This is a genomic window from Tessaracoccus sp. (assembly GCF_016714275.1).
Classification (GTDB): domain Bacteria; phylum Actinomycetota; class Actinomycetes; order Propionibacteriales; family Propionibacteriaceae; genus Arachnia.
The window spans coordinates 849,392-906,127 of the sequence record NZ_JADJNP010000001.1 but is presented as its reverse complement, the minus strand read 5'-3'; the positions used below and the strand labels follow the sequence as shown (position 1 = coordinate 906,127).

Below are 56,736 nucleotides of genomic sequence, written 5' to 3'. Positions count from 1 at the left end.
GACAGGGCCTTCGTCGATCGACCCGCGCACCGGGAAGCACTACGAGCTCGGCTTTCCGCTCCTCGACATGGCCGACTTCGTCACGGTGCACCGCGGGCTGGCGCGCCACCTCGGCATCGAACGGTTCGCCGCCGTGGTGGGCGGATCGCTCGGCGGCATGCAGGTACTGCAGTGGGCGCTGAGCCACCCGGAGGACATGGGCCGCGCGCTCATCTTCGCTGCCTCCAGCCGCCTGACGGCACAGAACATCGCGTTCTCTGCCGTCGGCAGGCAGGCCATCATGCGCGACTCGGCCTTCAACGACGGCCGTTTCCTCAGCCGCGGCACGTTCCCCCGCAAGGGGCTCTCCGTGGCGCGGATGATGGCGCACATCACGTACCTCTCCGAGGAGGCGTTCCAGGAGAAGTTCGGGCGCTCCCCGCAAGCGGCAGAACTCACTCCGAACTTCGGCATCGACTTCGCCGTCGAAAGCTACCTCGAGTACCAGGGGGAGCGGTTCCTCAGCCGGTTCGACCCGCTGAGCTACCTCTACCTCACCCGCGTCATGGACTACTTCGATCCGTTCGCGGACGAGGGCTGGGCCGACGCCGTGCTCGCGGATCCGGTGCGGTTCCTGATCGTGAGCTTCACCTCGGATTGGCGGTTCTCGACGGAGCACTCCCGCCGCATCGTGCGGCACCTCGAGGGGGTGCGGTTGCCGACGTCGTTCCGCGATGTCGCCTCGACCTGGGGCCATGACTCCTTCCTGCTCGACCTTCCCGATTACCATGCCGCGGTGCGGGCCTACCTCGACAACGCGGCGGAGGAGTTGTGATGACGCAGTCCTTCGCCCTCCTCGCGGCCGCGACGCGGCTCTGCGACGACGTGCGGGAGGTGTTGGCATGACGCGCGCCGATCTCGCGGTGATCGCGGACCTGATCCCGGCGGGCTCCCGGGTCCTCGACCTGGGGTGCGGCAACGGGGACCTGCTGGCGCTGCTCGCCGAGAAGGGCTGCACGGGCACCGGCGTCGACATGGCGGCGGCGAACCTGCTTGCCTGCCTGCGCCGCGGCGTCGACGTGATCGAGCTGGACCTCGACACGCAGTTGAGCGAGTTCAGTGACGATAGCTACGACTTCGTGGTGCTCTCCCGCACGCTGCAGACGGTGCACCGGCCGCGCGGCGTCCTCGCGGAGATGGGCAGGATCGCCGTGCACTCGGTGGTGTCGATGCCGAACTTCGCGTACTGGCGCAACCGCCTCCGCCTGCTCAGCGGCCGGATGCCCATGTCACGGGACCTGCCCTTCAAGTGGTACGACACACCGAACCTGCACCACTCGTCGCTGCCCGACCTGGAGCCGCTGTTCACGAGCCTCGGCATGACCATCGACAAGCGCATCCCGCTGAATGCGGAGGGCCTCCCGCATGCCTGGGGCAACGTCGCCGCGAACCTTGCGGCCAGCTCGTCGCTGTACCTCCTCCACGCGAAGCGCTGACCGTTCCTTGAGCAGGCCCCCGCGCGGGGCCATCGTTCCTTGAACCGGGCCCCCGCGCGGAGCGCGGGGCGGGGCCATCGTTCCTTGAGCCGCGCCCCCGCGCGAAGCGCCGGGCGCGTGTCGAAAGGTCCGAGACCTTTGGGCAGGTACGTGCGGAAGGCGTGGGACCTCTCGACGCGCTGCTCTTGTCGCTGCGCTCCTAGAGCGCGGCTCAAGGAACGGTCGTGGCCAGCCTCGTCAGGGCGCCGCCGAGGGCTGGTTGCCGCTGGTTGAGCCGGGCGGGAAGCGAAGCGCGCGCCCGCGTCGAAACCAATGAGCTGGCATCCGGTTCATGGACTCAGCGAAACCTGGCCCGCCGACTCGGATGAGGTCCATTGCCGGTAGGATTTCGCGCAACTGAAGTCTTGGGTGGGGAAATATGCGCAAAAGTGTTCTGATTCTGTTGTCGACTCTTCTCGCGGTCACGGGGATGCTCGGGCTTCCGCAGAGTTCGGTCTCGGCGCGGGCCGACACCGCTGTGAGCGTGACCGTGTCGCCGTCGAAGCCGGTCCGTGGCGTGACGTTCACCGTCTCGGGGAAGCTGCCAACGAAGGTGACGCGGCCGGTCGAGTTGCAGGCTAAGGTCAGCGGCAAGTGGAAGAAGGTCGCGAGCGGCAAGACCGACACGAAGGGAACCTTCTCGATCAAAGCAACGACGACGAAGTCTTCCCTGAGCGTGCGTGTGGTCGCCGCGAAGACCAAGGTGGGCAAGAAGACCTACGCGAACGTGACGACCAAGACCAAGAAGATCACGACCGTCGCGCCGGCCATGTCCGCAACAAAGGCGACCCCGTCCAAGCCGATTAGGGGCGAGTCCTTCGCCGTGTCCGGATCCGTCAACACGAAGGTCGTGCGCCCTGTCGAGCTGCAGGCCAAGGTCGGCACGTCCTGGAAGAAGGTGGCTTCCGGGAAGACGGACAAGAAGGGAAAGTTCTCACTCAAGAGCTCAACCACGAAGTCCTCCCTGACGCTGCGAGTCGTGGCACCAAAGACAAGGATCGGCAAGGTCACCTACGAGAAGCTAGTCGGAAAGTCAATGACCGTGAAGACTGGCGCAGTCGGTGGCAAGGTCGTTCAAGTGGTTGCCGGAGATAGCCATATGTGTGCGCTGTTGACAAACGGGACGGTGAAGTGCTGGGGCAATAACGAGAACGGGCAGCTCGGTGACGGCACCACCAAGCGTCGGTCGACACCGGTGAAGGTTTCCGGAGTATCCGGCGCCACCGCCCTCACCAGCTATGGCCATACGTGTGCGCTGTTGGCTGGCGGTACGGTCAAATGCTGGGGCCCCAACTGGGCGGGGGAACTCGGTGACGGCAGCACCCAGCACCGGTCGACACCAGTGAAGGTTTCCGGAGTATCCGGCGCCACCGCCCTCACGACCGGTCAGAGCAACACGTGTGCGCTGTTGGCTGGCGGTACGGTCAAATGCTGGGGCGACAACGGGCACGGGCAGCTCGGTGACGGCAGCACCCAGCTCTGGTCGACAACGCCAGTGACCGTCTCCGGAGTATCCGGCGCCACCGCCCTCACCACCAGCTATACCCATTCGTGTGCGCTGTTGGCTGGCGGTACAGCCAAATGCTGGGGTTACAACGAGAGCGGGCAGCTCGGTGACGGCAGCACCCAGCACCGGTCGACACCAGTGAAGGTTTCCGGAGTGTCCGGCGCCACCGCCCTCACCACCAGCACTGATCATACGTGTGCGCTGTTGGCTGGTGGAACGCTCAAATGCTGGGGCAACAACTGGTATGGGCAGCTCGGTGACGGCAGCACCCAGCACCGGTCGACACCAGTGAAGGTTTCCGGAGTGTCCAACGCCACCGCCCTCACCACCAGCCAAAACCATTCGTGTGCGCTGTTGGCTGGCGGAACGGCAAAATGCTGGGGCTACAACGAGTATGGGCAGCTCGGGGACGGTACCAACCAGCACCGGTCGACACCAGTGAAGGTTTCCAGGGTATCCGGCGCCACCGCCCTCACCACCAGCCAAAACCATTCGTGTGCGCTGTTGGCTGGCGGAACGCTCAAATGCTGGGGCAACAACGGGGATGGTCAGCTCGGTGACGGTACCACTGGCGAGCGGTCGACACCAGCGGCGGTTGCCGGAGTGTCCGGCGCCACCGCCGTCACCACCGGCCTGAATCATTCGTGTGCGCTATTGTCAGGTGGTGCGCTCAAATGCTGGGGCTGGAACTATTACGGGCAGCTCGGAGACGGTACCACCCAGGACCGGTCGACGCCGGTGACGGTCGTCGGGCTCGGTTAGCCGTTCCTTGAGCCGGGCCCCCGCGCGGAGCGCCGGGCCCGCGTCGAAAGGTCCAAAACCTTGGGGCAGGTGCCTGCGGAAGGCGCGGGACCTTTCGACGCGCGCTGCGTCGCTGCGCTCCTGGAGCGCGGCTCAAGGAACGATGTTGGCGCGGCTCAAGGACGACGCTCAGCGTGCGGCGGCGACGGCCTGGCGCAGGAGCGCGGGCACGTCGGCGAGGTGGTAGATGTATTCGTCGGGCTCGATGGCATCCACGAAATCCGCGTACTGCATGGCGCCGATCAGCGCCGAGACCGGTTGGAGCAGCTCCGCTGCTCGTGACGGATCGCAGCCGGGCAACAGCGCCTGCCACGCCCGCGCGAAGTAGGCCCCCGCAGCCGCGCGGTCGGATGCGCCCAGCGGTCTGGTGAACGCGAGCTCGTCGGTCAGCGGGTGGCCCACCGCGCTGTCGCCCCAGTCCAGGATCACGAGCGAGCCGGGTCGGCCGCGTACGTTGCCCGTGTGGAAGTCGCCGTGTACCAGGGTGTTCGGGATCCCGCACGCCTCGAGCGCCGTTGTGCGTTCGAGGAGCCGGTCCACGAGCCGACGCAGGTCGTGACACTCGGAGCGCGTGAGGTCGTCGGCGTAGGACTCCGTGACCTCCGCGATGCGCGGGGCGATCGTCGGCAGCCGCCGGTCCGGCAGGCCGAGCGCCAACAGCTCGTCGTCGCGCCCAATCCAGCGCGCCTGTTCGGCGACGAGAAGGTCAATCATCGGAAGCAGAACGTCGCCGGTGACGTCATGGTGGTCTTCACCCGCGATGTCGGCCAGCAGGATGCGTCCGGGCTCAGCTGCCAGGAGGACGGGGGCGAGCGGCGCACCGACGGCGTCAATGATCGCACCCTCGTGGGCGAAGAAATCCGGCGCGCACTTCAGCCACACCGCGCCTGCGCGCGCGCACCGTCCACGGATCGGCACCGGTTCATTGGCTTCGACACGGACCCGGCGCTCCGCGCGGGGGTCCGGCTCAACCAGCGGTACTCGGCTACCCGATGGTCGTGGCCAGCCTCGTCAGGGCGCCGCCGAGGGCGTAGCGCTCTGTCAGCTCGGCGACGCGGTCGTGGTCGACCTGGCGGCGGGCGAGGTCCGGTAGCGCGAGGGTATCGACGGCAGTGACGACCTCGCGGGCGCGGGCCAGGTAGCCCACATCTACCGTGAGCTTCGAGCGCATCGCCGGTGACATGCCTGAGGCCGGGTCGGTTGCGGCCTCGACCATCGCCTCCAGCGTCGGATAGGCGCCGACGAGGCCTGCGGCGCTCTTCTCGCCGATGCCCTTCACCCCCGGGAGGCCGTCGGAGGGGTCGCCGCGGAGGACGGCGAAGTCGACGTAGCGGTTCGCGTCCAGCGCGTACTTAGCCGCCAGCACCTCGGGCGTCACCAGTTCGTGCTTGGCGACGCCGCGGGCGACGTAGACGATGCTCGTGTCGTCATCGACGAGCTGGAACAGGTCACGGTCTCCGGTCACCACCAGCGAGGTGCCGTCGTGCTGGCGCGCGAGCGAGGCGAGCACGTCGTCGGCCTCGTGCTCCGCGACGCCGACGACAGGCAGCCCGACGGCGTCGAGGCACTCCCGAATGATCGGCACCTGCTGGTTCAGGTCGTCATCGACCATCTCCTGCTCCTCGCCCGCGACCTCGACCACGCGATGGGCCTTGTACGAGGGGATCAGGTCGACGCGCCACTGCGGGCGCCAGTCGTCGTCCCACGCGCAGGCAAGGACGTCGGGCGAGTATTGGGCGGCGAGCCGGCTGATGAAGTCCAGCGTGCCGCGCACGGCGTTGACCGGGCGGCCATCCGGCGCCCGGAACGTCGCGGGGACGCCGAAGTACGCCCGGAAGTACAGGTACGAGGTGTCGAATGCCATCAGCGTGCTCACCGGCCCATCGTGACACAACTGTGAGCCGCACAGGGGCCCCTGCCTCCCGCGGTCTGCGCAGATCGAAGGGCAACGTCGCGGCAAACATTCGATCCGCACAGGCATCGACATCAACGTGTACGTGAAAGTCAGATAGTTGACTCTGACGTACACGTTGGCCGGCTCCGCCTGGGGATCGGATCACCGGGCTGCTCCCCAGGGAACGTTGGGTAGGCTCTGCCCGTGCTCACCCGACTCGCGTTGCCCGCCCTCCTGACGCTGCCGCTGGCGATCGTCGTCGGGCTGCTCGTCGGCGCGGGGCAGGCCCCCATGGGGCTGTGGTCGCTGACCATGGTCGGCGTCGCCGGATTCACCTGGCTGATGGCGGGCCGACGACCCGGCAGCGCCTTCGGCCTCGGGTATCTCGCGGGGCTCGCCGCCAACACGCTCACCGTCTCCTGGATCTCCGTGCTCGGCGTCTGGGTGGGAGTCGCCCTGATCGGTTTCCTCTCCCTGTGGTGGGGCCTGCTCGGCCTCGCGCTGTCGCGGATCGCGCGGCTGCGCGCCTGGCCCGTGCTCGCGCCGGCGGCCTGGGTGGCGATGGAGTTCGCCGCGGGCAAGGTGCCGTTCGGCGGCTTCTCCTGGGCCCGCCTCGGCTACACCGCCGTCGACCAGCCGCTGAGCGGATGGTACGCGTGGGTCGGCATCGCCGGGGTGAGCTATCTGGTCGCCCTGCTGGCCCACCTGCTGCTCCTAGCCGCCGTCGACAGTGCCGTGCGACTGCGCGCATTCGGGTTCGCCGCCGCCCCCGTGCTCGTCGGAGGGCTGCTCAACCTCGTGCCCCTCACGACGCCCACGGAGCACGTCACCGTCGCCATGGTGCAGCCGAACGTCAACCGCGCGGAGAAGGGAACCGGCAGTTACGCCCGCTCGGTGACCAACAACGCGCTCAGCGAGACGATCCACGCCGTCGCCGAGGCGCGCGCCGCTGGCACGCAGCTCTCGTTCGTCCTCTGGCCCGAGAACGCCACGGACGTCGACCCCATCCTCGACGCGGAGACCAGGCGCCTCGTCGAGACCGCCGCCGCGGTCGCGGACGTGCCCATCTTCGTCGGTGCCGTCACCGTCGGCCCGGTGCCGGATTCGCGCCAGACGACGAGCCTCTGGTGGGATCCCCAGGATGGCCCGGGGGAGGTGTACCACAAGCGCGACCTCGTTCCCTTCGGCGAGTGGATCCCCTTCCGCGACGTCCTGCTGCCGCGTCTGCCGATCCTCGAACAGATCGGCCGCCAGTCCATCCCCGGCGAGAAGCCCGGCGTCATCACCGGACCCGTCGAGGGCTTCCCGGACCTGCAGGTGGGCACCATCATCTGCTTTGAGCTCGCCTACGACGACACCAGCTACGACGTCGTCCGCCACGGAGCCCAGGTCGTCGTCTCCCAGTCGAACACCAACACCTACGGCGGCACATTCCAGGTGCACCAGCAGCTCACGATCAACCGGGTGCGCGCCATGGAGCTAGGCCGCGAGATCGCCGCGTCCACCCTCAACTCCGTGAGTTCTTTGATCGATGCCAAGGGCCGCGTCGTCGACCCGACGGCGGAGTTCACCGCCGATACCCGCATCTTCGAGCTAGGCCTCCGCGACAACGTGAACCTCTCGGTCCACATCGCCCCTGTGCTCTCCTGGGCGGCCCTGTTGGCCACCGCCGGAGCCGTGGTCGTCGGCGCCCTTCGGAAGCCCGACGACGCCGGGTAGTATTTGCCCGAACCGCCGACCATGAGGAAACACATGACCAGCCAGGACGCTCTCGACCGGGTGCTCGTGATCATCCCCACGTACAACGAGGCACAGAACATCGAGAGCATCGCCAACCGGCTCCGGCGTGCGGTGCCCGACGCGCACATCCTCGTCGCCGACGACAACTCCCCAGACGGCACCGGTGCCATCGCCGACCGGCTCGCGGCGGGCGACGCCCACATCCACGTGATGCACCGCAAGGGCAAGGAGGGCCTCGGCGCCGCCTACCTCGCGGGCTTCCACTGGGGTCTCGACGAGGGCTACGACATCCTCGTCCAGCACGACGCCGACGGCTCGCATCAGCCGGAACAGCTGCCGCTGCTGCTCGACGCCGTGCGCAATGGCGCCGACATGGTCAAGGGTTCGCGCTGGGTCAAGGGCGGCTCGGTCGTCAACTGGCCGAAGTCCCGCGAGTTCATCTCCAAGGGCGGTTCGCTGTGGACGCGTGCATGGCTCGGCCTGCCGGTGAAGGACGCCACCGGTGGCTTCAATGCGTTTCGCGCGTCCACGCTGCGCGGGATCAGCCTGAACGAGGTCGCATCGGCCGGATACTGCTTCCAGATCGACCTCGTCTGGCGCACGCTCCGCAAGGGGTTCCGCGTCGTCGAGGTCCCCATAGAGTTCGTGGAGCGCGAGTTCGGCGACTCGAAGATGAGCCGCAACATCGTCGTCGAGGCGCTCATCCGGACCACGCTGTGGGGAATCGACTACCGGGCCGGGCAGCTGCTCGGGCTGTTCCGCGGCGCCGCCCGGTCCCTCCGGCAGAGGAGCGCCTGAGCCATGCGCGGCAGGTTCGGCTTCGGCCTTCTCGGTCTCGGACTCGCGGTCTTCGCCATCGCGGAGATCGTCATCCTGATGTGGGTGGCGAACGCGATCGGGTGGTGGACGCTCGTCGTCCTCTTCGGGTCAGCCGCGCTCGGGCTCTACCTGATGCGGCGCGAATGGGGCAAGGCGCGGGTCGCCCTGATGGACTCGGCCCGCGTCGGCCAACTCCCGACGGGGCGCCTCGCCGACGCATCTCTCGTCGTCGGTGGCGGGCTCTTTCTCATCGTTCCAGGGCTCCTCACCGACATCATCGGCCTGCTGTGCCTGCTGCCGTTCACACGGCCGTTCGTCCGTGAGGCCATCACGTGGATTGCGTCGCGCTCGCTGGAGCGCCAGGGGATCCGCCCCGTGATCATCGACGGCGAGGTCGTCGTCGACGCACCCGCGCCCGAAGCCGAAATCCTGATCCCCGGGATCACCGCCACCGGAGGCGTGGTCGACGGCGAGGTCGTCGAGGGCACGCTCATCGATCCCGAAGACAAGTAGCAACAACGCCGACGGCGCCCACCCCGCGGGGATGGGCGCCGTCGCTATGTAGATGCTGTCAGTACAGGCGGTCGGACTCGCGCAGCTTGGTCAACTGCTCGGCAAGGATGTCCTCGAGCTCGGGGATGGAGCGGCGCTCCCGCAACATGTCCCAGTGGGTACGGGCCGGCTTGACGACCTTCTCCTCGCCCACGACGCCATCAGAACGAACGGCCATCAGGCCGCACTTCTTGCACTCCCACTCCGTCGGAAGCTCCGCCTCGACGGAGAACGTGACCTCGAAGTGGTGCCCCTTGGGGCAATCGAACGCCAGGTGCTGGCGCTCCGCGAACTCGACGCCCTGCTCGTCCTCGAAGGTCTTCGAGCCGAGGCCGACGCCGCGCAATGCACGATCTGCCATCTGTTCCTCCTCGTGCGTATTGTTCCTAGTAGTCAACGAAGACCGACGCGGAAATGTTCCCTACCGAGTAGACCACATCCCGCGGGCCGACAAAACGTCTTTCAATGAATCGGGGCGGTCCGTGATGATGCCGTCGACGCCCCAGTCGATCAGCTGGTGCATGGCCGTCTGGTCATCGACGGTCCAGACGTGGACCTTGCGGCCGGTGGCGTGGATGCGTTCGATGGTCCGGGGCGTGACCAGGTCGACACTGACCGGCCCCACCGGGTACGACATCGGCATCTGGAAGACCTGCCCGTTGGGCGGCATCTGCCCGAAGGCGAGGGCGGCGACGCCGACGGTGGACACCGATGTCGGCACCTCCGGCATCCGGGCGCGGAACCGGCGGAGGCACTGCCGCGAGAACGACCCCACGCACACCCGCCGCTCCGCGCCATGGCGGCGGATCGCCTCGGCAAGGGGTTCCATGGCAGGGGCATGCTTGATGTCGATGTTGAAGTTGGCGTGCGGGAACGTCTCGAACAACTCGTCGAGCGTCGGGATCGGCTCCCTGTCTCCCACGAGCAGTTCCTCGACCTCCGACAGCGTCAGGTCGTGAAGGTTGCTGTCATATCCCGTCACCCGCTCGAGGTTGGGGTCGTGGAAGGCCACGAGCTGACCGTCGGAGGTGGCGTGCACGTCCGTCTCAAGGTATGTGTACCCCAGATCGACGGCGTTCTCGAAGGCGCGCACGGTGTTCTCGATACCGAGGTTGGCGGTGAGCAGGGACCCCCCGCGATGTGCCATCGCGATGAACGCGGGGGAGAGGTAGTCCCCGTAAACCACTGACATGGTGGCGGAGTCTATTGAAACGTGCCACCGTCCGCCAGGGGATTTCGCCCCGTAGCCAAAATCGTTATCGAGGCGTTAAGCCGCAGCGAACCGAGGAAGGCTCAGTCGTCCTCAACCGCGCCCCAGAACACGCTGATCTGTGCGCCGAGCTTGTTGAGCCGCTGAGGGAGATCCTCGTAGCCACGGTTGATGACGTAGACGTCCATCAGGTTCGTCGTCCCCCGCGCGGCGAGAGCGCCGAGCAGCACACAGACCGCGGGCCGCAGCGCCGGGGGAGTGTCGATGTTGCGGCCGCGCCAGTTGGTCGGCCCGTTGATGAGCAGGCTGTGGGCGTCCATCAGGCGGAGGTTCGCGCCCAGCTCCGACAGCTTCGCGAGATGAATGGCGCGGTTGTCGTAGACCCAGTCGTAGATCACGCTCTGACCGGCCGCCGTCGCGCAGATCACCGCAAAGAACGGGAGGTTGTCGATGTTCAGGCCGGGGAACGGCATGGGATGGATCTTGTCCTGCGGCGCGACGAGGTCCGACGGCTTGACCGTGACGTCGACGAGCCTCGTCTTGCCGTTGCGGCTGGCGTACTCAGGCGAGGCGTCGAACTTCAGGCCCATCTCATCGAGGACGGCGAACTCCACCTCGAGGAACTCGATGGGGCAGCGGCGCACCGTGATCTCCGACTTGGTGACGATGCCGGCCGTCAAGAGACTCATCGCCTCAATCGGATCCTCGGAGACGAAGTACTCGACGTCGCGGTTGATGTGTTCGACGCCGCGGATGGTGAGCGTGGTTGTGCCGACACCGTCGATCTCGACGCCGAGGAGCTGCAGGTAGAAGCAGAGGTCTTGGACCATGTAGTTGCCGGACGCGTTGCGCAGCACGGTCACGCCCGGCGTGCGCGCGGCGGCCATGATCGCGTTCTCGGTGACGGTGTCGCCACGCTCGATGAGCGTGATGCGGCGCAGGTCGTCGGCGACGTCGACGACGCTGGCATGGTAGTTGCCGTCGGTCGCGGTGACGGTGAGGCCCATGCGCTGGAGCGCCGAGAGGTGCGGATGAACGGTGCGGGCACCGAGGTCGCAGCCGCCGGCGTACGGGAGCCGGAACTGGTCGAACTCATGCAGCAGCGGGCCGAGGAACATGAGGATCGAGCGCGTGCGGCGCGCGGCACGCTCGTCGATCGTCTCCGGGGTGAGCGTCTCGGGTCGCCGGATCTCGAGGTCGTGTCCTTCGCCAATCCAGGTCAGCTGCACGCCGATCGAGCTCAGCACCTCGCAGATGCGGTCGACCTCCTCAATGTGGGCGATCCCGCGCAGCACGGTCCGGCCATGGTTGAGGAGACTCGCGCACAGCAGCGCCATGGCGGCGTTCTTGGACGTACGCACGTCGATCTCGCCGGAGAGCGTCGTCGGGCCTTGGATCTCGAAGTTCACGCTGCCCTGTGTATGGGTTTGAATCAGCGGCATCTCGAGGGCGTCAGCCAGGCGGTCGATCATGCTGAGGGAGAGGTTCTGCTGTCCGGTCTCAATCCTGTGGACCGCGCTTTGAACCGACCCGAGTTCCTCTGCGAGCCGCTGCTGCGACCAGCCCCGCGCGGTGCGGGCGTCGCGGATCATGCGGCCGATGGACTCACTCGTAGCACTCATGGCGCCAGGGTATCTCATGGATGAGATAATTCGGCGGTTCACTGCGACGAGCCGACCCGCAAACAGACGCCCCCGAGACGGGGGAGAGGGCTATGGTTTCCTTCATGAGCTTTGAATTCGACGTCGTTGTCCTCGGTGCCGGCCCCGGCGGCTATGTCGCCGCCATCCGAGCAGCCCAGCTGGGCAAGAAGGTGGCCATCATCGAGAAGCGCTACTGGGGTGGCGTGTGCTTGAACGTGGGCTGCATCCCGACGAAGTCCCTGCTGCGGAACGCCGAGCTGGCGCACATCGTCCTCAAGGAGGCCGACGTCTACGGCATTGAGGGCCAGGTGACCTTCAACTACGGCAAGGCGTTCGCGCGCAGCCGGCAGGTCTCGGAGCGGATGACCAAGGGCATCCATTTCCTGATGAAGAAGAACAAGATCACCGAGGTCGACGGCTGGGGCACCTTCGTCGACGCGCACAGCATCTCCGTCGCGGGCGAGGACGGCAGCAGCCGGACCATCACGTTCGAGAACGCTATCGTCGCCGCCGGCGCCACCACGCGCATGCTGCCCGGCACAAGCCGCTCCGCCAACGTCGTGACCTACGAGGAGCAGATCCTCTCGGATCAGGTACCCGGTTCCATCATCATCGGCGGCTCGGGGGCCATCGGCACCGAGTTCGCCTACGTCCTGAGCCAGTTCGGCGCCGACGTCACGATCGTCGAGTTCCTCGACCGCATGGTCCCCACCGAGGACGCCGAGGTGTCCGCTGAGCTGGCCAAGGCGTACAAGAAGCTGGGGGTCAAGGTCCTGACCTCCACCAAGGTCGAGTCGATCGAGGACACCGGTTCCGGCGTGCGGGTCACCGTCAGCCCGGCGAAGGGCGGTGCCCAGCAGGTGCTGGAGGCTGACCGCTTCCTATCGGCGATCGGCTTCGCGCCCCGCACCGAGGGCTACGGCCTGGAGAACACCGGCGTGGCGCTCACCGAGCGCGGCGCCATCGCCATCGACGACCAGATGCGCACCAACGTCCCCAACATCTACGCCATCGGCGACTGCACCGGCAAGATGATGCTGGCGCATACCGCAGAGGCGCAGGGCATCGTCGCTTCCGAGGCGATCGCGGGGGAGCACACCCATCCCATCAACTATGACATGATTCCGCGCGCCACCTACTCGCAGCCGCAGATCGCGTCCTTCGGCTACTCCGAGCAGCAGGCGAAGGACAAGGGCTACGACGTCAAGGTCGCCAAGTTCCCGTTCGCCGCCAACGGCAAGGCTTGGGGCCTCGGCGAGGGCGTCGGCTTCGTAAAGATCGTCGCCGACGCGCGCTACAACGAGATCCTTGGCGCCCACATGATCGGCCCCGACGTCACCGAGCTGCTGCCCGAACTGACGCTGGCCCAGGCCTACGACCTGACGGCGGACGAGATCGCGCACAACATCCACGCGCACCCGACGCTGTCCGAGGCCATCAAGGAGGCCGCGCACGGCATCGCGGGCCAGATGATCAACTTCTGATCCACACGATGCTGCCTATGTCGCGAGCACTGCGCAATACACACAGTGCTCGCCGCATAGGCAGCATCTGTGTTCCCGCTGGCTAGCCGTGCCCGTCTGCCGGTCGCTCCCACACCCGAGCGATGATCTGGCGCAGCACGTCCTGGTCGACCTTGTCGAGGTTCGTCACATACAGGCAGCTGGCGCCGCGCTTGTGCGGGCCGAGCTGGTCCAGCAGCGGCTCGGGTTCCGAGCCAAGGACGTAGAGGACCAGGTTCGCGGCCCTGGGGCTGAACCCCAACCGCATTGCGTCGCCCTCGCGGCCCGACTCGTAGACGTAGTGATGCTGCCCGTACCCGATCATCGAGGGCCCCCACATCACGGGCGGCTCGCCGGTGACCTCGCCGAACAGCTTCAACATCGCCCGGCCCTGTTCGACCTGGCGCGGCTTCGGCAGCGACTCGACCCACTCAACGGGGTCGACGTCGGTCGGCGCGGTCTTGTTACCGGCTTGTTTGTCTGCCATGAAGCGACACTAGCGCCGCGAGACGCACGTGTCACCGGTACCTCTTCGCCACATGAGCACCACACATCGCGTCCCGGCTAGTGTGTGCAAATGACATCAGGCGAACCCAACCAGCCGCATGTCCAGTTCACGCTGGAGGAGATCTTCCCTCCGTTCGCGCTGCGGATCGCATGCGGTTCCGTGGTGCTCAGCGTCCTGCGCGACGACGACATCCCGGAGCTGGTCGAGCTCGTCCGCGGCGGCATCCAAGTACCCGACCTGCCCATGCCTTTCCTGCAGGACTGGCACGAGCAGCCGTTTGCCCCGGGTTCCCCCGACGGCTTTCCCGCGACCTCCCTGGCGTGGTGGTGGACGCAGAGGGCAAGCTTCGCGCCCGACGACTGGCGCCTCGCCCTCGTCGTTCGCCGCGACGGCGTGCTCGTCGGCATGCAGGACCTTCACGCGAGGGACTTCGCGCAGACGAGTCACATCGAGACCGGCTCGTGGCTGGGCCGCGCACACCAGGGGAGGGGCACCGGAACGTTGATGCGGCAGCTCGTCGTCGGACTCGCCTTCGACGAGCTGGGCGCAGCCACGTGCGGGTCCGGATACATCGTGGGCAATCACGCCTCGGCGGCCGTCAGCCGCAAGGTCGGGTACGTCGACAACGGCAGGGAGCGAATCGTCCAGCACACGCAGCGGGGCAAGGTCGGCGTCGAGGAGCAGCGCGTCGTCGTGACGCCCGCCACCTACGTTCGCCCGGATGCCGAGGTCACGGTCGAAGGAGCCGACCGGTTGCGTCGCTTCCTCGGAACCGACGCACGCACGGGAGAGTGAATGGCCGGCCCGGGTGAGGTCGTGAGGATTCGGGTGGCCATCGAACTCGACCGGCCGAGACCGAAGCCACGGGCCGGCGTTCGCGAGTGTCTCGTAGCGGCCGACGCTAGGGTGAACAGATGATCTCGGACGAACTGGGCCGTTTGTACCCGCCGCTAAGGCTTCGCGTGGTCGCGGAAGATCTCACGCTGCGGATGCTTCGGGATTCAGACGTGCCCGCATATGCGGAACTCGTCTCGGCGCGTCTTTTCGCCGACGAGACCGCACCGCACGTCTTCGCCTGGTGGGCACGAGATCCGGAGGTTCGCCGGCTCGACTCGCTCCAGTTCCTCTGGCACAGCCGTGCCGACATCAAGCCGGAGGACTGGGCACTGCGGTTCGGCGTCTTCGAGGGTGACCGGCTCGTCGGCTCGCAGGACATCAGCGCGAAGGACTTCGCTCGGCGGCGCGTCGTCTCGTCAGGCTCGTACCTCCGCCTCGACGCCCAGGGCCGCGGCTTGGGCACGCTCATGCGGCAGATGGCACTGGTCCTAGCGTTCGACCGGTGCTGCAACCGCTCGGCCTGGGGGTGTGGACGTGACGATCGTGTCACGCAGTGCGGCCGGTGCAGTTGATCGCGCGGCAGCGCGGGCTGTTGGACCTGGATGGTCTGCCGCGCCGGCACCACCGTGTTCATGACCCGCGTCACTCAAGGCGACGAGCCTACCTCGCCGGCAGCCAAGCTTGTCGCCGAGTCGCTGTGGCTGGCTCCTCGACCAGCCCTCCCTGGGGAAGCAACGACCGTATTATAACGATTCGGCAACAACCGGCCGGTGGGTCTTGCCCTCAAAGTAAAAGGTTTCTAACATTGAGTAAACGGTTTCTCACACGGTGTGGCCCTTGGTGTCAGGCCCGTGTGAGTCCGTGAAGGAAGTTCCTCACAACGTCAAGGGAGACGGTCTATGAATCTCAACAGAATTGCTGTCGGGCTTGTTGCGGCTGGTGTGGTTGCCGGTCTGAGCGGCTGTGGCGGCTCCACGCCTGCCCCTGGTGGTGACGGTTCGCCCAGTGAGCAGTCGAGCCAGATGTTCACCTGGATCTCCAGTGAGGGGGATCGGGCCCAGTGGCAGTCGTTCATCGACGGCGCCAAGGAGACGGACCCGAACTTCGACCTCACGTTGGATGGGCCGAGCTTCCAGGAGTACTGGACCAAGGTCAAGACCCGCATGAACTCGGCTGATGCCCCGTGCATCCTCACAACGCAGGCTGCTCGGGCCCAGGAGCTCAAGGACATCCTGATCCCCCTGGACGATCTGGCCAAGGAGGCGGGGCTCGATCTGTCGAAGTACAACGCGGGAATGATCGAGGGCATGACCGTAGATGGCACCGTGCGGGCCATCCCGTATGACGCGGAGCCGATGGTCCTGTACTACAACAAGAGGCTTTTCCAGGAAGCTGGTCTCGACGAACCCGGCCTGGACTACACCCAGGCGCAGTTCCTGTCTGATGCCAAGGCGCTCACCACGGACGGTGTGATGGGGTTCGGGCTGGCGCCGGACCCGGGCTACCCCTACCTTCCGTTGGCGTTCGCGAACGGAAACACACCCGTCAAGGACGGTGCCCTCGCTGTCGATGATCCGGGTTTCGTCTCAGATGTCCAGTGGACGTTCGACTTGGCGGCGAAGGAGAAGGTGGCCAGCGCGCCGAATCCTGCTGACACGACTGATGTGCCGATGCAGGGCTTCCAGTCCGGCAAGATCGCCATGATCATTGACGGGCCTTGGTTCTACACCTCGATCCGGGAGCCGATGTCTGATGAGGTTGGGGTCGCGGTCATCCCGTCAGAGGATGGCAAGCCGATCGGCATGATCCAGGGTTCAGGGTTCGGTATCTCGTCGAAGTGCCCTGACCCGGCCAACGCGTTCGCCAACATCATGAAGATCACCACTCCTGAGGTCATCGCTTACGTCGGCGAGAACCGCGGCACGGTTCCGTCGTTGGAGGAGTCGTTCGATGGCTGGGCCAAGGGCAAGCCGGAAGCCGATGTCGAGGTGATGAAGGCCCTCTTGGCGGATGGGCTTCCTTTGATCACGACCGGGGACTGGAATCAGTTCGTGACAGTGTTCACGCAGTATTCCAGCGACGGAACTCGCGGGAACAAGACGGCCGAGGAGATCCTCGGTACCATCCAGACGAGCGTCGGCTAGTCGAGGCGCACCATGATGCAGGTCACATCGCCGCCTCCACATGAAGCGATGACGACCGTGGTGAAGGCCAGGAAGCCGGGCGTGAACGAACGGCTCCTCGCCTTCTTCCACCTCGCTCCAGGCATGAGCGGTTTCGTCATCTTCATCGTCATCCCGCTCTTGGCCTCGATCGTCATCAGCTTCTATCGGTGGCCGCTGTTCGGGGAACCCGAGTTCATCGGTGCCGACAACTACATGCGGCTCTTCGACGGCCGCGAACCGGTGTTCGGGCAGGTGCTGTTCAACACGGCCTTGTTCGCTGTCGGATACACCGCCGCAAATCTGATCCTCTCGACCGGGCTAGCCGTGTGGCTACACACCCTGCCCGATTGGGCTCCGTTCTTCCGGGTCTTGTTCTTCGTGCCGGTGGTCACGCCGATGGTTGCCAACGCGCTCATCTGGAGAGTGATCCTCGATGACCAGGGGATGCTGAACGGAATGCTGGCCGCGTTCGGCATCGCCGGCCCGTCGTGGCTGGGTGAGTCGGGCTGGGCCATGACGTCGATGATCATGATGTCGCTGTGGCAGGGCATCGGCTACAACATCGTGGTGCTGACGGCCGGGCTGAACAACATCAACCCTTCGGTCCTCGAGGCGGCCCGGATCGACGGGACGACTGCGTGGAAGCGGTTCTGGAGGGTGGTGTTCCCGATGCTGTCACCGTCGCTGTTCTTCTGCACGATCATGACGGTGATCGGCGCTTTCAAGGTGTTCACCCAGCCCTACATGCTTACCAAGGGCGGCCCGGGGGATGCCACCAACACGCTGGTGCTGTACCTGTATCGCAGCGGCTTCTCCTACGATCAACTCGGGTTCGCCTCGGCGCTGGCCTGGGTGTTGTTCGTGATCGTCATGTTGGTCACTGCCCTGCAGTTCGTGGGCCAGAAACACTGGGTGGAATACGATGCCTAGACGCCGTGACTGGGGCAGGCTGGTCAGCAAGACCCTGCTGCTACTGGTGGGAATCATCTTCTTCCTGCCCTTCGTGTGGATGTTCCTGTCCTCTCTCAAACCGTCCACGGAGGTGCTCTCTTCGGGTGCGAACCTGTTCGGGTCCAGGCTTGAGTGGGGCAACTATGTCGATGCGTTCACCTCCGTGCCCTTCGGCAGGATCCTGCTGAACACGTTCGGGATCGCGGCCGCCGGGGCTCTGATCACCGTGACTGTCTCGGTGTTGAGTGCCTATGCGTTCGCGCGCTTCCGGTTCCCATTCCGGGACCAGATCTTCGCGTTGTTCATCGCGACTCTGGTGTTGCCGCTGGAGGTTCTGGTCATCCCGCTGTTCATCGGCGCCTCCAGCTTGAACCTCGTCGACACGTACGCCGCGATCATCCTGCCGTTCGCGTTCGGTGCGTTCGGGACCTTCATGCTTCGCCAGTTCCTGTTATCTCTTCCGAGCGACTATGAGGAAGCGGCCAGGATCGACGGCGCTAGCCAACTGCAGTTGCTTTGGCACGTCATCGTCCCGCTACTGCGCGGACCGATCGCCGTGGTGGCAGCCTTCTCCTTCATCGACTACTGGAACGCCTTCTTGTGGCCGCTGATCATCATCAACGACTACTCCAAGGCACCGCTTCAACTCGGGCTGGCCATGTTCTCCGGTGAGCGTGGCACTGAGTGGGGCGCCCTCATGGCAGCCTCCACCATCTCGGTGGCCGCCAGCTTGATCATCGTTGTGCTGATGCAGCGCCAACTGTCCAAGGGCATCAACCTCGGGGGGTTCGGAGGGCGCTGACGGGGCCTGACCCTGAATCTTGGACACGCCGAGTCCCGCACCCGTGATGGGGAGGGAGAGAGCGAGATGATCCGAGATTATGGCCAGGAAGAACTACTCCGAGGAGTTCCGTCGTCAGGCTGTTGACTTGTACGAGTCCACGCCGGGGGCAACGGTCCGCGGTATCGCTGAGGACCTGGGCATCGTGCGTGGCACGCTGCGTGGGTGGCTTGAGGTATACGGGACGGGCAAGAAGACCGCTGCTGATGGGACGCTGACCTCGAGCCCGTTACAGTCCAGGACAAACCTCCAGGCGGTGTCAGCGACGGCCGGTGTTGAGTCGCCGGAGCAGAAGATCGCTCGGCTGGAGGCCGAGAACGCGGTGTTGCGGGCCGAGACGACGAAGCTGACTACCGAGCGGGAGATCCTTCGGCAGGGCAGCCAATTATTTCGCCGGGGAGACGCGCTGGTGAGTCGCTTCCAGTTCGTCGCTGACAACACGGCCACCTTCGAGGTGAAGCGACTGTGTGAGCTCGTTGAGATCGAGCGTTCGTCCTACTACGCGTGGAAGGCTGGTGCCCCGGCCCGCGCCGCGACCCCCCCCCCCCGAGCCCGCCCGCCCCGGCCCGGGCACACCTGCGGGGCGCCCCGGATCACTGCGGAACTCAACCACGGTAAACCCGCAGGCGAGCGGGTCAATCACAAACGGGTCGCGCGGGTGATGCGGGCCAACCAGATCTGCGGATATGTGAAGAAACGCCGAGTCAGAACCACGGTCCCCGAACCAGCCGATCAGAAGGTTCCCGATCTCCTGAAGCGGGACTTCACCGCCCAGGCGCCGGGGCTGCGCTATGTCGGCGACATCACCTATCTACCGATCGCTGACGGCAGCAACCTGTACCTGGCCACCGTGATCGACTGCTACTCGCGTCGCCTTGTCGGTTGGGCGGTCGCCGATCACATGCGCACCAGCCTCGTCGCTGACGCTCTGAAGGCCGCTACCGCGACCCGCGGCGGCCTGACCGGAGCCGTGTTCCACTCCGACCACGGAGCCGTTTACACCTCGAAGGACTACGCCCGGCTCTGCAACAGCCTCGGCGTGACCCAGTCCATGGGAGCGGTCGGGTCGAGCGCTGACAACGCGCTGGCCGAGTCGTTCAACGCCACCCTGAAACGAGAGATCCTCCAAGACGCCGCGTCCTGGCCCGACGACGCCACCTGCCGCCGCGAAGTGTTCCGCTGGGTCGTGCGCTACAACACCCGCCGGCGACACTCCTGGTGCGGCTACCAGTCACCATCCACCTACGAATCCCTCTACGCTGCTACGCTCCCGTTAGCCGCGTAATCAACCCCTGTGTCCAAGAACCAGGGGTAAGGCCCGACCTACAACCGGCCCCTCTTCGTCCCCAACCCCGGCACAACCCCGTCGGGCCGTCACCCGAGACCCACGACACACACACCCATCGATCAGGAGATCAGACATGGACCAGTTCCCCCAACAGCCGGTGCGCCCGGAAGCGTACCGCCGGTTCGAGCACCCGACCCCCGACTGGTACGCCGATGCCAAGCTGGGCATCTTCGTCCACTGGGGCCCCTACTCGGTGCCGGCCTGGGCCGAACCGATCGGGCCGCTCGGTGCATTCGAACCCGAGTGGTGGATGATGCACAACCCCTACGCCGAGTGGTATTACAACACCATCCGGATCGAAGGCAGCCCGGCCCGCCAACACCAGTTGGACACCTACGGCAGCTTGGACTACGAGCAGTTCATCGACACATGGCAGGCAGAGAAGTTCGATGCCGAGGCAGTCATGGACATCGTTGCCGCCACCGGCGCCAGGTACTTCGTGCCCACCACGAAGCACCACGACGGCGTCACCTTGTGGGACGCACCCCACACCGGGGACCGCAACACCGTCAAACGAGGACCCAAGCGGGATCTGGTGGCGGAGTTCCGGGATGCGGCAGTAAAGCGCGGTATCACATTCGGTGTCTACTACTCCGGGGGGCTCGACTGGCACTTCAGCAATCTCCCCCCGATCGCGGGGGAGATCGTCGATACCCTGCGTCCCAACGACTCCGACTACGCCGACTACGCCTTCGATCACGTCATCGACCTCGTCGACCGCTACCAGCCACAGGTGTTGTGGGGCGACATCGAATGGCCAGACGCCGGCAAAGCCCCCGGGCCCAAGAGCCTGTTCGCGATGTTCGACCACTTCTACCAAACAGCACCCGAGGGTGTCGTCAACGACCGATGGGGCCTTACCCACTGGGACTTCCGCACCAGCGAGTACGTCCACGGACTCGACGCCGAGACCTCACAGACATGGGAGAACTGCCGCGGTATCGGGTTCTCCTTCGGCTACAACACACTCGAAGACGAGTCGCACTACCTCAGCGGCCCTGACGCGATCCAGAACTTCATCGACGTGGTCTCCCGCGGCGGCAACTACCTCCTCAACATCGGACTCACCGCGGCCGGTGAAGTACCCGCAATCCAGGAACGGACACTGCGGGACCTGGGTGCCTTCAACGCACTCCACGGCGAGGCGATATTTGGGTCACGACCCCTCGATACGTCCGTGGCCGCTGCCGGCGACGAACCATGGGTGCGCTGGACCAGCCGCGACGGGGTGGCGCACGCATTCGTGCTCGCACCACAGGAAGTCAGCCTGGCCATCGACCCGGCACACCTGGACATCGACAGCCTCACTGCCGTGGGCGCAGAGGCCCGAGCCGTTGATGGGCAGGTCATGGTCAGCACCCAACCCGAGGTGCCGGGCAGGATCAGCTTCAGGCTACGGTAGGCCCATCGCCTCAGCGGCGGTGGCCAGTCCCCCCGAGGCCAGCCCGAGCGGAGGTTGGGAACATGACAGGAATCACTGTCCGTGATGTGGCTCGCGAGGCCGACGTCTCATTGGCGACGGTCTCGCGGGTCCTCAACGGAGTCACCACCGTCGACCCTGTGCTGGCCGAACGAGTCCGATCCACAGTCACGCGGCTCGGGTACGTCCCCAACAGCATCGGGCGATCCCTGCGGCTCCAGCAAACCAACAGCTGGGCCGTGGTGGTCAACACGATCAACCCGTTCATCGCTGCCCTCGTCATGGCCGTCGAAGATGCAGCCCAAGCCGAAGGCACCAGCGTCAGCCTCGGCATCACCGGCTTCGACCCAGAACGCGAACGCAGCTACGTGGAGGCTGCAGTGAGCCAGCGAGTCTCCGGACTCCTCGTGGCCAGCTCAAGCCGATCAGACCACTTCGTGAACGTCCCGATGCCAGTGGTATTCGTCGACATGCCCGACCCCCACGGACACGATTCGGTCACCATCGACAACTACGGACACGATCGCTAGCCGCAGTTCCTCTCGTGTACCCCAGGACCGTCGGTCGAGGACGTTCTTCTGCAGGAGCGCGAAGAACGACTCCATCGCGGCGTTGTCACCGCATGCCCCCACGCGGCCCATGGAGCCGGTCAGGCCGTGGCGTTTGAGGGCCTTCAGGAAGCGTCTGGAGCGGAATTGGGACCCGCGGTCGGAATGCACGATCACCCCGGCGGGCCGGCCTCGGTGGGCCACTGCCATCTGGAGCGCGTTGACGGCGATACGGGCCTTCATCCGCGAATCGATCGAGTAGCCCACGATCCGGTTGGAGAACACGTCCTTGATCGCACAAAGGTAGACCTTGCCCTCGCGGGTGCGGTGCTCCGGTGATGTCGCTCCAGCCATAGCTCGTTGGGGCCGTCGGCGCTGAACTGCCTGTTGACCAGGTCATCGTGGACGGGAGCGCCGGCCTTCTTGTACCGGGTCTTGCGCCTGGTGAACACCGACTGGATGCCAGCGACCCGGCACAGCCGCCACACTCTGCGCTCCGACAACTCGTAGCCCAACTCGGCAATGTCATCGGCCAGGACGCGGTAGCCGCCCTCCGGGTCATCATCGAGGAGCTGGTGGAGCACGTCGATCAGCTCACGCTCTTCGGCCTCGCGGGCCGACACCGGCTGCTTGAGCCACTTGTAGTAGCCCTGCTTGAGAATCCCAACACCCGACGACGCGACCGCCACCGGCACCCTCACGGTGGCACCGACCGCAGCCATCTCCTTCACGAGCGGGTAGATCATTTTGGGGCGTGATGTGAGCCTGCGACAGATACGCCGCCGCTCGCCGTAGGACCTCGTTCTCCATCTCCAGCTCGCGGATCCTGCGTAACGCCTGGGCCATGTCCTTGCGCTGCTCAGGATCGGTGGTCGGGGTCATCCCGTGGGACTGGAAGCGAGCGTCGCGGACCCAGGCTTGAAGGGTGGTCTTGGCCATCCCCATGTCCTTGGCGACCTGCTTCTGCGGGATGCCTGAGGCGACCAGCGCGACCGCGTCGCGCCTGACCTCGTCGGTGTAAAAGCGATCTTCGGCATGGATGCCATCCTTCCAGCACGACCCTCTCGTGAGAGTCATGCGATCTTGGAGTCAACCAAACCTTCAGCAGTCCCGCCTTCGCCACGCGCTGGGCCGCCCGGACGAGTTGGTCGCGGGCGACGAGGACGCTGTGGCCGCGCTCGCCGAGGGCAACCTGCTGTCGGGCCTGGCGATGCAGGCGTTGAAGTCGTCGCGCCCGGCCTCGGCGCAGGCCACCAGTTCTCGCACCCTGGGAGATGGAGGGCCACGGCCTGAACTGGGAGCCGCCGCTTGGTCACGGATTCAGGGTCGGCGTTGGCACCGTCGCCTCGTCGCCCTGTGGGAGGAGGGCGCTGCGGCCTCGACCTCGCGGCTCTCGACGTCGACCGGATCGTCGCCGAGGAGCCGACGGAGGACGACGTCGTCGCCCGCATCGAGGCGGCGCTGCCGGAGAAGATCCGGGAGGAGTCCATCAAGGTCTCCCTCGCCGGGCACGTAGAGGGGAAGGCGCTCCGTGACCGGCTCCTGGATCGGGAACCGCTGGGACGCTATCCGGGCCCGCGTCGCGGACCAGCTCGTCGCGCCCAGCGAAGCCGCCGAGATGCTGCGTCGGGCGGGGGCGCCGAATCATCCGGGGCTGATCGGGATCGGCTGGGACCGGTTCAGGAGACCCATCTCAAAGCCATGGCGATTCGGAGCCGGTACATGGTCCTTGAGTACTCTGGGGAGACCGGAACCTTCGACACTCGTGCTGGACTGGCTTTTCGCGCCGTCCGGATTCTGGGGCGGCATCGGGACGCCGAAAGCCTCGGCGGGACCCCTGTCCAGGGCCTAGTGGCTCGTCGCGCCTAAATGCGCGGGTAAGCGACTCCATGCGGGCGATTGACTTCGGTTGTCGTCCGGTCGACGTAGTGCCCCGCCATGACTCCTCCTCCGCCTTATCCCTCATCCCACCTGACGCCGCGTCCTATCCGCACCTTTAGGTGCGACAGACCCACCAGTGTCGCGTGTCGGAAGTAGGTTGATGGATTCTGGTGTTCCAGTGGATGGACCGCGAAGGCCGACGAGCGAAGGGAGCACTTGGTTGTTCGTCGAGTGAGGAGAACGCGGCGAGGCGCGCGGGCGCCAGGGCCGCCGGCTACTTCGGACACGCGGCACTGGGAAGCACTGATCAATCGGGCACCGTCGGAGGAAAAGCGCCCGGTGGTCCTGCGGAGAGACGGCGCCGCGCAATGCGATCGTCCGGATTGTGAGTACCAAACAAGAATGTGACCGTGCCGCCTGTGCGGGTTGTATGGTGATGGGGTCCGCAACCGACCTGTGAATGATTCTGCCGGTGCCCACGACGGGCCGCCGGAACCAACGAAAGGTGAACGCATGACCGACAGCGGAGTCCTCGGGTACGGGGGCCACGAGCTCGAGCTCCCCGTCGTCAAGGCCACCCAGGGCAACGACGGACTCGACATCGGGAAGCTGCTGGCGACCACCAAGGTCTGACTTAGCTCGACTCGGGTTTCAGTCAATACGGCCTCCTGCACGTCCGGAGATCACGTTCATCGACGGTGACGAGGAGTGCTGCAGTACCGCGGCCAGCACCATCGAGCAGCTGGCCGAGCAGGCGACGTTCATCGAGGTCGCCTACCTGTTGATCTACGGAGAGCTGCCGACGGCGAACCAGTTGGAGGACTTCAACACGAAGATCGCGCGCCGCATGATGCTCGACGAGCGCATGCGCGAGCTCTTCCGCGCTTTCCCGCGTGGCGCGCACCCCATGCAGGTGCTCGCTTCCGGCGTGATCGCCGTGGGCGTTCAGCCGCGACACCCTCGATATCCTTGAAGCACCGATCAGGTCGAGGGCCAGCCTTCGCCTGCTCGGCTCGATGCCGACACTCGCCGCCTGCGCGTTACAAATCGTCGATCGGTGCGCCGTTCCTGTACCCACGGACCAAGCTGGGCTACGTCGAGAACTACCTGCGGCTGTCATTCGGCACCCCGCGGAAGGAGTACGAGATCCGACCCGGCCGTCGTGCGCGCGTTCGGGGGTTACTGTTCATCCTGCACGCCGACCCCGAGCAGAACGCTTCGACGTCGACGGTACGCCTCGTGGGTTCGGCAAAACGCCAGCATCTACGCGTCCGATCTGCTCGGGCGTCAACGCCCTTGCGGGTCCGCTGCACGGCAGCGCCAACCAGGCCGAGATGCTGGAGATGCTGCGTCAGATCTCGCCGGAGGCCTGAACATCAAGGACTTTGTTGGCCAGGTCAGGACAGGAAGTCCAGCGTCAAGCTGGTGGGCTGGCCATCGCGTCTACAAGAACTACGATCCGCGCGCGAAGATCATCAAGGGTCACGCCGGCGAGCTGCTGCGTAAGTCGGCAACGGCAACAACCAGCTGCTTGAGATGGCGCTCGAGCTGGAGCGACGGCGCTGAACGGCAAATGCTTCATCTCCCGCAAGCTGTACCCGAACGTCGACTTCTACACGGGCCTGATCTACGCAGGCGATGGGCTTCCCAGCCCAGCACTTCACGGCGCTCTTCGCGCTGGGTCGCCTCCCCGGTTGGATCGCGCAGTGGCGCGAGCAGCACGCCGACCCAGGCCGCAAGATCCCGACCGCCCGCGCCGGATCTGCGTCGGCCCCGATCGCCGCGACTTCGTTCCCCATCGACCAGCGCTGGCGTAGTCATCCACGAAAAGCGGGGCGGACGCCGCGCCGGGCCCTATTCCGATCGCCTACAGGCTGTTACAGGAAGCTTGATGGCCAAAAGCCAAGGCCATCTCCCGCTTCGTGGCAGGCCCCTGGTGTCGATCGGCTGGGGCCTATCCTCCGGTGGCGTGTGCGCTGATCATCAGCGCGTCGTCGAAGTTCGTCACCTGGATTTTGCGGGGCTTCGCCTTCTCGCTCATCCGGGATGGTCACGCTCAGCACGCCGTTGTTGTACGCGGCAGTGATGCGCTCGGTGTCCACCTTACAGCCCAGTTCCAGCTGGCGCAGGAAGCTCGCGGCCTCGCGCTCGCGGGTGATCCACTGGACGCCCCTCGTGTTCGGCGAGGATCCGCTCGGCACGGATCGTGAGGGACTGGCCATCAACGTCGATGTCACGACGGAGCCGGATCGCTGCCTGGAAAGTCCGCGCTCAGCACGTAGGTGTCGCCCTCTCGGTAGAGATCCATGGGCATGCGGCGGGGGCGCGGCGCGTCCAGGAAGCTCGAGGCGATGCGATCGAGCTCGCGGAACCAGATCGTAAGTTGCCATTGCTGTACCGTCACTCCTGTCAGACGAAATGTCAAGGTTGAGCATGGGCCGCTCAACTACTACCAGAGTTAGCACTCTCGTCAAGAGGTGCTAACGGCAGCTGTCGTGGTGAGGCCGGGAGACGTGCCGCCTGACCCCGCGGCGCGAGGATCCGGGCGGTGGGTTTCGGGCGACCAGCGGGCTATAGTGCCAGAAGTCCGCAAAGGGAGAACCATGCGCAGCCTTTACCGAATCCCATCGACCGCTCGTGAGCTCTGGCCCTCTACCTCGGAATCATCCTCGGCGCCATCGCCACCGCGGCGACCGCCTTGCTGATGCCGTTCGCCATCGCCCGCGCGACGGGCCGCGTCGTCGCGATGGTTGCCGGCACCGGCGGCTCGGCCGTGACCCTCGTGTGGCTGGCCACCGCGCTGCTGGGCGCTGAGCCTCGCCAACTCCGCGATCTGATAACCTCACCGGCTACTGGGGCGACGTCCCGCCCAGCGACGCGGCTGCGCGCCATCCTCTCGCGCCGCTACTTCGAGAAGCTGCTGCGGCTGCCGCGTCGGTACTTCATTAACCGAACTCCACTGGCTAGGTCATCTCCAGGCTGCACAGGTCGATCACGTCAGATCACCGACTTCCTGAACATGTTGCCAACAGTTTCTTCCCGACGCTGGTCACGCTGGGCGCTGTGCTTGTTATCGCGCTGACCTACTCGCCGTGGCTTGCGTTGCTGCTCGTGATCATCTACCCGACGTTCATCTGGCTGACCGCGCTGACGTCGAAGAAGTGACGGGTGTGGGGGCACCAGAAGAACGAGCACTACGACATCGCGGGGGGACGCTTCGCGGAGTCGTCGGCCAGATGCGTGTCGTGAAGTCGTTCGTGACCGAGCGCCGCGAGCTGAGGTCCTTCGGCACCCACTTCGACGACGCCGTCGGCCTCACTGCGGCAGTCGGCCCTCACACCGGATGGACCTGGCCCGCCGCGCCGTGCTCGACGTCGTTTCTTCGGCGTCTACCTGATCATCTTCTTGCAGACTGCGCGCGGCGACTACACCGTCGGCACCATGGTGATGCTGCTGCAGCTGGTCAACATGGCGAAGATGCCCGTCACGTCGATGAGTTGGTATCTGGACACCGCGCAGCGCGCCATCGCAGGCAGCCGTGAGTACTTCTCCGCGATGAACCAGATCGAGGAACCCCACAATCCTCTGGATGTCCCGCTCGTAGAGCGGGGTCCCTGCTGCCTGGTCGAACGACGATCCGGTGATCGACTTCGATCACGCCAGCTCCGGCTACGGCGACACGACCGATGTCGTGCTGAAGAACGTGACGCTGGCGATCGACCGCGGCGAGCGGGTCGCGTTCGTCGGAGAGTCCGGGTGGCGGCAAGACGACGCTGGTCAACCTGATCATGAAGCTGTACTCGGTGACCGACGGCGTGCTGCGCGTGCACGGGCAGTCGGTGGAGGAGGTGCCGACGGGAGCTGCGCCGCGAGGTCGGTGTCGTGTTCCAGGATGCGAGCCTCTTCAGCGGGACGATCCGGAGAACCTCGCCTACGGCCTGACCGAGGTGACCGACGAGCAGCTTCGGGCAGCGGCCACGCGAGCCAACGCGATGGGCTTCATCGATAAGCTGAAGGGCGGCTTCGACACGCAGATCGGCGAGCGCGGCATCAAGCTGTCCGGCGGCCAGAAGCAGCGGCTGGCGGTGGCGCGCGCGCTGCTGAAGGACGCGCCGATCCTCATCCTCGACGAGGCGACTAGTTCGCTGGACACCAAGTCCGAGCGCGCTGTGCAGGCCGGTCTCGATGAGCTGATGGAGGGCCGCACGACGCTGATCGTCGCGCACCGCCTTCCACGATCTCATCGGTGGATCGGATCGTCACGCTGCGCGACGGCCGAATCGACGAGGTCGGCGCTCCCGAGGAGTTGGCCACGACCGGCGGCATCTATGCCGAGTTGCTGGCGCTTCAGGGATCGACGGCGAAGGCCACTAAGGCCAAGCTGCTCCGCTACGACATCGTCCTGCTGACGCGATGCTGCGCATACGCCGAGCACTGTGTCATAGCGCCAGTGCTCGGCGTATGCGCAGCAGAATGCGGGGGACAGTAGCGTGGCCCGTCCGAAAGGGGCGGTAGGACCACGGTGCTACCTTGGTGACTCTGACAAGGAGAAACGATGACAGACGTACGTGCGGTCATGCTCGACGTCGGCAGGAAGCGGTTCGACGCCGCGTGGATCGCCCGGCTGCTCGAGTCGATGGGCGAGCTGGGGCTGAACACGCTGCAGCTCCACCTGTCCGACGCCGTCGGGCTCGGCGTCGAGCTACCCGGGTTCGAACGGCTCGCCGCCCCCGGCGCACTGACGCCTGACGACGTCGCCCTCATCCGTGCACGGGCGGACGCCTGCGGCGTGCGGCTGATCCCGGAGCTGGACACCCCTTGCATGCCACGCCGTTGCTCGTCGGCCGGGAGGAGTTTCGCCTGAGGGACTGCTCGGGGATGGTCGAGCCGGACAAGATCGACCTGTCGAACCCCGCTGCTCGGCGCTACATCGGCGAGCTGTGGGACGCGGTGATCGGGTTGTTCGAGCCCGAGGTGGTGCATCTGGGCGGCGACGAGTTCCTTGCCGCCCCGTGGGAGGACGACGAGGCGCGCCGGCCGGACCGCTACCCGGTTCTGCTTGACTGGGCGCGGGCCGAGGCCGGCCCGGGGCGACCGCGGAGGACGCCTACGCGCTGTACGTGACCGAGCTTGCCGACCACGTACGCCGTCGGGGCTGCTCCGCGTGGCTGTGGAACGATCACGTGGTCCCGGCGGACGCCTGGCCGCTCGTTCCGGTGCCGCATGACCTCGTCGTCGACGTCTGGGTCCGCTGGCGCGAGTGGACGCCCAGCGTCCTCGACTATCTGGCCTCCGGCTACGACGTGATGAACTCCAACGGCGACCTGCTCTACTTCGTCCTCTCCTCCGACGGTGTGCCGGCGCTGACCGACGCAAGTCCGGCGAGGACATCGCCGCGACCTTCCGTCGTACGCGGTTCGTGGGTCTCGCAGGCGAGCGGACATGGATCGACGTCGCCGCCGACGACCCGCGCGTCCTGGGAGCCAAGCTGGCGGTCTGGTGCGACGCCCCGGACGCCCTGACCCCGGAGGAAACCTGGACCCGCCTCCAGACCTGGCTCGCGCCGTTCGCCGCCTCCTTCGCGGAGGACACAGATCGGCCAGCTCCGTCAGGCAGGTGATGCGCCCCGGCGCGTTGAGGCGCCAGCCACGCGTGGTGGTCGTGAGTGGGGTGAAGCCCACGGCGGTGGCGAAGGCCATCCCCGTCGCGTCGTCAGTTCCGACATAGTTCAGAAGCCGGTCCGCGTGACCGAGACGAAGCCAAGCTGCGGCCTGCCCTACCAACCAGCGGCCGACGCCGTTGCGCCGATGGGATGGGGAGACCCACAGGTTGCCGATGTCGGCCAGCCCGGAGTGACTGCCGACGAGGCCTGTGTCGCCGGTGCGGATATCCACCTCGATGTAGCCGATGACCTCTGGACCGAGGTGAGCCGCGAAGCGTGTGCCCGCCGCCCCAGCGTCCTCGCGACGGTGAGGCCGGAGAGTGGGGCCGGGGTAACCTCGAGGCCAGCCAGATCGGCGAGGAGGACTGTCTCGTCGGGTCCCTCCGGTGCAAAGCCCTTGTCGCGGAGGAGCGCGCGAATGTGAGGCCACTGCTCCGGGATCCCGTAGATCCCGGGCGCGGGCAGGACGCCGTCCGCCGCGATCCGCGTTGCGCCCGCCTCGCGCAGCACCTGGACCGCCGCGCGGAGGAGCAGGTCGCCCGCTTCGGTGGCGTCGGGCCAGTACGGCGCGTTCGGCCAGCACAGCAGCCACCGGATCTCACCGAGGCCTCGGTACGTTGGCCCCTACCTCCGCGTGATCCCGGTAGATCAGGAGATGAGCCGCCGCGCTCACTCTGCCGCGCTGCTCGGCGACCAACGTGTGGCGCGCCTCGACCCAGGGATCGACGATGAACTCACCCGGCTCTCGTTCAAGTTGTCCGAGGAGACGATTGGTCGAGATGGTGACGCCGGGGACGACCGCGGATACGTGGGCGTTGGCCAGCTCGGTGAGCTGGTCGCGATCGGTGCGACGGAAAGGGCGGATCTGAACGGACATGGCGGGCCTCCGGCCTGAGTGAGAGGAGTGGAGCCGCCACCGATGCGGTACTCCGCCAGGCTAGCACGGGGGAGCGGTGGCGCTGACGGCGTCGAGGATCGCCTGGGAGTCGTCGTCGCGCGCGTCCAGCACGATATCCACCCATCGGACCCTAACGCGCTCGTGGAGTTTCACCCGAGATGCGCGAGGACCCGATCGAGCTCGTCCTGCCTGAGCGTGACTACGCAGCCCCGTGTGGTGTTCTGATGGCGGTGGCGCTCGACACCAACGTCATCTCGGCGTTGGCGAAGCCTGATTGCGACGAGCGCGTGCTTCGGTGGGCTCGCCAGTTTTCCTCCGACGAACTCCTCCTCCCTGCGCCGTGCTGGGCCGAGCTTCGTCGAGGGGTTGAACTGTTGCCCGCAGGGCGGCGCCGTGACGCGCTGAGTGCGCGCCTCACCTCGATGGTCGACGCGTTGGGCGCGGTGCTGCCCTTCGGGCGCGCGGAGGGCGGACGTGTATGGCGCGTTGATGGCTGAGCTGGCCGCCCGCGGCCCACGGTGGACGCCGTGATCGCCGCGATCTGCCGGACCAACGACGTCCCGCTCGCCACGCGGAACGCCCGTGACTTCGACGGCTCCGGGATTGAGCTGATCGACCCCTGGGCTTAGGCCGAACGCCCATTCAGAGGGCGGCGTGGTGCAGACTCGACCGTCGCGGCGCGGACCGACCGGACGCTCAGGAGTCCTTGTGTGGGATGTCCTCCTGAGCCTGGGAGGAAGAGCTGAGCTTCGAAGAGGCGCTGGAACGCCTCGTCGGCTCGCGCGACGTCCGGCGGGGCATCGAGCAAGACCTGCCCGTCCTCGATGAGGACGACCTGGTCACCGCGGACAGCCGTAGACACGCGGTGCGTCACGATCACGACGATCCGGTCGCGAGAGGCCGAGCGGAGCGCACCCATGATCTGGAGCTCTCCGTCCGGGTCGAGAGCACTCGACGGCTCGTCCAGGATCCACACGGGCTCCGGTGAGAGCATGAGCCGGAGCACGGCGAGCCGCTGCCACTGGCCACCGGAGACGGCGAAGCCGTCGCGGAACTCGCGCCCGATGCGACGGCCGAGCATCTCAGGGGTCAGGAAGTCGATGCCCAGCTCCGCAGCCTCGGCGAAGATCGCGTCGTCGGCGATCGGTTGATCGCCGAGGAGGTACTCGCGGAGCACGATCGGCGGCTGGGGGAGGCCCTGCAACACGGAGGCGCTCAGATCGGCCAGCGCGGCGTCGACGTCGTCGCCGAGGGGCCCGAGGGTTCCCTCCGTCGGCTCGTAGATGCCAGCCAGGAGCTTGAGCAGCGTCGACTTGCCAGACCCGTTGCGGCCGACGACGCACGTGATCTGACCGCTGCGGAACGTGGCGTTCACGGAGGTGAGTGCGGGCTTGGACGCGGCGGGGTAGGTGAATCCGAGTTCCGCCGTCGCGATCGCCCGGAGTCCGGGACTCGACCGGCGCGGTTCCTCCGGCTCGGGCTGACGCTCGACGGCGCCGATCCGGTCGAGGAACCGGCCGACGAAGAGGGAGTCTCTGATGAGGTCGCCGGCCGAGAAGACGACGTTGATCAGCACGCCCATGACCGTCACCGAGGCGATCACCACGGCCACCCCGGAGGCGGTGAGCGTGCCCGCCTGGAACATGGTGAGGAGGCCGGCGACGACGCACGCGGCCGTGGCGAGCGCCGACCAGAGGAGGACCTTCGTCTCCACGTTGATCGCATGGAGGTGCTGGTCCTGAGACTGCCGGACGAAGGACCTGTGGGTGCGCCGCAGCACCGGCTGGTAGTGGGCGGCCGTCGCGTCGGTGAACCCGTCAGGGCTCACCGTGAAGGTGCCGAGGGCGACCGTCACCCGGTCGAGGGCGGCGGTCTCCTCGAAGGCGCGGCTGTAGGCCCTGAACATCGCGGGAACCGCGATCACCGGCGGCAGGACCGCTGCGATGATGAACACGGTGCCCAGCACGGAGAACTGCATCAAGACGATGATCGTGCCGACCACCGTGACGATCTGCCCCATCCAGGTGAACAACGTCATCATCAGCGGGCCGACCCTGCTGCGGGCCGTCTCCCAGTCCGCCTCGAGCGCGTCGCGTTGCTGCGGGTCCTCGATCGTCGCGGGTGACTGCTGCGTCGCGCTGCGCAGCAGCCGGTCCTGGGCCCAGGCTGACACCGCGAACTCCAGCCGCTTGGTCGCCGCGTTCTGCAGGCTGTTCACGCCGGCCATCACACCGAGCAGGATGCCGATGGCGACGACGGGCGCGACGAGACGGGAGAGACCCGCCCCAGAAGCGACCTCCGCGACGAGTAGCCCGACCAGCCATAGCTGAATCGGGGCAGCGCGCCCATGACGAGTACCACAGCCAGACTGAGCACAAGGCTGCCGGGAGCCGCGACCCAGGCCGCCCCGAGCGAGGCGCGCAGGCCGCGGCCGGTCGACAGTCCCGTTTCTTTCACGGTCATCTCTCTCTCATGGGGCATCGACGATGTTTTCTACATCAATGCAATGTGCACTTTAGTCCCTGAAGGATCTCCTGGGTGTCGGATCCACATGATGCCGGCCGCCTCGTCGTGACTCCACGACTGGGCGATGGTGCCGTCGAGCAGCACCTCGCGCGGACGGCCCGCCAGGCGCACGGCCGTGACGACGTCGATCCTCGTCGGAGCCTCGACGTCGAACTGGAGCCCCCGCTCGACGAAACGGACCTCGTCGATGCGGCCGGCCGACGCGAGAACGGCCCCTTCCTCGGGCTCGTAGGTGAGGTCACGCAGCAAGGCGACGCCGCTCGGCGGCACAGTGGCTGTCTGCACGACCGGGAGAGCCGGGTCGAGGAGATCGATGAAGCTGCCGCGAACGGTCGTGGCCTCCGTTGCCTCGGACAGCGTGGCTCCGATCACGTACGGGCCGCGCTGGACTGACAGCCAGTCGCCGTCGCGCCACTGGCTGCCTCTGGCATCGGCGAGACCACGGAGAAGACCGACGAGCTCGGCCGCGGCCTCTTCCGACGTCGAGAAGTGCACGGGGTCAGCCTGCACGAACTGCACGAAGCCGTTTCCGAACCGGTGGATCTCCTCGTCAGCGATGTCCGCTGTGAAGGCCTCTGCGAGGTGGTGCGCAGGAGTCGGGTACCTTCCGGTCCACCATGCGCGGGTCTCGTGATAGGGGTCCGCCCCATCTCCCACATAGAGGAGCGTGCCGCCCGCACCGACCCACGCCGCGAGCGCGTAGTGGACGGCCGGCGACAGGGGCTTCTGGAACTCGTAGCTCAAGACCAGGATGTCGTAGTCGTCCAGGATCGAGGTGTTGTCGAGGACCGCGTCGAGCTGAACCGGGACCACGAACTGGCCGGCGAACAGCGGCGGAAGGGCCAGGCCGTAGAACGCGGAGAAGTCGAGCAGCGCGCGCGACTCGCCGTCCTTGAGGCCGTCTTCGTGGGGCCTGTCCTGCTCATCCTCGGAGGGAACCAGCGCTGGAACATGGCGCTGTCGACGAGGAAGACGCCGATCCGCAGGGGAGAGGCCGCGGGCTCGATCACCGGCTGGTCCATGTCGCGCAGCGTGTTCATGACGACGAGATAGGTCGTTGCGTACTCCGGAGGAACGAGCGACTTTTGGTTGCTCCTTCGCGGTGGCGGTACTCCCTGTTGAAGATCCGCCACGGCCACGGGGCCACCTCGTAGCGGCTGATGGCTGGATGCAGGAGCGAGGCAACGACGGTCCGACGGTAGTTGTCGAAGTAGTCGTCCCAGGTCCGCCCAGAGTGGTCCTCGATCGGATCGTGGAGGAACCACAGCGTCCTGCCGGTTCCGCGCGTGAGGTCCTGAGCGATGCCGTACTCGAGGAAGGCGGTCTCTAGCGTCCGCTCCGCCCGGCGCCCCGCGTAGACGTTTGCCGTCCGGGAGGTCCCCGTCCATACCTGGGCGATGGCACCCTGAACCCCGGGAAGCGTGCGAAGGCGCGACTCGGGGCTCACGATCTGCCACTGGGTGTAGTTCAGCAGGCTGTGTGTCGGGATGTAGAACCGGACCTCTCTTCCGCGCTGAATGCTCTCGTCGCGGAGCGCGGTGGCGATGCGCTCCAGGGCGCGGGAGAAGAGGTGCTGCATCAGCCGGCCCGAACGGAAGAACGCGTCAGGGCTCGAGTGCGGCGGGAGCCACGGCTCGCCGTAGAACGCCCGCCATTCCCGCCGGAACGCGTCGGAGTATTCGCCACGCGCCCAGAACTCGGGCTCTTCGAGGTGGATCGCGTCCACTTCGAGGTCGAGGAGGGGCCGCAGTTTGGCGAACAGATACTCGGTGAAGTCGATGGTGGGGACCATGTAGGGCACGCCGGGGCCATGCAGGATCGTCTCGCCGTGGCGGTTGGTCTGGGCGTCGCCCCAGTGCTCGACCCCGTTCCAGCGGCCATCGAGGTAGTCCTCGTAGTGCCCCCAGGAGATGCCGGTCATGATGTGCACGCGGTAGCCCGCCGATCGCCAGTCGGCAACGCGCTGCACCGTCGTATCGTCCATGCCGTACGCCATCACCACGTCGGTGCGAAGGTCGATGGAGCGGTCGTAGCCGGCCCTCTCCTGGAAGGCGGTGATCTCGGCTCTTCGGGTGGTCATTCCTGGCTCCTCGTGGGGCGGCGTGTTGGTGGAGACGGATGCGTGGCTCGGACGTGCGCACAAGCAAATCGGTGGCCCTGTCTGTGCGACAGGGCCACCGATTGTGCCTTCAGAGCTCTACGCCAACTCAGGCCTTGCTCGGCGCGAAGTCGCGCACCGTGCGCACCATGTTGTTGTAGCCACCGACCCGCGGGAAGTAGTCGATGTCCGCGGCTGCCTTCAGCCCGCTCCACTTCTTGGTGGAGTACATGCCGCCGGCACCGTTGTTCTGCACCGGGATGTATGGCGCATCGTTCGCGACCGCCGTCTGAAGCACCTGGCAGTACTCGGTGATCTTGTCGGTCTGGTCGGCCGGTGTGCGGGTGATGCCCATGATCGCGTCGTTGGCCTCGTCAGGCATCTTCCAACGGCCGTAGTTGCCGTCAGCCTTGTCGTTGCCGATGTCGTAGATCTTGGTGTGCATGTACATCGTGAAGGCCTGGAACGCGCCGCCGGCGGCGTTGGTGGTCCACAGGGACAGCATGCACTCGCCCTGGCCTGCATCGGTCCGAAGACCTCCTTGGGCAGCGGCGTGAAGAGGATGTCGACGCCCAGGTTCTTCTTCCACTGATCCACCACGATCGGCATGGTCGACATCTCGATGGGGTTGTCGTTCTGGATGTGGAGCATCAGCGGGTACTCCTTGCCATCCTTGGTCAGGTTGCCGTTCTGCACGGTCCAGCCCGCGTCCTCGAGCGCCTTCTTCGCAGCCTCGATGTTGGGCTGCAGCGCATCCTTGTACTCGGGCTTGAGCATGGAGGCGTAGATGATCGGGTCGAGACCGGTCACCGACGGCACGGTGTAGCCCACGCGGCCGGCCGTGGCGACGATCCCCATGTCGACGGAGTCACGCAGCGCGGTGCGCACCGCGAGGTCCGACGTCGGCAGGGCGTGCGTAGCCATGATGATGCCGCGGGTCGAGCCGTCCGGGAAGAATGCGTAGCCGTTGTGGTCGTCCATCTTGACGAAGTCGGTGACAACGCCCGGCGCGCCGCCCTCGGACCAGTCGACCTTGCCCTGGGTGAGCTGCGACTCGATGTTGCCCGCGGTGCCCGAGGGAACGATCTGAACCTGCTTGACGCCGGCGGGCTTATCGCCCCAGTAGTCGTCGCGGATGTCGATGGTGATGAGCTGGCCCGCGAACGCCTTCAGCTTGCCGGGGCCGGTGCCCACCGGCTCCTTGTCCAGGTAGTTCGGCCGGTCGACCTGCGAGATGTGCTCGGGGTAGATCGGGAAGTACAGCGAAAGCGGCAGGTCCTCGACGAACTGGGGCTCGTTGTAGGTGATGATGACCGTGTGCTCGTCAGGGGCCTCGATCGCCTTGGCCAGCCAGGCGTACGTGCCGTCCTCCCGGGGCTCCGGGTTCGGCTCTTCGAAGATGAAGCCGTAGGTGAAGGCCACGTCCTTGGAGGTGAACGGCTTGCCGTCGTTCCAGGTGACGCCCTGGCGTAGGGTGTAAGTGGCGACCTTGCCGTCTTCCGAGTACACGACCGACTCGGCGAGGTTGGGCACCAGTTCGGAGCCGTTCTGGGACGAGATCCGGAAGAGGGTCTCCCAGAACAGCGCGTTGCCGGGTGCGGAGTCGCCGCCGCCGAACACGTTGAAGTTCTGCGGGAAGACGTTCGACGTGGCGACAGCTGCGCCGATGGTGAGCACGCCGTCGTTGTCGATCGTGCCGGCGGTGTTCACCGGCGCGGCACCGGTCGTCGGGCCGCCAGAGGGTCCGCCGGACTGGTTGTTGTTGTTCCCGCAGGCGGCCAGCGCCGCGGTGGCGGTCACGAGGCCCGCTCCGGTCAGCAGGGTCCGCCGCCCGAAGGTGGTCTGAATTCTGTGTTGGGTCATGCGTCTCTCCTTGGAAGGTCGTGCAGCGGGCGAGTCCTCGCTGCGGAAGGGTGGGTCTGTGGATGAAGAAGGTGTCTGCTGCGGTCAGGTCTCATAGGCTCGTCCTAGCCGCGCTTCGCGTTCAGGCTGGCGGCGGGGTCGGGTAGGTCGACACGGCGGAACCCGGGCACTTCCTCGGCCGCCCAGCACTGCGCCAGACGCAGGCCGTCGGCGTCGGCGAACGTCGGCAGCGCCTGGCTGGTGCAACGCGCGGTCGCGATGGGACAGCGTGGCGCGAAGCGGCAGCCGACGACCTCCTGAGAGGTGTCGACGGGCCGGGCGTCGGTGATCGGCTCATGGGTCGGCTTGCCCGAACCCTTGTACCGCGCCGGGTCGGGAGCCGCGTTGAGCAGCAGTTTGGTGTAGGGATGTACCGGGTGCTCGATGATGTCCTCGGTGGGACCCGACTCGACGATCTTGCCGCCGTACATCACGCTGATCCTGTCCGACAGGTATCGGGCGCTGGCGATGTCGTGGGTGATATACAGCACCGACACGTTCTCGTCCGTGCGCAGGTCCTTGAAGAGGTTCAGCACGTCGAGTCGGATCGAGGCATCCAGCATCGACGTCGGCTCGTCCGCGAGCAGCACGCCGGGGTTGACCGCGAGGCTGCGGGCGATCGCGATTCTCTGCCGCTGACCGCCGGACATGTCGGTCGGATAGCGGTCGAGGTATCGGCTCGTCGGGGTCATGTTCACCCTCGTGAGCAGCTCCTCGGTGCGCTCGGCGTTCTGGCGCATGGACAGCCGCGGGAAGTGGATCTTCACCACGCGCCCGATGATGGTCCTGATCTTCTTCAGCCCGTTCAGCGAGGCGAACGGGTCCTGGTAGACGAGCTGGACATCGCGGTAGTAGGCGCGCGTCGCGCGAGAGCCACGCACGCGGATCGGCTTGCCGTCGTGCAGCAACTCGCCACTGGTCGCCTTGTAGATCAGCGCGAACAGCCGTGCGATGGTTGTCTTGCCCGAGCCGGACTCGCCGACCAACGCCTGGATCTGGCCGCGATACAGCTTCAGGTTCACCCCGTCCAGCGCCCGAATGGTGACGGGATGCCCGTCGTTGTCGGTGCCGTTGAAGTAGAGGCACACGTTGCGTGCCTCTAGCACGGGTACCTGGTCGGTCTGCTCCGGTCGCATCGCGACTCCCGTCTCACTGCTGTTCGACATCGGTGATCTCCTTGGCTTCGAGCAGTTCGGCGGGGAGCTCGCCGTTGGTCAGGAAACAGGCGCTCCGACCCCCGGGAATGTCGCGCAGTTCGGGAACGCGCTCGTGGCAGACCTTCATCGCCACTTCGCAGCGCGGTGAGAATGCACAACCCGGCGGCAGGCTCAGCAGGTCAGGCGGCGAGCCGGGGATACCCGTCAGGCGCCGCACGGGCTCGGTGAGCGGCGGGAAGGAGCGACGCAGGGCACGCGTATACGGGTGCTTCGCGTCGTGATGCAACCGCGTCGCGGTGCCCAACTCGACGATCTTGCCGCCATACATGATCGCGATCCGGTCCGAGATCTCAAGGAGCAGGGACAGGTCGTGGGTGACGAACACGATCGCGAAGCCGAGCTTCGCTTGAGCCGCGAGCACGTGGTCCAGGATCTGGCGCTGCATCACGACGTCCACTGCGGTGGTCGGCTCGTCCATCAGGACCAAGTCTGGATCGCAGACCAGCGACAACGCGATCAGCGCTCGCTGCTGCATGCCGCCGGAGAGCTGGAAAGGGAAGGCCGTCAGCCGGTCGGCCGCGATGCCCACCATCTCGAGGAGGGTGGCTGCCCGGTCGCGTGCATCGGACTCACTCACCTCGGGGGAGTGCGCCTGGATGACGTCGATGAACTGCTCGCCGAGCCGGATCACCGGGTTGAGCGAAGCCATCGCCGACTGCATCACGATCGAGATGTCGGTCCAGCGGTAAGGGATCAGCTCCTCTTCTTCCAGCGTGGCCAGATCGACGGCGGGACGCCCATCGCTGGCGTGAAACCAGATCTCGCCGTCAGCCGTGGCCGCGGGCATCCGCTGCAGCCGCCCCAGCGCGTTGAGGAGGGTCGACTTTCCGCTCGCGGACTCGCCGGCGACGCCGAGGATCTCGCCCCGCTTCAGCACCAGGTTGATGTCGTCGCAAGCACGGATGTTGCCGCCTTCGGTGACGTAGTCGACGCAGAGGCCACGCACGTCAAGGAGGACAGGAGAGGTTTCGAGCCGGCGTAGGATGTCCTGTTCGGTCTCGATCGTCGCGGGGGTCGCGCTCATCAGGCACTCACCCCTTCCGCGGCGGCTTCACGGCGCGCCTGGTCGCGAACCTTCTTCTCCTTGAGGAACTTGTTCATCAGCTTCATCCGCTTGGTAGACAGCGTCGGGTTGGTGATCTCGTCGAGACCAAAGTTGATCATGGTGGTTGCGAAACCGATAAGGGCCAGGGCGAGGCCGGGCGGCACGAACCACCACCACTGGCCACGGAACAGGGCGTTCTGGGTCATCGCCCAGTTGATCATCAGACCCCACGAGGGCTCTGACGGGTTGCCGATGCCCAGGAAGGCGAGCGCGGCCTGCATGTTCACGCCAGCGGCGATCAGGCCGAGGAACATCGGGGAGATGACGCCGAGCAGGTGAGGCATCGCCTCGGACAGGATGATCCTGGCGTTCGATTCACCCACGGTTCGCAGTGCCGTGGTGAAGTCGCGTCCGCGCAAGCTCATCGCCTGGGCGCGGATCTGGCGTGCGCCACCGGCCCATTCCACGCAGCCGATGACGACGGCGACGATCAGCCAGTTCGCGTTCTGGAAGGCCGCGGCGATGATGAACAGCAGTGCGAACACCGGGAAGTTGCTGAACACCAGGATGAAGCCGTTCAGGAAACGGTCCATCCGGCCGCCGGAGAATCCGGCCCACGCGCCGATCACGACGGTGAGGACCGTGCCGATGATGGCTGAGGCGAAACCGACAAGGATCGACGTACGGGTGCCGTACATCATCCAGGCGAAGACGTCCTGGCCTTGGCTGGTTGTGCCCAGCCAGTGAGTGGAGTCCGGCGGAGTGCCGCCGATCGCAGCGTAGTCCACGTCCTGCGGGGACATGCCCAGCACGGAGTCGGTGAACCATTGGCCGAAGATCGCCACCAGGATGAAGACCGCCATGATGGCGAGACCGACCTGCACCTTGCCAAGGGAGAGGAATCGCTTGAGCATGTCAGTGCACCTCCCTCGTTCGCGGATCGAGCACGACGTACACAGAGTCGGCGATGAAGTTGAACAGCAGCACCATGAAGATGACGATCATCATGATGCCCTGCATGACGGGGTAGTCCCGGGCGCTCTGCGCGCCGGAGAGCAGCGAGCCGACGCCGGGGTAGATGAACACGGTCTCGGCCAGGATCACGGCGGTCAGTGAGCCACCGATGCGCTGTGCCAGGCCGGTGAAGTTCGGCAGCAGCGCGTTGCGCGCGGCGTACCGGTTGCGGACGCGGCTTTGGCTCAGGCCCTTGGCGCGGGCGAGCTGCACGTAGTCCTCGTTGACCGTGGTGATCATCATGTTGCGCATCGAGAACAGCCAGCCGGCGAAGCCGACCAGGACCAGCGTGAAGAACGGCAGCACCGAGTGCAGCACAACCGACCACAGGAAGGCCGGGTCGAGCAGGTTGATCTCCAGCGCGTTGTCGTAGGCGCCCTGGTTGGGGAACCATCCCTTGGCGTAGGCGAAGTACCAGACGATAAGGAGGCCCAGCCAGAAGGCGGGGATCGAGGAGAAGAACATCGACAGCGGTGTGACGATGGAGTCGAGCGTGCGACCCGGCCTCCAGCCGAGGCGCGCGCCGAGATAGGTGCCGATGATCCATCCCAGGATCGTTGAGCCGACGGCCAGGTAGAGCGTCCAGGGAAGCGCCTGTCCGATCAGCTCAGTGACCGGGATCGGGAAGTACTGTGCCGAGCGTCCCAGATCGCCTTGCAGCAACTGCTTGCTGTAGTCGATGAACTGCAGGATCAGTGAGCGATCAGGATCGCCGTACCGGGCCTTGATCAGCTGCATCTGGAACTCGCTGGGCGGCGCACCGGTCTTGTTGGTGATGTCGCGGATCAGCTGGGTGGCGGGGTCGCCGGGCATGAAGCGCGGTAGTGCGAAGTTGAGGATCACGCTGATGATGCCGACGATGATGTACGTCGTGAGGCGTTTGCCGAGGAAGATCAAGCTTCCTCGGGCGGCTCGGCGGCGTTTCACGGCGGCAGGTGGTGGGGTTTCTACTTCCGTCCCCTCAACCAGTACGGCACCCGATGCAGGTGGCTCGGGTGGCGCAGCGCTACTCATGGTCTGCTCCGGTAGCTGTCATGCGGGCCTTCTTTCGTCCAGCCAGCCCGCGGCGTGCGTCGTCGCGGGCAGACGAACCCCAGCTCTGGGGCTCGAATGGTGCTTCCGACCGGCACTATACCGGTTAAGTAGAACGCCCTGTCAAGGGTTTGCAGAAAGCCCAATATCACGTTTTGCTAACGGCGTCCGGGCTGGGGTCGGCGTGGCGTTCAGGCGCCCCGTATCAAGTATTTATACAACGAGTTCTTTGTCAAAATATGGTGGCGAACGGGGTCGTGTGTGAGGTAGAACAGTGTGCATGAATCCCATGCCTTTGACAGTGATGTCGGCGAACCTCTGGAACCTGAACGAGCCGCTGCGGGACCGCATGGGCGTGTTCTCCGGCATGGTTGCGGAGCTGCGCCCAGACGTGATCGCGATGCAGGAGGTCCGGCCTTTCCGGGGTCCGCGGCCCGGCTGCAGCTGGAGCTGGTCGACGCACTGGCCGACTACCACGTCCACTACAGCGTCGGCAGCGCGGACGACGCGACGACGGAGGGCTTGGCTATCGCCACCCGCCAGCCCGTCGCCGAGGCCCGCACCTACCGCCTCCCGGGCGGCGGCACCGAGCCCGACCGTGTTGTGCAGTACGTCCGGGTCCCGACCGGCGACGGCTGGGTTGGCGTCCTCAATGCCCACCTCGCTTACCAGGATGACAGCGACGCGCTACGTGTCGCGCAGGCCGAGTTCATCGGCGACGTCGTCAGCGAGCTCGCCGAGCTCAGGCCCCACGACGGATTCGCCGTCTGCGGGGACCTGAATGCGACGCCCGACTCCGCCACCGTCGCCCGCCTGTGCGAGCGCGGCGGCCTGGCCAACCCCTGGACGGAGATCTCCGCGCAGCGCCCCAGCTTCGCCGCCGCCAACCCGTACATGGGCGACTGGGGCGACGTCGACTGCTGGCTGGACTACATCCTCACCCGAGGCGCGAACCCCTCACGCCTCCGGCTGGTCGACGACTGGCCCGCGGGCCCCGCGTCGGACCACTACTTCCTCCTTGCGGAGCTGGGACGGTAGCTGGGGTCGGTCACCCGGCGGTCAGGTGCTCGTTGGGGCGACGGCGCAGGCCCTCGCCGCCGTGCTGCCACGGCATCGCGCCGCCCACGGGCCGGTGGTTGATGCCTGCGGCATCCCAGCGGCGGCCCGCTGGGACCAGGCGCGCGAAGAAGTCCTTCTCGGATGCCTTTGCCTTCGCCCAGCCGATCTCGGCCAGAGCGGCGACGCGCGGGAACGCCATGTACTCGACGTGCTGCGCCGTCGGCATGTATTCCGTCCACAGCTGCGCCTGCACGCCAAGGAGCCGGCCGGGTGCGTCGTCGGGGACACCCATCGCCGGGTCGTAGCTCAGCACCTTCTCCCAGGGCAGGTGACCGCCGATGGCGTACGGCTCGGTCTCATCCGCCGCCTGGTAGTGGTCGATGTAGGTGAACTCACCGGGGGCCATGACGACGTCGAGCCCGCGCTCCAGCGCCTCGATGCCCGGCGCGTAGCCGCGCCAGGACATGATGAGCGTGCCCTCCGGGTCGTTGCCGTCCTCGATCACCTCATCCCACGCGACGGCGGTGCGGCCGCGCGCGGCCAACCAGTCGCGCATGTGCTCGGTGAACCAGCTCTGCAGGTGCTCCGGGCCGTCGACGCCGCGGGCCTCGGCCAGCTCCGCGGCGGCGGGGCTGTTCACCCACTGCGTCTTGGGGCACTCGTCGCCGCCGATGTGGACCCAGCAGGAGGAGGGGAACACATCGAGCAGCTGCGTGAAGACGGCCTCGACCATCTCCATGGTCTCGTCGGTCAGGTGCAGCACCTCGTCGAAGACGCCGAAGTCCGGCGCGACGGGCTTGACCTCCGAGGCGCCCGGGTCGCCGAACTGCGGGTAGGCGGCAAGCAGCGAGCGGACGTGGCCCGGCAGGTCCACCTCGGGAACGATCATCACGCCGCGCGCGTCTGCGTAGCCGACGAGGGCGCGTAGCTGATCCTGGGTGTAGTACCCGCCGTGCGGCTGCCCGTCGTTGCTCTCCCACGCGGGGTTGTGCGTGTGGGAGCGCCAGGAGGCCGTGCGCACCAGCTCCGGATAGCCGTCGACTTCGAAGCGCCAGCCCTGGTCGTCGGTGAGGTGCAGATGCAGGACGTTCAGCTTGAGCGCGGCGAGCTGGTCGATGAACCGGTACAGGAACGGCAGCGGCTGGAAGTGCCGCGCGACGTCGAGATGGACGCCGCGCCAGCCGAAGCGCGGCGCGTCCTCGATGGCGACGAACGGCAGGTCGAGCGCCGCGCCCGGCAGCGGGGCCGGGCCGTTGACCCAGCTGGGTAGCAGCTGGCGCAGCGTGGCGCCCGCTGTCCAGAAGCCGGCCACGTCGGAGGCCGCGATGGTGACGCCGTCGGCGTCGACCACCAAGCGGTAGGCCTCGTCGGGCAGGGCCGGGTCGTCGACCAGGCGCACCTGAGGAACCTCGCCGGGGACGAGCACGAGGCCGGCGCCCCGGCCGACGGCGATGTCGAGGGCGCGCACGGCCTTCTCCTCGCCGGAGACGGTGGCCACGCGCGGCAGCGTGTAACGGCCCTCGCCCAGCTCGATAGACGACGGCGAGGGGATCAGGCCCAGCGCGTTGATCCTCTCGGCGCCGTGGACCAGCGCGTCGTGGACCCGGTCGATCCACTCCCACGGCGCCGCGGCGCCGCCGGGCAACGCGCGGAAGTACTCCCACACGTCGACGCCGCCGATGTTCGGGTACTTCGCGGCGATCTCGCTCAGTACCGCGCACAGCCGATCGATGTCGACGAAACCGTTGGCGTCGTCGGGATGCCCGACGACACCCAGCACCAGCTTGTCGACGGGATAGATCCCGAGGTCGATGATGCGCTGGATGTCGCGGGTGTCCTCGAGGATGCCGTAGCCGCTGTAGAACTGGATCTGGATCCAGTCGATCTCGTCGCCCCGCTCGCGGTACAACTCCGGATAGCTGAAGCCGGACAGGTTCTCCCCACCCCACATGGCGGAGGCGACGGGCGCGAGGATGATGTCGAAGTCGCGCCCGAAGTCGGCCCGGAGCTGGTCGATGAGGCGGATCACGCCCGCGAGGCTCATGTCCTGCTCGACGTCGATGTCGACGCCCTGGATGTCGTGCGCGCGCAGGAAGTCGCGGAACACGGGGTAGTAGGTGTCGAAGTCGTCGCCGTCGAGCTTGCACATGGTGCCGGGGGCCCAGCCGCCGACCATGATCAGCACCGGGACGCCCGCCGCCTGCACCTGCTTGGCCTCGGCCCAGAGCCGGTCGTGATGCGGGTCGTCGTGCGGGTGATCGTTGAGGGTCACGACGCCGTCGTCGGTGATGTGGACGGCGGCGAGGATGAGGTGGGTGAGGTTGCCGCTCTCGATCATGGGAAGCAGCGGGACGAAGGTGTCGCCGTGGCCGTGGGCCTGGTGGTAGACGACGACCCGGGGCGTGGATGAAGACATGAGCAATTACTCCGATGCGAATTTCTGGGCGGGGTGAGGAGATGACGGCGTTGTCGGGGGCGGATGGCGATGCGACCGGTCCGCGGGACCTCTAGGGCGGCGGCGCGGGCGCCGCGATGCGGTCGCGGGGAACGAGGACCTGGATCTGACGGGGGGCGGCCTGCCCGGACCACTCGACGCGCAGCCGACGCGTGGGGGTCGGCAGGACGACGTCGAACGGGCGGGTCTGGCACGGCCAGTCCCAGCTCTCCTCGCCGAACTGGGCGACGGGGAGCCAGACACCCTCGTGCCAGGCGAGGACCGTGAGGTCACCGCGGCCGGGCTCGTCGAGTGTGACGGTCAGTTGGACGAGTCCCTCTGCGTCCGTGTCGAGGGCGAGGTCGAGTTCCCTGACCTCCGCCACCGCGTTGCGCCACGCGAGCGCGGGGGCGTCATCGGGCGCGAAGAACGGGACCTCGGGCATGGGCGCGCACCAGTCGACGGGCACCGGGCTCAGCTGCACCTCAAGGGTGCCGCCCTCGTGCAGCACGGATGTGGGGATGGTCGGGAGGCGCCACGGCGAGCCGTTGAAGACGACGCCGCCGACGTAGCGACCCTCGCCCACGGCGCGGATGGTCAGCGGCGGCGCCCCGATGGGGGTCAGCTCGAAGACGGGCTGCCGCGGCACGCCGATCAGGAACTCGCCGGAGCCGACCTGGAGCGGGTACAGCCCCATCAGGCCGAACAGGTGCCAGGCCGACATCTCGCCGTTGTCCTCGTCCCCGGGGAAGCCCTGGCCGATATGCATGCCGAGGAAGAGCCTGCCGAGCGCCTCCTCCACTACCTCTGCCGCGCGCCACGGGCGGTCGGTGAACGCATACGTCCACGGCACGTGATGCGCCGGCTGGTTCGACAGCCCGCACATGCCCAGCCGGAGGTCGCGTGCTTCGCTCATCTCGTGAATGACGGAGCTGTAGGTGCCGGAGAACTCCGGCAGCGCCGTCTCCGGCTCGGCGAACAGTTCGTCCAGCGCCTCTCCCAGGGCGCTCGGCCCGCCGAACAGTCGGGCGAGGCCGGCGCCGTCGTGGTGGACGAGGAAGCGCGAGCCCCACGCGTTGGTCTCGGTGTGACCACCGCCCCAGATGCGCGGGTCGAAAGGCTCGTCGGCGAAGGCCCCCGAGGCCTCGCGCGGACGGAAGAACAGGGAGTCGGTGTCGAGCAGCCGGTCGTAGTCCAGAGCACGCCCGGCCAGGTAGCGGGCCTCCGCCCGGTATCTCGCGGCCTGCGCCCCCTCGCTCCGCCGGGCCAGCTCGCGGGCGAGGACCGCGGCGCCCGCGTCGTTGATGGCGCCCTCGAGCGTCCACGACACCGACTCCTCGATCGCCGCGGACGTGTACCCGCGGAAGAGCGTCGCCGGGAGATCGGCCCGCCCGAAGTGGGCCTCCGGCGAGGCCGCGGTGGCGTTGCGCAGCGCGGACCGATAGGCGGTGAAGAGGTCGAACCCTTCGATGCCGCTGGTGACCGCGTCGGCCGTGACGATGTCGAGGCTGGTGCCCACCATGCAGTCGACCGGCACGCCGGCGCTCCAGCGCGCCGACCAGTCACCCACCCGGAAGTGTTCGAGGAAGCCGTCGACCAGCTCGCCCGCCAGCGCGGGCGCCAACAGGTGGAACGCCGGCCAGCAGGTGCGGTAGGTGTCCCAGAAGCCGTGGTCGGTGAGGAAGCTGCCCGCGTGCACCTCGCGACCGGTCTCCGTTGCGGTGTCGGGGCGGAGCCGCCGGACCGGGTCCGCGTAGCGCGGGCCGTCGGGCGTCTGCTCGTGGTGAAACGTCGGATAGCAGAACAGCCGGTAGAGGTCGGAGGCGACGGCGCGGGCGTCGTCGGCGGAGGCCTCAGGAGCCTCGACGACGGCGAGCACCGAGTTCCAGGCCCGCTCGGCCGTGCGGGCGACCTCGTCCAGCGGGATCCCCTCGACGGCGCCCTTCGCGTATCCGGCCTGGGCCTGCGAGATGAACGAGGCGCCGACTTCGATCCGCAGCGCTGCGCCCTCGTGGGGAGCGACGCGGAACGTGGGGCCTTCACCCGGGACCTCCTCGACGTCCGCTCCGCCGAGCGATACCTCGTACCACGAGGTCAGGGCGGTTTCCGGGTCGCCATCGCTGCGGACGGCGAGCCTGATCGTCGACGTGCTCGACGGTGAGGTCGATGGCTGCCCTTCGACGGTGACATGCTCGATTCGCCCGCCCGGCACGGTCAGCTGCAGGAAGCCCGCCGCGGGGAAAGCGATCTCGGCGAGGACGGCGTCGCTGGCGGCCGCGCCGTCGACCTGCACGCCGGAGGCGGTGCGGACACGGTAGCGGTGAGGGAGCGCCAGTTCGTCGTCATGGCTGAACGGTTCGGACGCGGCGCGCCCGTCCTCGTCCAGCTCAAGGCCGATTCGGATGCCGAGCGGCCCCCGGTCGCCGATCCAGACGCTAGGCGAGCGGGTGATCAGGAGGCCCGCGAGCCGCGGCCCGGTGCCCACGCTGTGCGCCGACCAGCTGTACGCCCACGCCTGGTGGTCGAAGCTGGTGGCCGGCGTCAGGTAGCAGCCCCCGTGCGGGACACCCGTCAGGGGCTGGGTGAGACCGCGGGACCGCCGCGGCGACGAATGCGACCCGCGGGTGGTGAGCACCCTCTCGGCCGGCGAGTCGGACAACGCCTGGGGAGCTGTGAGCCGAGGCCCGTCCACCCAGCCGAGCAGCTCATCGGCGGTGTCGCCGTGCGCCGGGCCCGGGTCGACGACGAGCCGCACCTCGCGAATCCGGCGCCCCGCCCATGCGGAGAGGTCGAGGCGGCGATGGTTCCACTGATCCGGCCAGTCGATCCCCCGGCGGGCAGCAGCGTCGGCCGGCAGTCCGTCAACCTCGTCGGCGTCGGCGCCGACGGTGGAGTCGTCGTCGAACGCCACCTCGATGCCGGTGCCGCAGGCCCGGAACCCGTCCGGCCAGGCCGTGGCCGCGTGGTCGTAGGCGGGGAAGACCGCCCACTCAAGGACGTCGCCCTCGGCGACCTCCACCCCGACGAGCGGCGTCGCCCACTCCAGGAGGTGGGGGTGCTCGGTGGTGGCCTCGATGAGGTAGCGAAGGCAGTCGGCCGACCAGAGGCCGGTCTCCGGCGCGGCGGCCGGGGCGGGTTCAGGCCCACGGTGCGGCCTGAGCTCGGGAATCATGCGATTTCCTAAGGGGGTCTAATCCAGGAGGTTAGTCGGGGGTGGCTTCCGGCTGAACGCGGCGCAGCGCGACGACCTCGCCATCGGCGAAGCGGGCCTGCCACTCGTCGAAGATCGGGCCCATGGGGCTGGTGGAACTCCGGCCGGAGCCGCTCTCCCAATCCGCGACGAACTCCAGCGTAGCCGCGTCGTCAGGCGACGCAACGCCCGGCGTGTCGGACGCCCGCAGGTCGCCGATTCGCTCCGCGAGCTGCCGCGCCTCGGGCTTGGGCGCGCCGTCCGTGGTGAACAGCCCGAGGGTGTACTCGAGCTCCGGGAAGTCGAGGAGGTCGCGGCTGACATCGTGGCTGCACCACCACGTGATCGCCTCGAGACCGGGGGTGTCGATGACCGCGTCGAGCGTGTCGTTCAAGAAGCCGGCGGCCGCCTCGTCGCTGACGTGGGTGCGGGGCGCACCCACCTCCTGCAGCCACAGCGGACGCGTCGGGTCCGGCGACCAGGCCCGTCCGAGCTCCAACAGGTACCGCGGGAACGACACGAGAGCCGGATGCCCGGCGCCGTACCGCGGGCCGACCTGCGCGAACACCCAGGAGTGCACGGTCGTCGCGGCGCCGCGGGTGACAGCATGCCGCGGCGTGAACGGGTGCGCGTCCACGAACCACAGGTCGTCGTCGAAGCCGTGATGGTGCCGACCCTCCGGCCAGGCCTGCTCCAGCGGACTGAGGAGGCGGTCGAACCAGGCGTCGATGTCCGACGGCGTCGCCGCGGACACGGTCGGGTGCAGGTGCGGGAGCGTCGGGGCCGCGAACTGGGCGAACTCGTTGCCCAGCGTCATCCCCGTCACCGCTGGGTGGTCCCGGAGCGCCGCGGCCAACTCCTCGACGAGCGCTGCCTCGCCTGCCAGCGCCACCTCGTCAGTGAACAGGTTCGTCCAGTGCCAGGTCGTGACCCAGGCGGGCAGGAAGTCGTAGCTCGACAGATGACCGTTGAGCGCGTCGACGCTGATGTCCAGGCCTGCGGCCTGGGCGGCGTCGACCACCGCCAGCACATCGGCGACCGCCCGTGGCCGGATGAGGCCGCGGTTCGGCTGCAGCAGCGGCCACAGTGGGAACACGCGCACATGGTCGAGTCCCAGCCCCGCGATGGCCTCGAAGTCCGCAGCCACCTCATCGATGTCGAGGTCCAGCCAGCTATGAAACCAGCCCTTCCTCGGCGTGTAGTTGACTCCGACGCGCATGGTCACCGTCCCCAGCGGATGGTCGCGACCTGGAACGGCCGCAACGTGACGCCGACGGCGCCGTCATCGAACGCGGTGGTCACCGCGGTCGGCTCGACCTGCTGACCGGGGGTCCCGGCCACCAGCTCTGTCTCCAGCAGGTCCGTCTCGACGGCGGACGTGGCCGCGAAGCCGGCGCTGAGTCTCGCCGTCGCCCTGCGGCCGTAGGGCTCGTAGATGCGCACGATCACGTCGCCCGAGCCGTCCTCGGCCAGCTTCACGCCCTCCACCGCGACGGGGCCGTCGACGTCGATCAACGGAGCGACAGGATTCCCGGAAAGGGTGCGGGGGAACAGGTTGGCCGCGTATCCGTCGGCGACAGCGTCCTCGATCTCGGCGCCCGGGCGCACGGTGAAGGAGAAGCTGTGTGTTCCGACGTCGGTGCGCGGGTCCGGGTAGCGGGCACCCTTGAGCAGCGACGCGCGGACCAGCGAGTAGGTGCCGCCGCCCTCGCGGGCGTGCCTGGTGACGTCCCAGCCGTAGGTCTGCGTGTTCGCGATCGCGACGCCGAAGCCCGGCTCGGACACGTGCACCCACCGGTGCGCGTTGACCTCGAACCGATGCGCGTCCCACGACGTGTTCGTGTGCGTGGGACGCGTCAGGTGGCCCATCTCGATCTCGAAGGCGGCGTGGTCGGTGTGCACGTCCACGGGCCAGGCGAGCTTGAGCAGGGAGTCGCGCTCCTTCCAGTCGACGTCGACCCGCACGTGCAGGCGGGGGTCGCCCGGAAGCAGGGTCAGCGTCTGGGTGGCCGACGAGTCGCCGAACGTGCGCCGCACGACAACACTGACGCCACCGTCGGCCTCGACCAGCTCCGGCGCGCCGTCGGTGAGGTTGGTGACCGTGTTGAACGCGAACGGGTCGATGTCCCACGCGTCCCACATGTTGGGGAAGTCGGGGTGCAGCTGCAGCAGATTGCCGACGACGCCCGCGGGGATGACATCGCGCCCGGAGGCGAGGTCGACCAGCGAGGTGACAAGGCCCTCCTCGTCGACGGTGAGTCGCACGAGGCCGTTGTCGACGGAGAGGCCCTCCGCGGTGACGACGGTGCCGGGCGTCTCGGTGACGCCGGCGCCGAGGGCGGCCACACCGTCGCGCACCAGCGGCGAGGCGTTGAAGGTGACGGCCTCGTCGCCCGTGCCGACGAGGAGGCGCTGGGCCTCGTCGATCAGCGCGGTCAGCTCGTCGGCGATCCTCGCGAAGCCCTCGCGCACCTCGTCGTACACCCATGCGATGCAGGTGCCCGGGAGGATGTCGTGGAACTGGTAGAGGCAGACCTCGCGCCAGATGTCGCCGAACCGCTCGAGCGGGTACGCCATGAGGCCGCGGGCTGCTGCTGTCGCGCACCACAGCTCGGCCTCGCGCAGCAGATGCTCGCTGCGGCGGTTGCCCGCCTTCACGGCGGCGACGGAGGTGAAGGTGCCGCGGTGGGCCTCGAGGTACAGCTCCCCGACCCAGACGCTGGGCGACTCGTGCTCGGCCTCGGCGCGGGCGAAGAACTCGGCAGGGGGCTCGATGTGCACGCGGGGCGAGCCCTCGAGATCCTTGGTGCGGGCGGCCTGCATCAGCATCTCGCGGGTGGGGCCGCCGCCGCCGTCGCCGTACCCGAACGGGACAAGCGAGGTGGCGCTGCGGCCCTTGTCGCGGAAGTTCCTGGCCGCGTGCGAGAGGTTGCCGCCGTTCAGGTCCGAGCCGTAGGTGTCAGCAGGCGGGAAGTGCGTGAAGATGCGGGTGCCGTCGATGCCCTCCCACCAAAACGAGTGGTGAGGGAAGGCGTCGACCTGGTTCCAGGAGATCTTCTGCGTCAGGAACCACTGCGCGCCCGCCAGCTTCGCGAGCTGCGGCAGCGCGCCGGAGTAGCCAAAGGAGTCAGGAAGCCATACCTCCGTGCAGGTGACGCCGAACTTGTCGCGGTAGTAAGCGCGGCCGTAGAGCAGCTGGCGACACATGGCCTCGCCGCCGGGCAGGTTCGCGTCGGACTCGACCCACATGCCGCCGACGGGAATCACGCCGCCGTCGGCCACGGCCTTCTGCAGCTGCGCGAACAGCTCCGGGTGATCCTCCTCGAGCCACGCCGCGTGCTGCGCGGCGGGGAAGGCGAACCGGTGCTCCGGGTGTAGTTCCAGCAGGTTCAACTGATTGGCGATGGTGCGGGCCACCTTGCGGCGGGTCTCGCGCAGCGGCCACAGCCACGCGGAGTCGATGTGGGCGTGGCCGACGGCCGTCAGCGTGTGGGCCGAGGCCGCGGCGGGCCGGGCCAGCACGCCGGCCAGCTCGGCGCGGGCGGCGGCTGCCGTCGCGGGGACGTCGAACAGGGCGATTCGGTCGAGCGCACGATCCAGCGCGCGCCGGATCTCCCACCGCCGCTCGCTGTCCTCGGGGAGCTGGGAGGCGAGTTGCCGCAGCGTCGTGATGTCGGCCGAGAGCTCGCGGACCTCTTGATGGACGAGGACGAGGTCGGCGCGCCGGAGCGTGTAGATGGGCGCAGGCCCCGAGGTGGGCTTCTCGCCGAGCTCCGTCTCGATGAACGCGGGAACCCCCAGCACGACGGGGTTGGCGGCGGCCTCGAGGAAGAACTCGAACCGGCCGTCGGCATCGGACTCGACGGGTACCCACTGGTTCCTGGGGTTGTGTCCCTTGATGATGCTGCCGTCGGCGCGGTAGACGAGCCCCTCGCACTGGAAGCCGGGGGAGTCGTACTCGCCGCCAAGGTCGATCAGCGCCTCGAGGTGCTGGCCGCGATGGGATTCGGGGACGGTGCCGCGGAAGCGCATCCAGGTGGTCCCCCAGGCGGGCCCCCACGGGGCGCCGACCTGGAAGGGCTCGTAGTCGAGGGCGAGACCGACGGCGGGAGGAACGGGCTCGCCCTGGCCGACGACGCCGGGCACGGCGCCGATGGCCGCAGAGTCCGGCGCGTCGGTCAACGGGGCGGTGGCGACCTCAAGTTGTGCGACGATGCTCACCTCCGCGGGAACGATCTTTTCCCGGAGATGGCGGGTTACCCGCCCGTCCAGTATGGGGGCGTGGTCATGCATGAATGAACGGCCTTCCGAACGCTTTTTGGAGGGTGCGTGACTCGCAAGCCTAATTCGCTTTAGCGGTGTCCGCAAGGCGTTTGGACAGGTCTTTCACTGCAGCTGAGGGTATCCTTCAACGAGAGAACGGGGAGTGGGCATGGGTGCTGTGAATCTGATCGCGTCGATCCCTGCGCGCGCGGAGACCGTCGACGAGGTCCGCGCGCTCCTGGTCGAGTACGGCACGCACGTACTGGCCATGCCCGGCGCCGAGCGGTTCGAGGTATACGTCGACCGTGAAGATCCCGTCATCGTCGTCGTCGTCGAGCGTTACGCCGACGACCAGGCCTTCGCGGAGCACCTCGCCGACCCGGCCAACGCCGTCCTGAACGACGCCCTCGCGACGCTGACCGACGGCGGTTCCTCGCTCCGGTTCTTAGCTCCAGCGGGGCAATCCGACTACCTGCCGTGAGCCGGGTCCTAGGCTTAGCCTCGATCCTCCGGTGGGCGCCGTAAGCGACCGGCACCAGACGGATGCAGGGGCAAGCGCGGGACGCGACGGCATACCGGACACGTCTGTTGAGCGGTCAGGGCGAAGCCGGTGTGCCTGGATGGGGCCGCGTAGTAGTAGGCGCAGATCGGTGGATCGAGGCTAAGAGCACCAGCCGGTTCGTCGCCCTCGTCATCGCGACGTAGCGGTCGACAGCGGCCGTGACGCCGTCGCCCTGTGGCCCGACGAGAACCACGAGGTCGAACTCCAGACCCTTTGCCAAATCAGGAGTCAGGACGCGCACCCGCACAGAACCATGGGGAAGCGCCGACTTGACCGATTCGACGGCCTCAGGTGGCAGCGTCTCCGCGGGGGCGATCACGCAGGCGATGCCCTCGTCGGGCGTCCGTAGCCATTCGGAGAGGATCGCGCCCAGGTCGTCGCGGCGACCGTGGTGCACCGGATGCCCGCCGTCGCGGATGGAGATCGGCACGTTGGCGTCGGGGAGGACCGCGCGGATGATGGGCTCCGCCTCGGCCATGATCTCGCGGGGCGTGCGGTAGTTCACGGTGAGGGTCTCGCGGCGGGCGCCGTCGACGCCGAGGCGCGCCAGCCGCTCCTCCCACGACTCGGCGAAGCCGTGCCGCGCCTGGGCACGGTCTCCCACGATCGTGATGCTTCGCGAGGGGCAGCGGCTGAGCAGCATCCGCCACTCGGCATCGGTCAGCTCCTGTGCCTCATCGACGACGATGTGGCCGAAGGGCCCGGCGAGCCTTTCGACCTCGTCGGCCGGGACCACGTCCTCGTCGACGAGGGCCGCGCGGATGCTGTCGCGGCGCAGCAACGGCAGCGGGCTCTCGGGGTCGTCATCCCCCTCGAGGAGCCGATCGACGACGTCGTCCATCACGGATCGACTCTCCGCAAGCGCCTCACGCCGACGGCGCCGCCGGGCAGACGCGCGCGGGTCGCCCAGGCGGGCGCGCATCGCGTCGAGGAGCGGAAGGTCGGCGGTCGTCCACGTCGCGCCCTCGGGGCGGCGGAGGGAGCGGCGTTCTTCGTCGGTCAGCCACGGCGCGCAGAGCTTCAGGTACGCGGGGACCGACCAGAGGTCGGAGACGAGGTCGGCCGCGTCGAGGATCGGCCAGAAGCGCCGGAAGGTGTCGCGGAGGTCGTCGTCGGCGGCGAGTGCGCGGTGCACGTCGTCTGCCGAACACTCCGTCTCGGAGGTCCCGTGCTGGTCGACGAGGATGTCGAGCAGCGCCTCCCAGATCAGGTCGCGGGCGTCGTTGTGAGGGGTGCCTGGGTCGACCGTGGCGAGCGCCTCCACCCAGTCCGCCGTAGCGACGGCGACCTCCGCCCACGGCGTCTCGACCGTGAGGGGCTCCGTGGGGACCTCCTCGTAGAAGGTGACGGCAGGCTCGACGGCGCCCAGCAGCTCAGCCGACGCCTTCAGCCGCGCGACATCTGGGTCCGGCTCCTCGACGGCCGCGGCGCCCTCGGGCACGAGGTCGGCCAGCGTGCAGACCTGGACGCCCTCCTCGCCGAGATTGGGCAGGATGTCGGCCACGTAGGCCAGGTAGGGCCGGTGCGGACCGACGAACAGCAGCCCGCCGTCGTGCTCGATCCGCCGATCCTGGAACAGAAGGTACGCGGCGCGATGCAGCGCGACGACGGTCTTGCCGGTACCTGGACCGCCGTCGACGACCAGCGCGCCGCGGGCATCGGCGCGGATGATCGCGTCCTGGTCGGCCTGGAGGGTGGCGAGTACGTCCCGCATCCGTGGCGATCGGCTGGCGGCGAGGCCGGCGAGGAACGGGTCCTCCGCGGTGGCCGTCAGCTCGGCACTGTCGAACGCCTCGTCCCAGTAGTCGATCACCTGGCCGTCGCGCCAGCGGTACCGGCGCCGGCTGGCCAGGCCCATCGGATCGGCGTGCGTGGCGGCGAAGAACGGCCGGGCGACCGGGGCGCGCCAGTCGACGACGAGGGGCTCGCCGTCGTCGCCGGTGACACCGATCCTGCCGACGTAGACCGGATCGGACCGGTCGGCAGGCATCATCCGTCCGAGGCAGAGGTCGACGCCGAACGCGGTGAGCACGCGGCGTCGGCCCGTGAGGCGGTGGATCTCGAGGTCGCGGTCGAGCGCCGCGTGCCCGGGTCCGGCATCCTCAAACCTGAGCGCCGCGAGGCGCATGTCGAGCTCGCGGACGCGGGCGTCGAGGACGGCTGCGACGGCGCACAGGTGTGCGTCGTCAGAGCCGATGAGTACGGGGTCCGCCTTGGCGGAGTTGGTGAGGGTGAACATGGCCGCCTCCTGTTCCGCCGCTTGTCAGGGCGGCGTAGGGGAGCGATTCTGCTCTCGCGGGGGGCCTTGCCACAAGGCCCCCCATCGGCTGTAGATTGGAGCTAAGCCTCGATCCACCGATCTGCGCCTACTGCGCGGCCCCATCCAGGAACACTGGCTTCGCCCTGACCGCTCAACAGACGTGTTCGGGGAGGCGTCCCGGTGCCGGCGATCAGCCGGCGGTTCGGGCGTAGTAGGCCTCGATGGTCTCGATGATCGCGGGGCGGAGCTGCGCCGAGCTGATCACCTTGTCGACCGAGCCGACCCGGACCGCGCGGTGGATGCTGTGCACGCCGTCGAACTCCGCCGCGATCTCGGAGATCTTCTCCGCGCGCGCGGCGGCCTGGGCGTCGGCCAAGGCCAGCTGCAGCTCGCCGCGCTCCTCCGGGGAGGCCGTGCGCAGGCGGGCGTCCAACTCCGCGACGCGGGGATCCGCGGCCGTGCGCTTCGCGACGTCGCCCGCGAACACCACCGCCGCGGCTGGGGCACCGCCGATGACCGAGGCGAACGAGCCCTCCACCGCCAGCACCGTCATGTCCTCGTTCAGGCGCTTCGAGAAGACCACGAACGCGCCGCCGTGGTAGCGCGAGATCACCACGAAGATGATCGGCCCCGTGAAGTTCACGATCGCCCGGCCGATCTCCGCGCCGTACTCCAACTGCAGGTTCCGCATCGACTCCGGCGAGCCGTCGAAGCCCGACAGGTTAGCCAGGACGACGACGGGTCGGTTGCCCGACGACGAGTTGATCGCCCGCGCCGCCTTCTTCGACGACCGCGGGAACAGCGTGCCCGCCGTGAACGTGTCCGGGCCGTCGGTGGGCGGGAACCCTGCCCTGACGACGGGCTTCGACTCGATGCCCAGCACGCACACCGAATGCCCGCCCATGCGCGCATCCATGACGACGGCGGTTTCGGCGTCGGCCATGCCCGCCCAGCGCTCGACGCGCGGGTAGTCCTGGTCGCACACCGCCGCGATCACCGTGCGGATGTCGAACGCCTTCTTGCGGTCAGGGTTGTGGTCGGCGGAGAAGATCTGGCCGACCGTCGAGAAGTCCGAGCCTTCCGAATGGTGCGGGAAGTCCGACACATCGCGATCCGACGGATCGGTCGACTCCGCGCGGCGCGGCCCGGTCTCGCCGGCGGCCACGTAGGTGTGGTCGTAGTGCGAAAGCAGGATTCCCATCGCGGCGGCGAGGTTCGGCGCCCAGTACTGCGCCTGGCCGTTGGGCCCCATGACGCGGTCGTAGCCGCCGATGCCGAAGTTGTCCTCCGCGGAAACGCCGCCGGAGAAGTCCAGCGACTGCTTGCCGGTCAGCACCATGGCCGAGTCCGGCGTCATCACCAGGATGCCCTTTGTGTGCATCAGCATGGTCGCCTCGGCGTTCCAGTACGGCTGCGCGCCAACGTTGATGCCGGCGACGACGACGTTGATCTCGCCGCCCTCCTGCGTGAACTCGACGATGCGGCGCAGCGCGGCGCCGACCCAGTCCATGTTCTCGACGCCGGAGTCCATCGAGATGCGTGCGCCCGAGCTGAGCGTGAACCACTCGACGGGGACGCCCATCTCCTCGGCGAGGTCGATCGCCGCCATGATGCGGGCGCACTCGGGCTCCGCGACGGCGCCGAGGCCCTTCGTCGGATCCCCGCACAAGATGACGCGCGTGACACCCTCGGGATGCAGCGCGGTGGGCGTTGTGACCAAGGCGGCGATGATGCCTGCGGAGTTCCTACCGGGCGCGCGATGCACCTCGACGAGGCGGCCCTCATCGTCCAGGTCGAGCTCGACGAGGCTGCCGCCCGGCCCGGCGAGGGCCTCGGACAGCTCGTAGGGGTAGACGAGGCCGCGACGGCGGGCGCGCAGCACCTTGCCCGCGT

At 67.4% G+C, this 56,736-nt stretch carries 49 protein-coding genes and 4 pseudogenes (2 of these 53 only partly in view); 27 read left to right on the top strand and 26 right to left on the bottom strand.

Features of this window, described 5'->3' with window-relative positions:
- From metX to IPJ61_RS04155, 3 genes are all read left to right on the top strand, one after another.
- On the top strand, window positions 1-814 hold the 3' portion of the coding sequence (metX, locus tag IPJ61_RS04165; RefSeq protein WP_297103425.1) for a homoserine O-acetyltransferase MetX. It extends 335 nt beyond the left edge of the window; 814 of the gene's 1,149 nt are visible here — the last part of the coding sequence; the start codon falls outside the window, past its left edge; it ends in the stop codon at window positions 812-814.
- Between the two features lie 67 nt (window positions 815-881).
- Window positions 882-1,475, top strand: a complete 594-nt coding sequence (metW, locus tag IPJ61_RS04160) for a methionine biosynthesis protein MetW (RefSeq protein ID WP_297103422.1) — start codon at window positions 882-884, stop codon at window positions 1,473-1,475.
- 442 nt (window positions 1,476-1,917) lie between these two features.
- A complete protein-coding gene (locus tag IPJ61_RS04155; RefSeq protein WP_297103421.1) occupies window positions 1,918-3,783 on the top strand; it encodes an RCC1 domain-containing protein in 1,866 nt (621 codons plus the stop codon).
- A 168-nt stretch (window positions 3,784-3,951) separates the two neighbouring features.
- Here the strand turns inward: IPJ61_RS04155 and IPJ61_RS04150 are convergent, their stop codons facing one another.
- Together IPJ61_RS04150 and IPJ61_RS04145 are read right to left on the bottom strand one after the other, a co-directional pair.
- Window positions 3,952-4,740, bottom strand: coding sequence for a phosphotransferase family protein (locus IPJ61_RS04150; protein ID WP_297103418.1), 789 nt, complete (start codon window positions 4,738-4,740; stop codon window positions 3,952-3,954).
- 67 nt (window positions 4,741-4,807) lie between these two features.
- Window positions 4,808-5,698 carry a 5'-3' exonuclease gene (locus IPJ61_RS04145; protein WP_297103416.1) on the bottom strand — a complete coding sequence of 297 codons (891 nt, stop codon included), beginning with the start codon at window positions 5,696-5,698 and terminating at the stop codon, window positions 4,808-4,810.
- A gap of 222 nt (window positions 5,699-5,920) precedes the next feature.
- Between IPJ61_RS04145 and lnt the strand changes: the two genes are divergently transcribed.
- Genes lnt through IPJ61_RS04130 form a run of 3 tightly spaced genes read left to right on the top strand, consistent with a single transcriptional unit; the run spans window position 5,921 to window position 8,788 of the window.
- Window positions 5,921-7,435, top strand: a complete 1,515-nt coding sequence (gene lnt / locus IPJ61_RS04140) for an apolipoprotein N-acyltransferase (RefSeq protein ID WP_297103413.1) — start codon at window positions 5,921-5,923, stop codon at window positions 7,433-7,435.
- Between the two features lie 33 nt (window positions 7,436-7,468).
- Window positions 7,469-8,254 (top strand): polyprenol monophosphomannose synthase, encoded by a 786-nt coding sequence (locus IPJ61_RS04135; protein ID WP_297103410.1) that lies wholly within the window; start codon window positions 7,469-7,471, stop codon window positions 8,252-8,254.
- 3 nt (window positions 8,255-8,257) lie between these two features.
- Window positions 8,258-8,788: an FxsA family protein gene (locus IPJ61_RS04130; RefSeq protein WP_297103407.1), complete on the top strand. Its 531-nt coding sequence runs from the start codon at window positions 8,258-8,260 to the stop codon at window positions 8,786-8,788.
- Between the two features lie 58 nt (window positions 8,789-8,846).
- On the opposite strand, the gene IPJ61_RS04125 is transcribed toward IPJ61_RS04130, so the two are convergent.
- The 3 genes from IPJ61_RS04125 to IPJ61_RS04115 form a co-directional block, all read right to left on the bottom strand.
- Window positions 8,847-9,188, bottom strand: coding sequence for an RNA polymerase-binding protein RbpA (locus IPJ61_RS04125; protein ID WP_297103403.1), 342 nt, complete (start codon window positions 9,186-9,188; stop codon window positions 8,847-8,849).
- A gap of 60 nt (window positions 9,189-9,248) precedes the next feature.
- Window positions 9,249-10,019 (bottom strand): glycerophosphodiester phosphodiesterase, encoded by a 771-nt coding sequence (locus IPJ61_RS04120; protein WP_297103401.1) that lies wholly within the window; start codon window positions 10,017-10,019, stop codon window positions 9,249-9,251.
- A gap of 101 nt (window positions 10,020-10,120) precedes the next feature.
- Window positions 10,121-11,659 carry a helix-turn-helix domain-containing protein gene (locus IPJ61_RS04115; RefSeq protein WP_297103399.1) on the bottom strand — a complete coding sequence of 513 codons (1,539 nt, stop codon included), beginning with the start codon at window positions 11,657-11,659 and terminating at the stop codon, window positions 10,121-10,123.
- A 104-nt stretch (window positions 11,660-11,763) separates the two neighbouring features.
- Between IPJ61_RS04115 and lpdA the strand changes: the two genes are divergently transcribed.
- Window positions 11,764-13,164 (top strand): dihydrolipoyl dehydrogenase, encoded by a 1,401-nt coding sequence (lpdA, locus tag IPJ61_RS04110; protein WP_297103397.1) that lies wholly within the window; start codon window positions 11,764-11,766, stop codon window positions 13,162-13,164.
- Between the two features lie 82 nt (window positions 13,165-13,246).
- On the opposite strand, the gene IPJ61_RS04105 is transcribed toward lpdA, so the two are convergent.
- Window positions 13,247-13,669, bottom strand: a complete 423-nt coding sequence (locus tag IPJ61_RS04105) for a DUF1801 domain-containing protein (RefSeq protein WP_297103395.1) — start codon at window positions 13,667-13,669, stop codon at window positions 13,247-13,249.
- Between the two features lie 90 nt (window positions 13,670-13,759).
- Here IPJ61_RS04105 and IPJ61_RS04100 point away from each other — a divergent pair, with 90 nt between their 5' ends.
- The 8 genes from IPJ61_RS04100 (at window position 13,760) to IPJ61_RS04065 (ending at window position 21,782) form a co-directional block, all read left to right on the top strand.
- Window positions 13,760-14,485: a GNAT family N-acetyltransferase gene (locus IPJ61_RS04100; protein ID WP_297103394.1), complete on the top strand. Its 726-nt coding sequence runs from the start codon at window positions 13,760-13,762 to the stop codon at window positions 14,483-14,485.
- 119 nt (window positions 14,486-14,604) lie between these two features.
- Window positions 14,605-15,099, top strand: a complete 495-nt coding sequence (locus tag IPJ61_RS04095) for a GNAT family N-acetyltransferase (RefSeq protein ID WP_297103391.1) — start codon at window positions 14,605-14,607, stop codon at window positions 15,097-15,099.
- 450 nt (window positions 15,100-15,549) lie between these two features.
- Complete coding sequence (locus IPJ61_RS04090) at window positions 15,550-16,671, top strand: ABC transporter substrate-binding protein (RefSeq protein WP_297103389.1); 1,122 nt, start codon at window positions 15,550-15,552, stop codon at window positions 16,669-16,671.
- 48 nt (window positions 16,672-16,719) lie between these two features.
- On the top strand, window positions 16,720-17,622 hold the full coding sequence (locus IPJ61_RS04085; RefSeq protein ID WP_297103387.1) for a carbohydrate ABC transporter permease: 903 nt from the start codon (window positions 16,720-16,722) through the stop codon (window positions 17,620-17,622).
- Entirely contained in the window at window positions 17,615-18,445 is an 831-nt protein-coding gene (locus IPJ61_RS04080; protein ID WP_297103385.1) for a carbohydrate ABC transporter permease, read from the top strand. The genes IPJ61_RS04085 and IPJ61_RS04080 overlap by 8 nt, the downstream gene beginning before the upstream one ends.
- 79 nt (window positions 18,446-18,524) lie before the next feature.
- Window positions 18,525-19,769 carry an IS3 family transposase gene (locus tag IPJ61_RS04075; protein WP_297103383.1) on the top strand — a complete coding sequence of 415 codons (1,245 nt, stop codon included), beginning with the start codon at window positions 18,525-18,527 and terminating at the stop codon, window positions 19,767-19,769.
- Window positions 19,770-19,905: 136 nt separating this feature from the next.
- Complete coding sequence (locus IPJ61_RS04070) at window positions 19,906-21,234, top strand: alpha-L-fucosidase (protein ID WP_297103382.1); 1,329 nt, start codon at window positions 19,906-19,908, stop codon at window positions 21,232-21,234.
- Window positions 21,235-21,296: 62 nt separating this feature from the next.
- The gene (locus tag IPJ61_RS04065) at window positions 21,297-21,782 is read left to right on the top strand and encodes a LacI family DNA-binding transcriptional regulator (RefSeq protein WP_297103380.1); all 486 of its coding nucleotides are present in this window, start codon (window positions 21,297-21,299) and stop codon (window positions 21,780-21,782) included.
- Here the strand turns inward: IPJ61_RS04065 and IPJ61_RS04060 are convergent.
- Both IPJ61_RS04060 and IPJ61_RS04055 read right to left on the bottom strand, forming a co-directional pair.
- Window positions 21,771-22,877, bottom strand: a pseudogene (locus tag IPJ61_RS04060) (IS3 family transposase); the annotation flags it as partial. The gene IPJ61_RS04065 and the pseudogene IPJ61_RS04060 overlap by 12 nt on opposite strands.
- Before the next feature lie 243 nt (window positions 22,878-23,120).
- Window positions 23,121-23,312, bottom strand: a complete 192-nt coding sequence (locus IPJ61_RS04055) for a hypothetical protein (protein ID WP_297103377.1) — start codon at window positions 23,310-23,312, stop codon at window positions 23,121-23,123.
- Window positions 23,313-24,339: 1,027 nt separating this feature from the next.
- Here IPJ61_RS04055 and IPJ61_RS04050 point away from each other — a divergent pair.
- From IPJ61_RS04050 to IPJ61_RS04035, 3 genes are all read left to right on the top strand, one after another.
- The gene (locus tag IPJ61_RS04050) at window positions 24,340-24,654 is read left to right on the top strand and encodes a citrate/2-methylcitrate synthase (RefSeq protein WP_366505407.1); all 315 of its coding nucleotides are present in this window, start codon (window positions 24,340-24,342) and stop codon (window positions 24,652-24,654) included.
- On the top strand, window positions 24,651-25,187 hold the full coding sequence (locus tag IPJ61_RS22155; RefSeq protein WP_366505200.1) for a citrate/2-methylcitrate synthase: 537 nt from the start codon (window positions 24,651-24,653) through the stop codon (window positions 25,185-25,187). The genes IPJ61_RS04050 and IPJ61_RS22155 overlap by 4 nt, the downstream gene beginning before the upstream one ends.
- A 132-nt stretch (window positions 25,188-25,319) precedes the next feature.
- Window positions 25,320-25,661: a citrate/2-methylcitrate synthase gene (locus IPJ61_RS04035; protein WP_297103375.1), complete on the top strand. Its 342-nt coding sequence runs from the start codon at window positions 25,320-25,322 to the stop codon at window positions 25,659-25,661.
- Here IPJ61_RS04035 and IPJ61_RS22150 read toward each other — a convergent pair.
- Window positions 25,559-25,903, bottom strand: a complete 345-nt coding sequence (locus IPJ61_RS22150; protein WP_366505405.1) for an Hsp20/alpha crystallin family protein — start codon at window positions 25,901-25,903, stop codon at window positions 25,559-25,561. The two genes, IPJ61_RS04035 and IPJ61_RS22150, sit on opposite strands and share 103 nt — an antisense overlap.
- A gap of 482 nt (window positions 25,904-26,385) precedes the next feature.
- On the opposite strand from IPJ61_RS22150, the gene IPJ61_RS04030 reads away from it, so the two are divergent.
- The 5 genes from IPJ61_RS04030 to IPJ61_RS04010 all read left to right on the top strand — a co-directional run bounded on the left by IPJ61_RS04030 (window position 26,386) and on the right by IPJ61_RS04010 (window position 29,203).
- Window positions 26,386-26,763, top strand: coding sequence for a hypothetical protein (locus IPJ61_RS04030; RefSeq protein WP_297103373.1), 378 nt, complete (start codon window positions 26,386-26,388; stop codon window positions 26,761-26,763).
- Between the two features lie 706 nt (window positions 26,764-27,469).
- Window positions 27,470-28,090, top strand: a complete 621-nt coding sequence (locus tag IPJ61_RS04025) for an ATP-binding cassette domain-containing protein (RefSeq protein WP_297103371.1) — start codon at window positions 27,470-27,472, stop codon at window positions 28,088-28,090.
- Window positions 28,091-28,236: 146 nt separating this feature from the next.
- Window positions 28,237-28,545 carry a family 20 glycosylhydrolase gene (locus tag IPJ61_RS04020; protein WP_297103369.1) on the top strand — a complete coding sequence of 103 codons (309 nt, stop codon included), beginning with the start codon at window positions 28,237-28,239 and terminating at the stop codon, window positions 28,543-28,545.
- 14 nt (window positions 28,546-28,559) lie between these two features.
- Window positions 28,560-28,805, top strand: a complete 246-nt coding sequence (locus IPJ61_RS04015) for a family 20 glycosylhydrolase (RefSeq protein ID WP_297103366.1) — start codon at window positions 28,560-28,562, stop codon at window positions 28,803-28,805.
- Entirely contained in the window at window positions 28,802-29,203 is a 402-nt protein-coding gene (locus IPJ61_RS04010; protein ID WP_297103363.1) for a hypothetical protein, read from the top strand. Before IPJ61_RS04015 ends, IPJ61_RS04010 begins: the two co-directional genes overlap by 4 nt.
- Before the next feature lie 159 nt (window positions 29,204-29,362).
- Here the strand turns inward: IPJ61_RS04010 and IPJ61_RS22145 are convergent.
- Together IPJ61_RS22145 and IPJ61_RS04005 are read right to left on the bottom strand one after the other, a co-directional pair.
- Window positions 29,363-29,773, bottom strand: a pseudogene (locus tag IPJ61_RS22145) (GNAT family N-acetyltransferase); the annotation flags it as partial.
- 168 nt (window positions 29,774-29,941) lie between these two features.
- Complete coding sequence (locus IPJ61_RS04005) at window positions 29,942-30,220, bottom strand: hypothetical protein (protein WP_297103361.1); 279 nt, start codon at window positions 30,218-30,220, stop codon at window positions 29,942-29,944.
- A 179-nt stretch (window positions 30,221-30,399) separates the two neighbouring features.
- On the opposite strand from IPJ61_RS04005, the gene IPJ61_RS04000 reads away from it, so the two are divergent.
- Window positions 30,400-30,738, top strand: a complete 339-nt coding sequence (locus IPJ61_RS04000) for a PIN domain-containing protein (protein ID WP_297103358.1) — start codon at window positions 30,400-30,402, stop codon at window positions 30,736-30,738.
- 128 nt (window positions 30,739-30,866) lie between these two features.
- Here IPJ61_RS04000 and IPJ61_RS03995 read toward each other — a convergent pair whose 3' ends face one another.
- The 3 genes from IPJ61_RS03995 to IPJ61_RS03985 are packed head-to-tail and all read right to left on the bottom strand — an operon-like array spanning window position 30,867 to window position 33,580.
- Complete coding sequence (locus IPJ61_RS03995; protein WP_297103355.1) at window positions 30,867-32,459, bottom strand: ATP-binding cassette domain-containing protein; 1,593 nt, start codon at window positions 32,457-32,459, stop codon at window positions 30,867-30,869.
- Between the two features lie 8 nt (window positions 32,460-32,467).
- Entirely contained in the window at window positions 32,468-32,704 is a 237-nt protein-coding gene (locus tag IPJ61_RS03990) for a hypothetical protein (RefSeq protein ID WP_297103352.1), read from the bottom strand.
- 30 nt (window positions 32,705-32,734) lie between these two features.
- On the bottom strand, window positions 32,735-33,580 hold the full coding sequence (locus IPJ61_RS03985; protein WP_297103350.1) for a hypothetical protein: 846 nt from the start codon (window positions 33,578-33,580) through the stop codon (window positions 32,735-32,737).
- Between the two features lie 93 nt (window positions 33,581-33,673).
- Here IPJ61_RS03985 and IPJ61_RS03980 point away from each other — a divergent pair, with 93 nt between their 5' ends.
- Window positions 33,674-33,820: a hypothetical protein gene (locus IPJ61_RS03980; protein WP_297103348.1), complete on the top strand. Its 147-nt coding sequence runs from the start codon at window positions 33,674-33,676 to the stop codon at window positions 33,818-33,820.
- On the opposite strand, the gene IPJ61_RS03975 is transcribed toward IPJ61_RS03980, so the two are convergent.
- The 6 genes and pseudogenes from IPJ61_RS03975 to IPJ61_RS03950 all read right to left on the bottom strand — a co-directional run.
- Window positions 33,804-34,847, bottom strand: coding sequence for a hypothetical protein (locus IPJ61_RS03975; protein WP_297103345.1), 1,044 nt, complete (start codon window positions 34,845-34,847; stop codon window positions 33,804-33,806). The two genes, IPJ61_RS03980 and IPJ61_RS03975, sit on opposite strands and share 17 nt — an antisense overlap.
- A 127-nt stretch (window positions 34,848-34,974) precedes the next feature.
- Window positions 34,975-36,728 (bottom strand): annotated as a pseudogene (locus tag IPJ61_RS03970) (ABC transporter substrate-binding protein).
- 104 nt (window positions 36,729-36,832) lie between these two features.
- Window positions 36,833-37,903 (bottom strand): ABC transporter ATP-binding protein, encoded by a 1,071-nt coding sequence (locus IPJ61_RS03965; protein ID WP_297105512.1) that lies wholly within the window; start codon window positions 37,901-37,903, stop codon window positions 36,833-36,835.
- Between the two features lie 13 nt (window positions 37,904-37,916).
- Window positions 37,917-39,008, bottom strand: a complete 1,092-nt coding sequence (locus IPJ61_RS03960; protein WP_366505194.1) for an ABC transporter ATP-binding protein — start codon at window positions 39,006-39,008, stop codon at window positions 37,917-37,919.
- Window positions 39,008-39,943: an ABC transporter permease gene (locus tag IPJ61_RS03955; RefSeq protein WP_297103342.1), complete on the bottom strand. Its 936-nt coding sequence runs from the start codon at window positions 39,941-39,943 to the stop codon at window positions 39,008-39,010. Before IPJ61_RS03955 ends, IPJ61_RS03960 begins: the two co-directional genes overlap by 1 nt.
- A 1-nt stretch (window position 39,944) precedes the next feature.
- A pseudogene (locus IPJ61_RS03950) lies at window positions 39,945-40,949 on the bottom strand (ABC transporter permease); the annotation flags it as partial.
- A gap of 402 nt (window positions 40,950-41,351) precedes the next feature.
- Between IPJ61_RS03950 and IPJ61_RS03945 the strand changes: the two are divergent.
- Window positions 41,352-42,113, top strand: coding sequence for an endonuclease/exonuclease/phosphatase family protein (locus IPJ61_RS03945; RefSeq protein ID WP_297103336.1), 762 nt, complete (start codon window positions 41,352-41,354; stop codon window positions 42,111-42,113).
- Between the two features lie 10 nt (window positions 42,114-42,123).
- Here IPJ61_RS03945 and IPJ61_RS03940 read toward each other — a convergent pair whose 3' ends face one another.
- From IPJ61_RS03940 to IPJ61_RS03925, 4 genes are all read right to left on the bottom strand, one after another.
- A complete protein-coding gene (locus tag IPJ61_RS03940; RefSeq protein WP_297103333.1) occupies window positions 42,124-44,550 on the bottom strand; it encodes a family 20 glycosylhydrolase in 2,427 nt (808 codons plus the stop codon).
- A gap of 91 nt (window positions 44,551-44,641) precedes the next feature.
- A complete protein-coding gene (locus tag IPJ61_RS03935; RefSeq protein ID WP_297103331.1) occupies window positions 44,642-47,740 on the bottom strand; it encodes a glycoside hydrolase domain-containing protein in 3,099 nt (1,032 codons plus the stop codon).
- Between the two features lie 31 nt (window positions 47,741-47,771).
- A complete protein-coding gene (locus tag IPJ61_RS03930) occupies window positions 47,772-48,977 on the bottom strand; it encodes a glycoside hydrolase 5 family protein (RefSeq protein WP_297103329.1) in 1,206 nt (401 codons plus the stop codon).
- A gap of 2 nt (window positions 48,978-48,979) precedes the next feature.
- Window positions 48,980-52,051 (bottom strand): alpha-mannosidase, encoded by a 3,072-nt coding sequence (locus IPJ61_RS03925; protein WP_297103326.1) that lies wholly within the window; start codon window positions 52,049-52,051, stop codon window positions 48,980-48,982.
- Between the two features lie 139 nt (window positions 52,052-52,190).
- Here IPJ61_RS03925 and IPJ61_RS03920 point away from each other — a divergent pair, with 139 nt between their 5' ends.
- Entirely contained in the window at window positions 52,191-52,502 is a 312-nt protein-coding gene (locus tag IPJ61_RS03920) for a putative quinol monooxygenase (protein WP_297103323.1), read from the top strand.
- A 115-nt stretch (window positions 52,503-52,617) separates the two neighbouring features.
- Here the strand turns inward: IPJ61_RS03920 and helR are convergent, their stop codons facing one another.
- The gene (gene helR, locus IPJ61_RS03915) at window positions 52,618-54,822 is read right to left on the bottom strand and encodes an RNA polymerase recycling motor ATPase HelR (RefSeq protein ID WP_297103321.1); all 2,205 of its coding nucleotides are present in this window, start codon (window positions 54,820-54,822) and stop codon (window positions 52,618-52,620) included.
- A gap of 211 nt (window positions 54,823-55,033) precedes the next feature.
- Window positions 55,034-56,736, bottom strand: partial view of an ATP-binding protein gene (locus IPJ61_RS03910; RefSeq protein ID WP_297103318.1) — the end only. Its footprint extends 3,778 nt past the window's final position; 1,703 of the gene's 5,481 nt are visible here — the last part of the coding sequence; its start codon lies beyond the right edge, outside the window; it ends in the stop codon at window positions 55,034-55,036.

Excerpts from the sequence above, each read along its gene's own strand:
- IPJ61_RS03975 (WP_297103345.1), bottom strand. The coding sequence starts at position 34,847 with ATGACCACCCGAAGAGCCGAGATCACCGCCTTCCAGGAGAGGGCCGGC.
- IPJ61_RS04105 (WP_297103395.1), bottom strand. The coding sequence starts at position 13,669 with ATGGCAGACAAACAAGCCGGTAACAAGACCGCGCCGACCGACGTCGAC.
- IPJ61_RS04015 (WP_297103366.1), top strand. The coding sequence starts at position 28,560 with ATGGTCGAGCCGGACAAGATCGACCTGTCGAACCCCGCTGCTCGGCGC.
- IPJ61_RS04130 (WP_297103407.1), top strand. The coding sequence starts at position 8,258 with ATGCGCGGCAGGTTCGGCTTCGGCCTTCTCGGTCTCGGACTCGCGGTC.
- IPJ61_RS03930 (WP_297103329.1), bottom strand. The coding sequence starts at position 48,977 with ATGCGCGTCGGAGTCAACTACACGCCGAGGAAGGGCTGGTTTCATAGC.
- IPJ61_RS04115 (WP_297103399.1), bottom strand. The coding sequence starts at position 11,659 with ATGAGTGCTACGAGTGAGTCCATCGGCCGCATGATCCGCGACGCCCGC.
- IPJ61_RS04025 (WP_297103371.1), top strand. The coding sequence starts at position 27,470 with ATGAAGCTGTACTCGGTGACCGACGGCGTGCTGCGCGTGCACGGGCAG.
- IPJ61_RS03955 (WP_297103342.1), bottom strand. The coding sequence starts at position 39,943 with ATGCTCAAGCGATTCCTCTCCCTTGGCAAGGTGCAGGTCGGTCTCGCC.
- IPJ61_RS03965 (WP_297105512.1), bottom strand. The coding sequence starts at position 37,903 with ATGCGACCGGAGCAGACCGACCAGGTACCCGTGCTAGAGGCACGCAAC.
- IPJ61_RS04095 (WP_297103391.1), top strand. The coding sequence starts at position 14,605 with ATGATCTCGGACGAACTGGGCCGTTTGTACCCGCCGCTAAGGCTTCGC.
- IPJ61_RS04065 (WP_297103380.1), top strand. The coding sequence starts at position 21,297 with ATGACAGGAATCACTGTCCGTGATGTGGCTCGCGAGGCCGACGTCTCA.
- metW (WP_297103422.1), top strand. The coding sequence starts at position 882 with ATGACGCGCGCCGATCTCGCGGTGATCGCGGACCTGATCCCGGCGGGC.
- IPJ61_RS03925 (WP_297103326.1), bottom strand. The coding sequence starts at position 52,051 with ATGCATGACCACGCCCCCATACTGGACGGGCGGGTAACCCGCCATCTC.
- IPJ61_RS04075 (WP_297103383.1), top strand. The coding sequence starts at position 18,525 with ATGGCCAGGAAGAACTACTCCGAGGAGTTCCGTCGTCAGGCTGTTGAC.
- helR (WP_297103321.1), bottom strand. The coding sequence starts at position 54,822 with ATGTTCACCCTCACCAACTCCGCCAAGGCGGACCCCGTACTCATCGGC.
- IPJ61_RS04100 (WP_297103394.1), top strand. The coding sequence starts at position 13,760 with ATGACATCAGGCGAACCCAACCAGCCGCATGTCCAGTTCACGCTGGAG.
- IPJ61_RS04035 (WP_297103375.1), top strand. The coding sequence starts at position 25,320 with ATGGGCTTCCCAGCCCAGCACTTCACGGCGCTCTTCGCGCTGGGTCGC.
- IPJ61_RS22150 (WP_366505405.1), bottom strand. The coding sequence starts at position 25,903 with ATGGCCAGTCCCTCACGATCCGTGCCGAGCGGATCCTCGCCGAACACG.
- IPJ61_RS04020 (WP_297103369.1), top strand. The coding sequence starts at position 28,237 with ATGACAGACGTACGTGCGGTCATGCTCGACGTCGGCAGGAAGCGGTTC.
- IPJ61_RS04090 (WP_297103389.1), top strand. The coding sequence starts at position 15,550 with ATGTTCACCTGGATCTCCAGTGAGGGGGATCGGGCCCAGTGGCAGTCG.
- IPJ61_RS04030 (WP_297103373.1), top strand. The coding sequence starts at position 26,386 with ATGCCGTTCGCCATCGCCCGCGCGACGGGCCGCGTCGTCGCGATGGTT.
- IPJ61_RS04070 (WP_297103382.1), top strand. The coding sequence starts at position 19,906 with ATGGACCAGTTCCCCCAACAGCCGGTGCGCCCGGAAGCGTACCGCCGG.
- IPJ61_RS03935 (WP_297103331.1), bottom strand. The coding sequence starts at position 47,740 with ATGATTCCCGAGCTCAGGCCGCACCGTGGGCCTGAACCCGCCCCGGCC.
- IPJ61_RS03990 (WP_297103352.1), bottom strand. The coding sequence starts at position 32,704 with ATGACCGTGAAAGAAACGGGACTGTCGACCGGCCGCGGCCTGCGCGCC.
- IPJ61_RS03940 (WP_297103333.1), bottom strand. The coding sequence starts at position 44,550 with ATGTCTTCATCCACGCCCCGGGTCGTCGTCTACCACCAGGCCCACGGC.
- IPJ61_RS03920 (WP_297103323.1), top strand. The coding sequence starts at position 52,191 with ATGGGTGCTGTGAATCTGATCGCGTCGATCCCTGCGCGCGCGGAGACC.
- IPJ61_RS04120 (WP_297103401.1), bottom strand. The coding sequence starts at position 10,019 with ATGTCAGTGGTTTACGGGGACTACCTCTCCCCCGCGTTCATCGCGATG.
- IPJ61_RS04125 (WP_297103403.1), bottom strand. The coding sequence starts at position 9,188 with ATGGCAGATCGTGCATTGCGCGGCGTCGGCCTCGGCTCGAAGACCTTC.
- IPJ61_RS04080 (WP_297103385.1), top strand. The coding sequence starts at position 17,615 with ATGCCTAGACGCCGTGACTGGGGCAGGCTGGTCAGCAAGACCCTGCTG.
- IPJ61_RS03960 (WP_366505194.1), bottom strand. The coding sequence starts at position 39,008 with ATGAGCGCGACCCCCGCGACGATCGAGACCGAACAGGACATCCTACGC.
- IPJ61_RS04000 (WP_297103358.1), top strand. The coding sequence starts at position 30,400 with ATGCGCGAGGACCCGATCGAGCTCGTCCTGCCTGAGCGTGACTACGCA.
- IPJ61_RS04135 (WP_297103410.1), top strand. The coding sequence starts at position 7,469 with ATGACCAGCCAGGACGCTCTCGACCGGGTGCTCGTGATCATCCCCACG.
- IPJ61_RS04085 (WP_297103387.1), top strand. The coding sequence starts at position 16,720 with ATGACGACCGTGGTGAAGGCCAGGAAGCCGGGCGTGAACGAACGGCTC.
- IPJ61_RS04005 (WP_297103361.1), bottom strand. The coding sequence starts at position 30,220 with ATGTCCGTTCAGATCCGCCCTTTCCGTCGCACCGATCGCGACCAGCTC.
- lpdA (WP_297103397.1), top strand. The coding sequence starts at position 11,764 with ATGAGCTTTGAATTCGACGTCGTTGTCCTCGGTGCCGGCCCCGGCGGC.